Source organism: Pseudomonas sp. GW460-LB5 (genome assembly GCF_059423245.1).
The window spans coordinates 286,965-344,635 of record NZ_JBWKXT010000001.1 but is presented as its reverse complement, the minus strand read 5'-3'; the positions used below and the strand labels follow the sequence as shown (position 1 = coordinate 344,635).

Sequence of the window (57,671 nt, the reverse complement as noted above, 5' to 3'; positions counted from 1 at the left end):
GGGGTTTGCCCCCAGGCCCTGAGCCTGACCGCGCCATCGCAAGGACCCTGTATGAGCCTGTCACTCCTCAGTCGCTATGCCTTCTTCGCAGCCTGTGTGCTGTTCACCCTGGCGAGCTTGCCCTTCACCCACCACGAATGGTTGTGGCCGTTCACCCTGACCACAGGCATCCTCAGCCTGATCGGCTTGTTCGACCTGCTGCAGCAACGCCATGCCGTACGCCGCAACTACCCGATCCTGGGCAACATCCGCTATCTGGTCGAGGCCATTCGCCCGGAAATCCGCCAGTACTTGCTGGAGTCCGACAGCGACGCCCTGCCATTCTCCCGCGCTCAGCGCTCGTTGGTGTACGCCCGGGCCAAGAACGAAGCCTCGGACAAACCGTTCGGCACCCTGATAGACGTATACGAGTCTGGTTTCGAGTTCATCGGCCACTCCATGCGCCCGGCGCCGCTGGCCGACCCAAGCAGCTTCCGCGTCATCGTCGGCGGGCCGCAGTGCAGCCAGCCGTACTCGGCCTCGATCTTCAACATTTCGGCCATGAGCTTCGGCTCGCTCAGCGCCAATGCCATCCGCGCCCTCAACCAGGGCGCCAAGCTGGGCAACTTCCACCATGACACCGGCGAAGGCAGTATCAGCCCTTATCACCGCGAGCATGGCGGCGACCTGGTCTGGGAACTGGGCAGCGGCTACTTCGGTTGCCGCACGCCGGACGGGCGTTTCGACCCCGAACGCTTCGCCGCCCAGGCGCGCAGCCCGCAGGTGCGCATGATCGAAATCAAGATGAGCCAGGGCGCCAAGCCCGGCCACGGCGGCATCCTGCCCAAACACAAGGTAACCCAAGAGATTGCCGAGACCCGAGGCGTGCTGATGGGCGAAGACTGCATCTCGCCGTCGCGCCACAGCGCTTTCTCCACGCCGATCGAGATGATGCAGTTCATTGCCCAGCTGCGTGAGCTGTCCGGCGGCAAACCAGTCGGCTTCAAGTTCTGCCTGGGCCACCCGTGGGAGTTCATGGGCATCGCCAAGGCCATGCTGGAAACCGGCATCCTGCCCGACTTCATCGTCGTCGATGGCAAGGAAGGCGGCACCGGCGCCGCACCGGTAGAGTTCACCGACCATATCGGTGTGCCGCTGCGCGAAGGCCTGCTGTTCGTGCACAACACGCTGGTTGGCCTGAACCTGCGTGACAAGATCAAGCTCGGGGCCAGCGGCAAGATCGTCAGCGCCTTCGACATCGCCAGCGTGCTGGCCATTGGTGCTGACTGGGCCAACTCGGCGCGTGGCTTCATGTTCGCCATTGGCTGCATCCAGTCGCAGAGCTGCCACACCAACAAGTGCCCCACCGGCGTGGCCACGCAAGACCCACTGCGCCAGCGCGCTCTGGTGGTGCCAGACAAGGCCCAACGGGTGCTGAACTTCCACCACAACACCTTGCGTGCCCTGGCCGAAATGCTCGCGGCGGCGGGCCTGGACCACCCGGCGCAGCTGGAAGCCAAGCACCTGGTGCGGCGCGTCTCGGCCACCGAGATCAAGCTGTTCTCGCAGATGCATGTGTTCTTGAAACCGGGCGAGTTGCTGACCGGCGAGGTGAACGGGCAGTTCTATTCACGCATGTGGCAACTGGCCCGGGCCGACAGCTTTGAGCCGCACAGCGAAGTGGCTGCCTGATAGAGCCCTGGGGCTGCTGCGCAGCCAGATCGCGACACAAGGCCGCTCCTGCAGAAATACGCGATCTCCTGTAGGAGCGGCCTTGCGCCGCGATGGGCCGCAAAGCGGCCCCAGAGGTTTCAGATCAGGAAGCAGTACTGGCCACACCTTGTACGTCTTTCGGCGCCAGACGGAACGCGTAGTACAGCACGGTCAGCAGCACCAGGAACGCCGGGCCAATGTACAGGGCCACACGGGTATCCTCGAAGTACGCCATCAAGCCAACCACCAGCACCAGGAAACCCAGCGCCAGGTAGGAGCTCAGCGGCCACAGCCACATGCGGTACTTCAGTGCCTTGCGCTCAGCAGTGGAAAGACCGGCACGGAACTTGAGCTGCGCCAGCAGGATCATCACCCAGGTCCAGATTGCACCGAAGGTGGCAATCGACGTTACCCAGACAAACACTTTTTCCGGCACCAGGTAGTTGGCCAGCACGCCCAGCAGTAGCGCGCCGATCGACAGCAGCAGTGCATTGCGCGGTACGCCATTCTTCGAGGTACGGGCAAAGGCGGCAGGGGCCTGGCCGTTTTGTGCCAGGCTGTAGAGCATGCGCCCGGTGCTGAAAATCCCGCCGTTGCACGACGACAGTGCCGCGGTGATGACCACGAAGTTGATGATGCCGGCGGCGGTCTTGATGCCGAGGCGCTCGAAGGTCATGACGAACGGGCTACCCTGGCTGCCAATTTCGTTCCACGGGTAGATCGACAGGATCACGAACAACGCACCGACGTAGAACAGCAGGATGCGCCAGAACACCGAGCCAATGGCCTGTGGGATGGTCTTTTGCGGGTTGCGTGCTTCGCCGGCGGTCAAACCGATCATTTCCACACCCAGGTAGGCGAACATCACCATCTGCAGCGACATCAGCACGCCGGTCACGCCATTCGGCATGAAGCCGCCGTTGCTCCACAGGTTGGAGACACCTACAGCCACACCGTCATTGCCGAAGCCGAAGGCAATGACACCGATGCCGCCAAGGACCATGGCGATGATGGTGACAATCTTGATCAGGGCGAACCAGAACTCGAATTCACCAAAGGCCTTCACCGCTACCAGGTTAACGGCGCCCATGCTACCCAAGGCTGCCAGGGCCCAGATCCAGCGGGGCACGTCGGGGAACCAGATACCCATGTAGATGGCTACTGCAGTAATTTCGGCGACACAGGTCACCAACCAGAGGAACCAGTAGTTCCACCCGGTGAGGAAGCCCGCCAGCGGGCCGAGGTAGTCTTGGGCATAGCGGCTGAACGACCCGGCGACCGGGTTATGCACGGCCATTTCGCCAAGGGCGCGCATGATCACCAGGATGGCCAAGCCACCGATGATGTAGGACAGCATGATGGCAGGGCCGGCCATTTCGATGGCTTTGGCCGAACCGAGGAAAAGACCGACGCCGATACAGGCGCCCAGCGCCATCAGGCGGATGTGCCGTTCGCCCAGTTCACGCTTGAGCGGGCCGCCTTCATTGGCCTGGCCATGGGCAGAGTGGTTGCCGACTGGCATAGCAATACAACCTCATTTTGTTATTGGATTTGACCTTCGTGCAGCACCGGCCAGGCCGATAGGCGTGGCGTCTGCTTGCCAGGCTGGCTTCGTGGGCCGGCCCGTGTGCCGGGGTAGAGCGCCCGGCAGGGCGAAGGGGCCGAGCAGTATAGGAAGACCGTTGCAGGGTTTTTCGCTGTATATACAGGAATAATCAGCAAGTTTTCTCGCCCGTGCAGCGGCCCGGAAAACTGCCCCGGCACCATAGCAACATCTCGGGGTCAAAAAACCCACACCAAAGCCGCATAGCCCTACCCCGCTTTTCTCCACCTCCTACAAATTTTTCACCTCACCCGCTCAACGTCTAAGCTTCAGACAAGCAAGACGAAAACACCTGGCCGGATTGAAGACTATGGGCGCACTGTGGCAATCGGAACCAAGCAGAACGGAAGCACTCGAGATACCTCCGGCCGAGACGCCCCAACCGAAGCCCCCCCGTCAGCGTCGGCTTTGGTGGCGGCTGATCATCCTCATCCTGCTGGTGGCGCTGGTAGCCATCGGCTTCGCTGCGTATGACGAATTCCGCACCTCCGAACTGCAATCGCGCGAGTTCAGCAAACTGGCCGCTACGCTCACCTACTCGCTGGAGCCTGGCCCTAGTGACGCCATTATCTACCCCGGTGAAGGGCCGTTCGACAAACGACTGGGCTACAGCGCCCTGGGCGAATTCCTGCCACGCCTGCTCAAGCGCGACTACCTGATCACTGAGCAGGTGAGGTTCTCCCCTGCGCTGATGAACTACGTCGATCATGGGCTGTTCGCGCCCTATATCGAGAAAATCCAGGCCGGCCTGTCGATCACTGACTGCCGCGGCGACACGCTGTACCAGTACAACTATCCACAGCACCTGTACCCGAACTTTGCCGCAATCCCGCCGGTGATGGTCAACAGCCTGTTGTTCATCGAGAACCGCGACCTGCTCGATACCCAGGACCCGCGCAACAACCCCGCCGTGGACTGGCCACGCTTTGCCAAAGCCGCCTACAGCCAGGTGGCCAAGTACCTGGCTTTGCCTGGTCAGTCTGCGGGCGGCAGCACGTTGGCCACGCAACTGGAAAAGTACCGCCACTCACCGGACGGCCTGACCGTGTCGGGTGCCGAGAAAATCCGACAGATGATTTCTGCCAGCGTGCGCGCCTACCGGGGCGGCCCGGATACCACCGAAGCACGCCAGCGCATCGTGCGCGACTACCTCAACAGTGTGCCGCTGTCGGCCGTGCCCGGGCACGGCGAAGTACACGGCATGGCCGAAGGCTTGCGGGTGTGGTACGGCGCCGACTTCGACCAGGTCAACCTGGCGCTGAATTCCACCGCCACTGACGCCGAAAGCATGGCCACACGCGGCCTTGCCCTGCGCCAGGTGCTGTCGCTGATGATTGCCCAGCGCCGCCCGTCCCACTACCTGTCCAAGGGCCGGGTCGAGCTGGCCGAACTCACCGATTCGCACATCCGCGTGCTCGCCGCAAACAATGTGATAGAGCAGCCACTGGCCGAAGCCGCACTGGCCAGCAAAGCGGTCTATCGAGACTGGGTAGCGCAGCCAACCATCGTGCCGATCGTCACCAACAAGGGCATCAGCCTGGCGCGTAACCGGCTGGCAGCCATGCTCAACCGCCCGCTGTATGATCTCGACCGCCTCGATGTGTCGGCCACCAGTACCCTGCAGGCCGACCTGCAACTGCAGGTCAGCCAGTACCTGAAAAACCTTGCCGACCCCGAGTTTGCCGCGCAGATGGGGCTGATCGGCGAGCGCCTGCTCACCACCAAGACCACCGACCAGGTGAGCTACAGCTTCACCTTGTTTGAGCGCACGGCCGACGGCTCGCGAGTACGGGTGCAGACCGACAGCACCAACCAGCCCTTCGACATCAACGAAGGCAGCAAGCTGGAGCTGGGCTCCACCGCCAAGTTGCGGGTTCTGACCACATACCTGGAGATCATCGCCGAACTGCACGACAAGTACGCCGGCAAGCCCGCTGCCGAGTTGAAGAAGGTCGAAGTCGCCGAACTCGACCGCATTACCCAGTGGTCGCTGGAATGGCTGGCGCAGAACAGCAAGAACCAGAGCCTGGACGCCATGCTCGACGCCGCGCTGGAGCGCAAATACTCCGCCAATACCGGTGAAGCCTTTTTCACAGGCGGCGGCATGCACGTGTTCAACAACTTCCGCAAGGAAGACAACAGCCGCAACCCGACACTCAAGGATGCCCTACGCGAATCGATCAACCTGCCGTTCATCCGCCTGATGCGCGACCTGGTGCGCTACGTGACCTACCAGCAGCCGTACAACCGCGTGCCGCTGCTCAAGGACGACGCCGACCCTCGCCGCCAGGAATACCTGGCCCGCTTCGCCGACAAGGAAGGCACCAACTACCTGATGCGCTTCTGGAAGAAATACCAGCGCAAAACCTCGCAGCAGCGCCTGGACACCTTCCTGGACAGCATGCGCGTGACCCCACAGCGGCTGGCAGCGGTGCACCGCTACCTGTTCCCTGAAGCAGGGCAGGAAACCTTCAATGCCTTCGTACGTGCCCACCTCAAGGGCGACAAGGCTGCCTTGGGCAAGTTGACCGACGGCCGCCTGTCAGAGATGTACGATGCCTATGGCCCCGGTAAATACGACCTGCCCGACCAGGGCTACATTGCCAAGGTCCACCCGCTGGACCTTTGGCTGCTCGGCTACCTGCTGAAGAACCCGAGCTCGACCTTGACCGAAATGGTCAACGCCAGCCGTTTCGAGCGCCAAGAGGTGTACAGCTGGCTGTTCAAGAGCCGCTACCAAGGGGCCCGCGATAGCCGCATCCGCACCATGGTGGAGATCGAAGCCTTCCTCGACATCCACCAGCGCTGGAAGCGCGTTGGCTATCCATTCGACCACCTCGTGCCCTCGCTGGCCACCGCGATCGGCAGTTCGGGCGACCGTCCTGCCGCCCTGTCCGAACTGGTCGGCATCATCCAGAACGACGGCATACGCCTGCCTACCCTGCGCATCGACACCCTGCACTTTGCAGCCAATACACCTTATGAGACCAAGTTGATCACCGACCCGGACCGGGGCGTGCGGATTCTGCCCGTGGAAGTGGCGCGCGCACTGAAAGGCGCCATGTCGCAGGTGGTGGATGCAGGCACGGCGCGGCGTATTTCCGGCAGTTTCAAGCTGCAGGACGGTACACCACTGGTGATGGGGGGCAAGACCGGTACCGGTGACAACCGCATTGAAAGCTTCGGCGCCGGTGGCCGGCTGATTGGCTCGCGCTCGCTGAACCGTACAGCCACCTTTGTGTTCTTCCTTGGCGACAACCACTTCGGCACCCTCACCGCCTTCGTGCCGGGGCGCTCGGCAGAGGCATTCAAATTCACCTCGGCGCTGCCGGTGCAGGTTCTCAAAGGCATGGCCCCGATTCTCATGCCGTACCTGCAGCCGGGCAATCCGAATGAGTGCAAACCGCCGCAGGTGGCCGTGAACACACCGACTGCGGCAGGGAACGTATCGAATGACTAGATGATAATCATCAGCATCCAGAGGCTTGTCTTTAGATATATCTTGAGTAATATCTTACGATATATCGCAAACGACGGAGCCCTGTCCCCATGCGCGAACACACCCCCCATGATCCCTTCGAGCGGCGCCCCGGCCGCGGCGAGCGCGGCCCACGCGTCTTCGCCCCCGGTGACCTCAAGCTGCTGATGCTGGACCTGCTCGCAGACCAGCCCGGCCACGGTTACGACCTTATCCGCCAGATCGAAAACCTGTTCGACGGCAGCTACAGCCCTAGCCCCGGGGTGATCTACCCCACGCTGAATTTTCTAGAAGAGGCCGAGTTGATCAGTGGCCAGGTGCAAGGCAGCAAACGCCTCTATGCCATCACCGACGCCGGGCGCAGCGCCCTGGCCGAGCAGGCTGTCGCCCTGGACGGCGTGCGCATGCGCATCGAGGTCAGCAAACGCGCCCTGCGCGGCCACGACCGCCCGCCAGAAATCCATGAAGCAGTCGGCAACCTGCGCCACGCACTGCACATGCACAGCGGCCGCTGGACACCGGAAGAGATCCAACGGGTCCGCGACTTGCTCAACCATACCGCCAAGGCCATCGCCTCCGGGCCGGCCGAACCTGTCAGGGAGGCTTCCCATGAGTGACACCATCCACCGCGTCAACCACCAGATCCGCCAACGCCGTTTGCAGGTACTGCGGGTCACCGAACTGACCCCACGCATGCGCCGCATCACCCTCGGCGGTGCCGAACTGCAGGGTTTCACCAGCGTGGGCAGTGATGACCATATCAAGCTGCTGTTCGCCGAAACGCCGGAGCAACAGCAGGCCATCGAGGCCCGTAATATGGGCCGGGACGGTGGCGCACGGCCGACCATGCGCGAGTACACGCCACGGCGCATCGACCTGGTGGCCAATGAACTGGACATCGACTTCGTACTGCACGGTGATGGCCCCGCCTCCACCTGGGCCGCCCAGGCCGCGCCTGGGCAAACCCTGGACATCGCTGGGCCACGAGCATCAATGGTGGTGCCGGATATTTTCGACAGCTACCTGCTGATCGGTGACGAAACCGCCATTCCGGCGATTGGTCGGCGGTTGGACGAACTGCCGGCTGGCCGTCAGGTGCTGGCGGTGATCCAGATCGAAGACGAGCAGGAGCGCCAGCCGCTGCCGAGCAAGTCACAAGTCGAAGTCATCTGGGTGCGTCGCCAGCAAGAAGATTTGCTGGAACTGTTGAAGAAGCTGACCTTGCCGCAAGGTCGGTTGTACGGCTGGGTGGCGCTGGAAAAAGCCCTGACCCGCCAGGCCAAGGCGCTATTGCTGGAAAAAGGGGTGCCGGAGGATGCGCTGAAGGCAGCGGCCTACTGGCGTGCCGACGGGACTGCGGACGACGAGTGATCTTGGTTGCCTGCACTGGCCCTATCGCCGGCAAGCCGGCTCCCACCGTTATTGCACAGCCCATGAAGGCTATGGGGTACCTGTAGGAGCTGGCTTGCCGGCGATAGGGCCAGTGCACGCTAAGCGAATCTGTTCGACCCGCGCCACTTATCCAGCCCCAGCAACACCAGCCCTATCCCCCAGAACCCCGCCAGCACCCCCAGGGCATTGAGCATCACCTGCCCATACCCCAGGCTCGCCACATCGATGAACGGATAGGCATACACGCCAATCTCGCTCCCCCGCCACAGCGCGTAGGCGAAGTACACCGCCGGGTAAATCGCCCACACCGCCAAGTGCCAAAGCCTCAGGCTGCCCTTGGGCACCTCCCACCACCAGTACACGGCATAAAGCACCGGCATCACGTCGTGCAGCAACTCGTCCGCCAGCCATTGCCAGCCCTGCGGTTGCCACAAGTGACGCAGCAACAGGCTGTAGGCCAGCGCCACCAGCACGATGCTGGCAGCCACCGCAGTACTCACCGACGGCGACAGGAAAAAACCCCTGACTCGGCCTTCACGACCGAACGCCGCATAACTGACCACCGCCGCCACCAAGGTATTGGTCAGCACGGTGAAATAGCCGAACACGTTGATCAGGCCGCCAATCAGGCTGGCCTGTTCCTGCCAGCGCGCCAGCAGCACCAGGTATACCTGCACGGTCAGGCCGAACCAGCCGAGCACGGCGATGCTGGTCAGCCAGGGGCGACGCGGCATATCAGGCCTGGCGCTGCAGCTTCACGTACAACTGCTCGACCTTTTCCCGCGCCCACGGTGTCTTGCGCAAAAAGGCCAGGCTCGACTTGATGCTGGGGTTGCTCTTGAAGCAACGCACATCGATGCGTTCGGCCAGGCCCTGCCATTGGTAGTGCGCCACCAGCTCGGTGAGGATCTGTTCAAGGGTCTTGCCGTGCAGCGCGTTGTGTTGGGCCGTGCTCATGCTGTGCTCCGTTGGAAAGATGCGCACCTTACACGAGTGTAGTGGCGGGCGGGATCCGTCAAGTCGACAGAAAAACTGCTGGCCAGGCGTAAAACCTCTGTGCTGAAATAGTTATGTTATGTTGTAACACTAAAAAAGTATCTGCCAAGGAACGCCCCATCGCCATGTTGTACCCAACGCTTCGTCTCTCCCCCCTTGCCGTCGCGCTCTGGCTGGCTGCATCGCCCAGCCAGGCCGTGGAACTTGAACCACAGGTAATTACCGCCAATCCGCTGGGCAACCGCCAGCTGACCGCCCCCAGCACCGTGCTCGAAGGCGACAACCTGCTGCAACAACAGCACGGCAGCCTCGGTGAAACCCTGAACAAGCAGCCCGGGGTCGCCTCTACCTGGTTCGGCCCTGGCGCCAGCCGCCCGGTGATCCGTGGCCTGGACGGCGACCGCATCCGCATCCTGCGCAATGGCGTCGGCGCCCTGGATGCCTCATCGCTGTCCTATGACCACGCCGTGCCGCTGGACCCGGTTACCGTCGAGCGCGTCGAGATCGTCCGTGGCCCGGCCGCCCTGCTCTACGGCGGCAACGCCATCGGTGGCGTGGTCAATACCTTCGACAATCGCATCCCGGACGCACCGATCGAAGGCATCCACGGTGCCGGCGAGCTGCGCTACGGTGGCGCCGACACCACCCGCAGCAGCGCCGGCAGATTGGAGGCGGGCAACGGTGCCTTCGCCCTGCATCTCGATGCCAACAGCCGCCAATTCAACGACCTGCGCATCCCCGGCTACGCCCGCAGCGCCAAGGTACGTGACGCCGATGAGCCCGGCAGCAAACACCGCCTGGAAAACAGCGACGGCCGTCAAGATGGCGGTGCCGTCGGTGGCGCCTATCACTGGGATCACGGTTACGCCGGCCTGTCTTATAGCCGCTACGACAGCAATTACGGCTCGGTGGCCGAATCCGGTGTGCGCCTGGACATGAAACAGGACCACTACGCCTTCGCCTCCGAACTGCGTGACCTGGATGGCCCGTTCAGCTCCGTCAAGGTCGATGCTGGCTATACCGACTACGAACACAGCGAGATCGAAGAAGGCGAGGTGCACACCACCTTCAAGAACAAGGGCTACGAAGCCCGTATCGAAGCCCGCCACCAACCGCTCGGGCCGGTGGAGGGGGTGATCGGTGCTCAGGTCAGCCGCAACGAATTTTCCGCCCTGGGCGAAGAGGCTTTTGTCCCACACACCCATACCAACAGCCTCGCGCTGTTCATGCTGGAGCAATGGCAGGCCACACAGCGGCTGAACCTGAGCCTGGGCGCACGCGTGGAGCACACTCGGGTTGACCCTGACGCCAAAGGCAACGAAAACTTCGTCGATGCCGACAGCGCCAGCAGCTTCAACGCCTTCAGCCTGTCATCAGGTGCGGTGTACCAGCTCGACCCGATCTGGTCGCTGGCCGCCAACCTCGGCTACACCGAGCGCGCCCCGACGTTCTACGAGCTGTACGCCAATGGCGCGCACGTGGCCACCGGCGCTTTTGAAGTTGGCGACGCCAGCCTGAACAAGGAAAAGGCCATCTCTGCCGACCTGGCGCTGCGCTTCGACAATGGCACCCACAAAGGCAGTGTCGGGGTGTTCTACAGCCACTTTCGCAACTACATCGGGCTGATCGGCACCGGCAACCTGCGCGAGGGCGGGCATGATCACGACCATGGCGAGGACGACCACGATCACGACCATGACCATGACCATGACCACGACGGTTTCCCGGAATACCAGTACCAGGGCGTGCGGGCGCGCTTTTACGGCATCGAGGCCCAGGACCGCTGGCAACTGGTCGAGAACCGTTACGGCAGCTTCGCGCTGGAGTTGTCTGGTGACTACACCCGGGCCAAGAACCTCGACAGCGGCGAACCGCTGCCACGCATCGCCCCGCTGCGCCTGAACAGCGGCCTGGTGTGGGAACTGGACCGCTGGCAGGCGCGGGTCGATGTCCAGCATGCCGCGTCGCAGCACCGCAAACCGGCCAACGAAACCAGCACCGATGGCTACACCACACTGGGTGCAAGCATTGGCTACCGCTTCGAAGTTGGCCAGAGCCAGTGGTTGGCGTTTGTGCGCGGCGAAAACCTGACCGACCAGACCGTGCGTTATGCCAGCTCGATCCTGCGCGATATCGCGCCGGCGCCGGGGCGTAGTGTCGAAGTGGGGTTGCGTACCACCTTCTGAAATCGCTGGGGCGCTTTGCGCCCCTCTTCAGGCTATTGTTACCCGCTGAACAACAATCCCCTGCGACAATTTGTCTTTTTTTCTTACAACTTCCGCTATATCCTGCCCGCCTGAAGCTGAATCGATTCACTGAAACCATCCTGTCGCCATATCCATTGAAGGGCACGCCCTTCGATGCGCTTGCCGTTTTTTCAATAATCAAAAAGATAGCGCTATCTCATGCTCCAACTGCCCAAAACCTGTTACATCGGCCTTGCCCTCAGCGCCTTGGCGACACCCGCCGCCGCCAGCGAAATGTTCGCCAGCGACTCCCCATGGATGCTCGGTGACTGGGGCGGCACTCGCAGCGAATTGCTGGAAAAAGGCTACGACTTCACCCTCGGCTACACCGGCGAGATGGGCAGCAACCTGCACGGTGGCTTCGACCACGACCGTACCGCTCGCTACAGCGACCAGTTCACCTTTGGCAGCCACCTGGACCTGGACAAGATTTTCGGCTGGCATGACACCGAGTTCCAGCTGACCCTTACCGAGCGCCACGGCGACAACATCAGCAACGACCGCATCAACGATCCTCGCGTCGGCGGCTTCACCTCGGCCCAGGAAGTCTGGGGCCGTGGCGAAACCTGGCGGCTGACGCAGATGTGGATCAAGCAGAAGTACTTCGAGGGTGCGCTGGATGTGAAATTCGGTCGCTTCGGCGAAGGCGAAGATTTCAACAGCTTCCCTTGCGACTTCCAGAACCTGGCCTTTTGCGGCTCGCAGGTAGGCAACTGGGTGGGTGGCATCTGGTACAACTGGCCGGTCAGCCAATGGGCCCTGCGCGTGCGTTACAACCTCAGCGACACGCTTTACACCCAGGTGGGCGTGTTCGAGCAGAACCCCTCCAACCTCGAATCTGGCAACGGCTTCAAGCTCAGCGGCAGCGGCACCCAAGGCGCGGTAATGCCAGTCGAACTGGTATGGACCCCACGTATCCAAGGTTTGAAAGGGGAATATCGCGCTGGCTACTACTACAGTAATGCCAAGGCACAGGATGTTCTCAAGGACAGCAACGGCCAGCCGGCCGCCCTCAGCGGCGCCGCCTACCGCAGCAGTTCGAGCAAGCACGGCATGTGGCTCGGCGCCCAGCAGCAAGTAACCTCGCTGGCATCCGACCAGTCGCGAGGCCTGAGCCTGTTCGCCAACGCCACGGTGCACGACAAGAAGACCAATGCCATCGACAACTATGTGCAGGCAGGACTGGTATACAAAGGGCCTTTCGACGCCCGCGCCAAGGACGACATCGGTTTCGCCCTGGCCCGCGTGCACGTCAACCCCGCCTACCGCAAGAACGCCCGCCTGGCCAACCAGGCCGCAGGGCTCTACGACTATGACAATCCAGGTTTCCTGCCGGTGCAGGACACCGAGTACAGCGCCGAGCTGTACTACGGCATCCACTTGGCCGACTGGCTCACCGTACGCCCCAACCTGCAGTACATCCGCCACCCGGGCGGGGTGTCGCAGGTCGATGGCGCCCTGATCGGTGGCCTGAAGATCCAGAGCAGTTTCTAACCACCCTTTTTTGACCTGACGGAGAACCTACGATGAGCACTGAAGGTGCCAACCAAGGAAGCCGCTGGCTCCCTCGCCTGATCGGCGCGCTGCTGTTGCTGATGGGCCTGGCCCTGCTGGCCGGTGGTATCAAGCTAAGCCAGCTGGGCGGATCGCTGTACTACCTGATTGCCGGTATCGGCTTTGCCCTCTCGGGCATCCTGCTGCTGGCCCAACGCCGCATTGCCTTGGGCCTGTACGGCCTGGTGCTGCTGGGCAGCACTGTATGGGCGCTGCTTGAAGTGGGCCTGGACTGGTGGCAACTGGTGCCACGCCTGGCCATCTGGTTTGCCATCGGCGTGGTGCTGCTGCTGCCGTGGGCACGTCGTCCGTTGATCGGCCCGGCCAGCAAAGCCAACACTGCACTGCTCGGCGTTGCGGTGGTTGCTTCGGGCGCATGTGCGCTGGGCAGCCAGTTCACCCACCCCGGCGAAGTGTTCGGCGAACTGGGCCGCGAAAGCAGCGAAATGGCCAGCGCCGCCCCATCCATGCCTGATGGCGAATGGCAGGCTTACGGCCGCACCGAGCATGGCGACCGTTATTCACCGCTGCGCCAGATCACCCCGCAGAATGCCTACCGCCTGGAAGAAGCCTGGCGCATTCGCACCGGTGACCTGCCGACCGACAACGACCCTGTGGAGCTGACCAACCAGAACACCCCGCTGAAGGTCAACGGCATGCTCTACGCCTGCACCGCACACAGCCGCTTGCTGGCCCTGGACCCGGACACCGGCGCGGAAATCTGGCGTTACGACCCGCAGGTCAAGAGCCCGACCGGCACCTTCAAAGGCTTTGCCCACATGACCTGCCGCGGCGTTTCGTACTATGACGAAAACCGCTATGTCAGCCGCGACGGCAGCCCGGCGCCGAAAATTACCGACGCCGGCCAGGCCGTAGCCCAGGCCTGCCCACGCCGCCTGTACCTGCCTACCGCAGATGCCCGCCTGATTGCCATCAACGCCGACAACGGCAAAGTCTGCGAAGGCTTCGCCAACCAGGGCGTGATCGACCTCACCACCGGCATCGGTCCCTTCACTGCCGGCGGCTACTACTCCACCTCGCCTGCCGCTATCACCCGTGACCTGGTGATCATTGGTGGCCATGTCACCGACAACGAGTCGACCAACGAGCCGTCGGGCGTGATCCGCGCCTACGACGTGCACGACGGCCACCTGGTGTGGAACTGGGACAGCAACAACCCGGATGACACCAAGCCGTTGGCCGCCGGCAAGATGTACAGCCGCAACTCGGCCAATATGTGGTCGATCGCCAGCGTCGACGAAGACCTGGGCATGATCTACCTGCCGTTGGGCAACCAGACCCCGGACCAGTGGGGCGCCGACCGCACCCCGGGCGCCGAGAAGTACAGCGCCGGCGTGGTCGCCCTTGACCTGGCCACCGGCAAGGCCCGCTGGAACTACCAGTTTACCCACCACGACTTGTGGGACATGGACGTGGGCAGCCAGCCGACCTTGGTCCACCTGAAGACTGACGATGGGGTGAAACCCGCGATCATCGTGCCGACCAAGCAAGGCAGCCTGTACGTGCTCGACCGCCGCGACGGTACGCCGATCGTGCCGATTCGCGAAATCCCCACCCCGCAAGGCGCAGTGAAGGGCGACCACACCTCGCCGACCCAGGCCCGCTCCGACCTCAACCTGCTGGGCCCTGAGCTGACCGAACAGGCCATGTGGGGCGCTACGCCATTCGACCAGATGCTGTGCCGCATCCAGTTCCGCGAACTGCGCTACGAAGGCCAGTACACCCCGCCTTCCGAGCAGGGTTCGCTGATCTACCCGGGCAACGTGGGTGTATTCAACTGGGGCAGCGTGTCCGTCGACCCGGTCCGCCAACTGCTGTTCACCTCGCCCAACTACATGGCCTTCGTGTCGAAGATGGTCCCGCGCGAGCAGGTGGCCGAAGGCAGCAAGCGCGAAAGCGAGACCAGCGGCGTGCAGCCGAATACCGGCGCGCCGTACGCGGTCACCATGCACCCGTTCATGTCGCCGCTGGGCGTACCGTGCCAGGCACCGGCCTGGGGCTATGTCGCCGCCATCGACCTGTTCACCAACAAGGTGGTGTGGAAACACAAGAACGGCACCACTCGTGACAGCACCCCGGTACCGATCGGCCTGCCGGTTGGCGTGCCGAGCATGGGCGGTTCGATCGTCACCGCCGGTGGCGTCGGCTTCCTCAGCGGCACCCTGGACCAATACCTGCGCGCTTATGATGTAAACAACGGCAAGGAACTGTGGAGTGCCCGCCTGCCAGCGGGTGGCCAGGCCACGCCGATGACCTACACCGGCAAGGATGGCAAGCAGTATGTGCTGGTAACCGCCGGCGGCCATGGCTCGCTGGGCACCAAAATGGGCGATTACATCATCGCTTACAAATTGGCTGACTAAGTTACCGAGCCCTGCTTGCAGGGCTCATTCCCCTGTACCGGCCTCATCGCCGGCAAGCCAGCTTCCACAGGTATTCCACCGACCTTGAAAATGGTGGGTTACCTGTGGGAGCTGGCTTGCCGGCGATGAGGCCGGTGCAGGCAATCACAGATGAAACCCTCCCCTGGTCCCTTCGTCTACCATTGAAACCGATTCCCCTGCGCCCCATCTAAGCACCATAGCCATTCACGCAGGTGCCCCATGAGCGACCAGCAGGATTTCCCGGAACACCCTGACGAACACAGCGAAGTCGAGCACACCTCCCCGGCCGAACCCGGCCACGCCCTCGCCCTGCCCGGCCAGCAACTGCCGGACAAAGTCTACGTGATCCCGATCCACAACCGCCCGTTCTTCCCGGCCCAGGTACTGCCGGTCATCGTCAATGAAGAACCTTGGGCCGAAACCCTCGACCTGGTGGCCAAGTCACCGGACCACTGCCTGGCGCTGTTCTTCATGGACACCCCGCCGGAAGACCATCGCCATTTCGACACCTCGGCCTTGCCGCAATACGGCACGCTGGTCAAGGTGCACCATGCCAGCCGTGAAAACGGCAAACTGCAGTTCGTCGCCCAGGGCCTGACCCGGGTACGCATCCGCAACTGGCTCAAGCATCACCGCCCACCCTACCTGGTCGAAGTCGAATACCCGCGCCAGTCCGCCGAGCCGACCGACGAGGTCAAGGCTTACGGCATGGCCCTGATCAACGCGATCAAGGAGCTGCTGCCGCTCAACCCGCTGTACAGCGAAGAGCTGAAGAACTACCTCAACCGCTTCAGCCCCAACGACCCGTCACCGCTCACCGACTTCGCCGCCGCGCTGACCTCGGCCACCGGCAACCAGTTGCAGGAAGTACTCGACTGCGTGCCCATGCTAAAGCGCATGGAAAAGGTCCTGCCGATGCTGCGCAAAGAGGTGGAAGTCGCGCGCCTGCAGAACGAGATCTCGGCCGAGGTAAACCGGCAGATCGGCGAACACCAGCGGGAGTTTTTCCTCAAGGAGCAACTCAAGGTCATCCAGCAGGAGCTGGGGCTGACCAAGGACGACCGCAGCGCCGACCTGGAACAGTTCGAACAGCGCCTGGAAGGCAAGACCCTGCCGCCCCAGGCGCGCAAGCGCCTTGATGAAGAGATGGGCAAACTGGCCATTCTCGAAACCGGTTCGCCCGAGTACGCCGTCACCCGCAACTACCTCGAATGGGCCACCGCCCTGCCGTGGGGCGTGTACGGCAAAGACAAGCTCGACCTCAAGCATGCACGCAAAGTCCTTGATCAGCACCATGCCGGCCTCGACGACATCAAGGAACGCATCATCGAATTCCTCGCCGTGGGCGCCTGGAAAGGCGAAATCAGCGGCTCCATCGTGCTGTTGGTGGGCCCGCCCGGGGTGGGCAAGACCAGCATCGGCAAATCCATTGCAGAATCGCTTGGCCGGCCGTTCTATCGTTTCAGCGTTGGCGGCATGCGCGACGAGGCCGAAATCAAGGGCCACCGCCGCACTTACATCGGTGCACAACCCGGCAAGCTGGTACAGGCCCTGAAAGAGGTCGAAGTGATGAACCCGGTCATCATGCTCGACGAGATCGACAAGATGGGCCAAAGCTATCAGGGCGACCCGGCTTCGGCATTGCTGGAAACCCTCGATCCGGAGCAGAACGTCGACTTCCTCGACCACTACCTCGACCTGCGCCTGGACCTGTCCAAGGTGCTGTTCGTGTGCACCGCCAACACCCTCGACTCGATCCCCGGGCCGTTGCTCGACCGCATGGAAGTGATCCGCCTGTCCGGCTACATCACTGAGGAAAAACTGGCCATCGCCAAGCGCCACCTGTGGCCCAAGCAACTGCAAAAAGCTGGCGTTTCCAAGACCAGCCTGAGCATCAGCGACAGCGCCCTGCGCCTGGTTATCGAGGGCTATGCCCGCGAGGCCGGCGTGCGCCAGCTGGAGAAGCAACTGGGCAAACTGGTGCGCAAAGCGGTGGTCAAGCTGATGGAAGACCCCGAAGCCAAGCTGAAGATCGGCACCAAGGACCTGGAGGCCGCACTGGGCATTCCCGTATTCCGCAGTGAGCAGGTACTGGCTGGCAAAGGGGTAATCACCGGCCTGGCCTGGACCAGCATGGGCGGTGCCACGCTGCCGATCGAGGCGACCCGCATCCACACGCTCAACCGCGGCTTCAAGCTGACCGGCAAGCTGGGGGACGTGATGAAGGAATCGGCCGAAATTGCCTACAGCTACGTCAGCTCCAACCTCAAGCAGTTTGGCGGCGATCCTGGCTTCTTCAACGAAGCGTTCATCCACCTGCACGTTCCTGAAGGCGCCACGCCCAAGGACGGCCCGAGTGCCGGCGTCACCATGGCAAGTGCCCTGTTGTCCCTCGCCCGCGATCAGGCACCGAAAAAAGGCGTAGCCATGACGGGCGAGCTCACCCTCACCGGCCAGGTGCTGCCGATTGGCGGGGTACGCGAAAAGGTGATTGCGGCACGGCGGCAGAAGATCTTCGAACTGATCCTGCCCGAGCCTAACCGCGGCGACTTCGAGGAGCTGCCGGACTACCTGCGAGAAGGCCTGACAGTGCATTTCGCCAAGCGCTTTGCCGACGTGGCCAAAGTCCTGTTCTGACCTGTTCCGTCCTCCTCGCGGCTTTAGCCGCGAAGAGGACGGCACCGGGCACACAAAACCCCACCAGCATCGGTTATCCTCAGGCATCGTCAGCCTACGGAGCCAACATGACCGCCCCTCGTCTGCTCGTTCCCCTGAGCTTTAGCCTGCTTTCTGCCTGTGCCCAATACCCCACACAGCCTGTCGAGCTGGATGCCGAAAGTGAATGCCCAACGCGACTGCAGGTAGGCCAGACACTGACGTTGAGCTTGCCCGGCAATCCATCCACCGGCTATCGCTGGCTCGTCAAGAATGCCGCATCAGCTGTGCTGCGCAGCCTCGGCCCGGAGGTCTACAACGCCCCCGATGATCAAGACGTGGTCGGAAGCGCCGGTGTCTCCACCTGGCGCTTCCAGGCTACCAGCACCGGAGATGCCCAGTTGCTACTGGTCTACCAACAGCCATGGGCTGCAGAAGTCGCCCCGGTACAAACCTTCGACTGCAAGATTGTCGTCCGCTGAGGGCAATCAACTGCGGTCATACAGCAGTTGCACCACCTTCAGGTACTCACACAAACCGTCCAGCGCGACTGTGGCAGCTTCCAGATCCATGGTTGCGCTGAGTCTGGCGGCCTGCGCCTGCCACTCAGACTCTACCTTGCGAAGCTCATGTAGCCACCCGTTCTTCAGCGGCACCAAGCCCGACAGCGCCGTGACCGCTTCCAGTTCTTCCCGCGCCGCTTGCAGGGTTCGCTGCACCTGCCGCTGGTCGTCCACTGCAGCCTCGATCTTGCTATCCAGCCGGCCACGGGCTTTGCCCAGGTCGACGAATGTCTTGGCCCCGTCAAGTGCATCAGCATGCCGTGCAAGCTTTTGCGTCACAGCCTTGAACAGGCCGGCGTCGAATTTCGGGTCGGTGATCAATCCCATTATCTGATCGACTTCATCATCGCTCGGGATGAGGCCTTTCAGTGCGCTTGCAACCGAAGGTTTCTCGAACAGCTCGATAGCCTGGACAATATCTGCACGCTGCTGTTGCAGTTGCATCAATCGTTCATCGAATGCGACTGCCTGTACTTGAAGGCCGGCCGTTCGCGCTGCCAACTCTGGCAAGGCGTCGACAAGCGCCGATAGCGAAAACAGCTCCAACCGCAAGTTTTTCCTGGCCAAGTGCGCGTGATGCTGATTCAAACGCTCCAGTACACTGGCGAGCCTGCGCTGCGAAGCGCCGCTGTCCACACCCGGAATAAATCGCCGATCCTCCAGCAATACGATACCGCCTATCAAGCTCTCCTTGAATGCGCGCTCGACAGCCAGCAACAGTGTACACAGTTCATCCAGTTGCTCGCGTGCGGCAGGCAGCACGTTCATTTCCCAACTTCCAATGAGCTGGAATATCTGATCCTGCAGATTTTGCATCTCTACAACATCTGGCGTGACGGTTTGAGTATTGGCAATTTCCATGTCAGGCTTCCTCATACTCGTCAATCAGTTCATTGAACAGCTCTGACAGCGTATGGCACACACTGCCTATTTTGGTCCACGGTTTGATAACCTCCGAAAAATCAAGAACAAAGGATTCAAGCTGGACGACGGTACTCAGTTCTTTGGCTTCATTGACAGAGTTGTCGGCATACGAAGCGAGGAACAACCAAACATCGGCCAACCGCTTGGTCGCCGCCGACAGATCCTTGCACCTGAATTGCAAATCTCTGACCAGCGTCGAAACACGCTCGAAGTCCTTCAAGGCCGGCGCCAGCTTGCCCAGTGCATTGGCCAACTCATCGCGTCTTTCAATCAGCGCATTCTTTGTAGCCCTGATAGCTTCTGCCTTGTTTCCGAATACGCCACCGGTTATCACCAGACCGATCGGCCCCAACAAGATACCGGTGAATGCATAGCCAACATGGGCATCGTACTCAGCCTTCAACTGGTCGACCTGCTCGTCCCACTGATCGAGTTGCTTGCGTTTTTCCAGGATTTCCTCATGGGAAACCTTCTCATCGAAGTGCTTCAACAAGCGTCCCATACGCGGCTTGAGTTCACGCTTGATTTCATTGTTGAACCAGTTGGCACGGCTGTCGACGTCAACGATACGCCGGCGAGTGCATTCAATTTCCTTCACCAGTTCGGAAATGCCGAGCGTCAGCACACTGGCGATCTGTGCTTGTTCATGTTCGCTGAGCGCCGAGGTGTACACATCGTCGCCCTCCTCGGCCTTGCGTTTCTTGATCGCCATGAACACGTCGCTGCTTTCAAGGTTTTCCAAAAGGCTACTGCCACGCTGCACCAGGCTTTCGGCAAACATCTCAATTTCAGGCCCCAGCTGTTTTATACTGCGTTCCAGTATGTCCCATTCAGCGGCATGCCGGTGCAGCGCCACGTAAAGCTCATTGACCATCGACGCTTTAATACCGAGGGCGGCGTAATCGACCTCCCTCTCGATTTCCACCTGCGTCCGCGGTAAATGGTTAACGGTATTGACGTACCGCTTAATGCATTTCAAATTATCTGCCGTCAGCAAGCCACCAACTTGCTGACCACCATCGAGCCGGCTTTCAATGAATGAAAAATAGCGTTCTGGCAATATTTTCACTCTGGAAACCAGGTCCAGATCATCGACGGGTAGCTCTTCCTGCACAGTTGCTATATTCATTTCTCAACCCATGAAACCAATGAAGTAAAGGCAGTTGGAGTGTCCACCCGAACCACCCTGAATACATTCACCCGGATAACTTAACGCTGTGGGAAAGTTCACTGCTGCGGGCATGAACGCTCCGACCCTGAAGCATTGCCATGGCAAGATGCGTGGCCATTGGATAAAATGCGCACCCGTTTCACCCTGTATCGAGCCCACCGTGAGCAAACAACCCGACCGCCTTTTCTCGCAGCCCCTGGAGCAGGTGCCCGATTTCGTCTTCAACGAAGACGTGGTGCGCGTGTTCCCGGACATGATCAAGCGTTCGGTGCCCGGTTACCCGACCATCGTCGAAAACCTCGGCGTACTGGCTGCGCGTTTCGCCCAGCCAGGCACCGCTCTGTACGACCTGGGCGCATCGCTGGGCGCCGTCACCCAGTCGCTGCGTCGCCATGTTCGCAGCGACGGCTGCCGGGTGATCGCGGTGGACAATTCCGCCGCCATGGCCGAACGCTGCCGCCAGTACCTCACCGCTCAGGACTCGATGTTCCAGGAGCTATTGCCGGTGCAAGTGCTGGAAGCCGATATCCTTGCCCTGCCCTTCGAGCCTGCCTCGGTAGTGGCGATGAACTTCACCCTGCAATTCATCGCCCCCGACCAACGCCTGGAATTGCTCGGGCGTATTCGCCAGGCGCTGCTGCCGGGGGGTGCGCTGATCCTTTCGGAGAAGCTGCGTTTCGCCGATGAGCAAGAGCAGGACCTGCTCAATGAACTGCACCTGGACTTCAAGCGCGCCAACGGTTACAGCGAACTGGAAATCGCCCAGAAGCGCAGCGCCATCGAAAACGTGATGCGCCCCGATACGCTCCAAGCACACCAGGAGCGCCTGCGCGCCGCCGGTTTCTCCAAAGTGGTGCCGTGGTTCCAATGCCTTAACTTCGCCTCGTTGATAGCCCTGCCATGATCGATCTGTCCCCCCTCGTCCGCCGCCTGGCGGGCACGCCACTGGCGTCCTGGTCGCAAGGCCTGCAAGCACAACTGGAAGCCAAGCTGGAGAAAGGCCACGGCGACCTCGACCGCTGGCGCGGTGCGCTCGATGCCCTGCCTGCCCTGCAACCCAGCGAAATCGACCTGGTCAACGGGCTGCGCCTGGACTGCGATTGCGACGACGCTACCCGCGCGCAGATGCGCCAGGCACTCATGGGCCTGTCGCCCTGGCGAAAAGGGCCGTTCGATCTGTTTGGCGTGCATGTAGACACCGAATGGCATTCGGACTGGAAATGGTCGCGGGTAAGCCCGCACCTGGACCTCAAGGGCAAACGCGTGCTCGACGTCGGCTGCGGCAACGGCTATTACCAGTGGCGCATGCTCGGTGCCGGCGCCGACATGGTAATTGGTGTCGACCCCAACTGGTTGTTCTTCTGCCAGTTCCAGGCCGTGCAGCAGTACCTGCCGGAGCTGCCAGCCTGGCACCTGCCCTTCGCCCTTGAAGAACTGCCTGCAAACCTGGAAGGCTTCGATACCGTGTTTTCCATGGGCGTGTTCTATCACCGGCGCTCACCCATCGAGCACGTGCTGGCGCTCAAGGACTGCCTGGTCAAAGGAGGCGAGCTGGTTTTGGAAACATTGGTAATCGAAGGTGACGAAAACCAGGTGCTGGTACCGGAGGACCGCTATGCACAGATGCGCAACGTCTGGTATCTGCCGTCGGTACCCGCCCTGGCGCGCTGGTTGCGCCGTGCCGGCTTCAGCGATGTGCGTTGCGTCGATGTGAGCGTTACCAGCGTCGAGGAGCAGCGCAGCACCGAGTGGATGCGCTACCAGTCGCTGGGCGACTTCCTCGACCCGAACGACCACAGCAAGACCATCGAAGGCCTGCCTGCCCCCCGCCGCGCCACCCTGCTGGCGCGCAAATAAAAAAGGCGCCCGGTCGGGCGCCTGAATCCACCTGCGGCGAGGAGCTGTCGCGGCGCAGGTGTTGTGACCTCAATCCTTGGCCACCTCGCGGGCCTTCTCTTGCGCCTTTCGTTCGCGTTCGGCGACGGCCTGTTGTTTGTCGCCGTGCAAGCGCTGCTGGTCTTCGCGGAAGGCTTGCCAGAACTGCTTCGAGCGCTCCGCACCGCCCTCGGCATAGACACTGGCACTGCCCAGGGCAAGGGCGGCCAACAGCAGGTATTTGGTCAGGTTCATCGTGTTTGCCTCGTGGTAACCGATCAGACACGGCCATCCTACCGAGGGGCAGCTAACAGCAAGGTGAGGCGGGGATTACAGTCCTGCAATCTGGCCTTGTGTTGCCTACCAGGGCCCTGGCCTACAGCCAGATAACAGCAGAATGACAAATCCGTTATCTGCACCGCAGGCCTTTTCTCATGCCGTAACATCCTGGTTCTTGACCCTGATGTCACTACAGGGTCGAGAATTGCCCCCTTTCATCACACCGAGCACCCCATGCGCCTACTGATCATCGAGGACGAGCTGCGTACCGCCGATTACCTGCAACAAGGCCTGCGTGAAAACGGCTACGTGGTCGACTGCGCCCACACCGGCACCGACGGCCTGCACCTGGCCCGCCAACAGCCCTATGACCTGGTCATCCTCGATGTCAACCTACCTGAAATCGATGGCTGGACCGTGCTGCAGCGGCTGCGAGCCGAATCGGCCACGCGCATCATGATGCTTACCGCCCACGGTCGCCTGGCCGACCGGGTCAAAGGCCTGGACCTGGGCGCTGACGACTACCTGCTCAAGCCGTTCGAATTCCCTGAACTTCTGGCGCGCATCCGCAGCCTGCTGCGGCGTAACGACCAGCAACTGCAGCCCAGCACCCTGCGCGTCGCCGACCTGGAACTGGACCCTGGCCGGCACCGCGCCTACCGCGCCGGGCAACGCATCGACCTGACCGCCAAGGAGTTCGCCCTGCTGCACCTGCTGATGCGCCAGACTGGCGAAGTGCTTTCGCGCACTCAGATCATCTCCTTGGTATGGGACATGAATTTCGACTGCGACACCAACGTGGTCGAGGTTTCGATCCGCCGCCTGCGGGCGAAGATCGACGACCCGTTCGACAACAAGCTCATCCATACCCTGCGCGGCGTAGGCTATGTCCTTGAGGCCCGCGTTTGAAAAACGCGAGCCTGTCGTTGCGCCTGGGCCTGAGCGTGACACTGATGGGCGCCGCGCTGGTGCTGCTGCTGGCCTGCCTGGCCGTGTTCGCCCTGGATCACGAACTGGACAGCCGCGCACGCAAGGATCTGGCGCGCAAGATGCTGCAGGTCGAGCACAACCTGCGCGTCGATCTGCGCAGCGAGGACCTGGGCAGTCGCGCCCATCCACTGCTCGACCTGGTCATGGGGCATGACAACCTCAGCCTCAGCGTACTGGCCCTGGAAGGCCGCCACCCGCACCTGCTCAGCCTGGGCCCGGCCCTGGAGTCGCGGGTGAGCGAGTTGCACACCGATGCCCGCCTGGCCTTTCACGCATGGCGCGACAGCAGCGGCAACCAGTTCCTCACCGTGACCCGGCAGATGCGCCTGCGCGACAACACGCCAGTGAAGGTGATGATGTCGCTCAACCGCGCCGACGACAACGCCCTGCTGCAGGCCTACCTGCATTCGACCTTGCTCGCCTTGCCACTGCTTCTGGTGTTGATCGGCGCGGGTGCCTGGTGGCTGATGCAGCGCGGCCTGAAACCGCTGCGGCGCTTCCGGCGCATTGCCGGGCAAGTGTCGGCCCAAGACCTGCAACACCGCCTGCCGGCTACCGGCCTGCCGCAAGAACTGGCGCAACTGGCCAGTAGCATCAACGTGATGCTCGACCGCCTCGATCAGGGCGTGAGCCAGTTGTCGCAGTTCTCCGACGATCTGGCTCATGAGTTGCGTACCCCGTTGAGCAACCTGATGGGCAAGGCGCAAGTGACCCTGGCCCGTGAGCGGGACAACGCCAACTACCGGGAAGTGCTGGAAGACAGTATCGAGGAGCTGACCCGGCTCAACCGCATCATCAATGACATGCTGTTTCTCGCCCAGGTCAGCCAGCCGCAAACGCAGGTTGCATTGAAACCCTTGGCCTTGGCTGACGAGGCAGCGCGAGTGGTCGAGCTGTTTGCCTTCAGTGCCGAGGTGAAAGCGGTTGAGCTGCGTGTGCAGGGCTGGGGGACGGCGCTGGGGGACCGGCTGATGTTTCAGCGGGCATTGTCGAACCTGTTGAGCAATGCCATCCGGCACAGCCCTGAGGGTGAGCGAGTCGAGTTGCGGATTGAACGTTCAGGCAGCGAAGTATGGCTTTCGGTAGAGAACCAGGGGCCTGGCATTGCTACAGAACACCAGTCGCGCTTGTTCGAGCGGTTTTACCGGGTGGGCCCGGGGCGTTCGCGGCTGGAGGGCGGAACCGGGTTGGGGTTGGCAATCGTGAAGTCGATCATGCAGCTGCATGGCGGGCGGGTCGAAGTGAACAGCAGCCCCCTTGGGCCTACCCGCTTCACTCTGGTGTTTCCTGCCGAATAATCGATTGCCTGTTCTGGCCCTTTCGCGGGTTTACCCGCGAAAGGGCCAGAACAGGCAACCAAACTCTCAGCGCGAAGCCGCCACGATCAGTGCCTTCATCTCGGCCACTGCGGCTTTGAAGCCTACAAACAAGGCATGCGCCACCAGCGCATGGCCGATGTTCAGTTCATTGATGCCCTTGATCGCCGCCACCGCCTCGACGTTGTGGTAATGCAGCCCGTGGCCAGCATTGACGATCAACCCCTGCCCCACGCCAAACGCAACGCCATCGACGATACGCTTGAGCTCCTCGGCCACTTCGGTGGGGGTTTCGGCATCGGCATAACGCCCAGTATGCAGCTCGATGGCCGGCGCCCCCACCCGGCGAGAGGCCTCGATCTGGCGCTCGTCAGCATCGATGAACAACGACACTTCGGCACCGGTGCGGGCAAGACGCTCCACTGCCGCCTTGATCCGTGCCTCCTGCCCCGCCACGTCCAGGCCACCTTCGGTGGTCAGTTCCTGACGGGTTTCAGGCACCAGGCAGATGTGCGCCGGGCGGATCTTTTCGGCAAAGGCCATCATTTCTTCGGTGACGCCCATTTCGAAGTTCATGCGGGTCTGCAGCACATCCTTGAGCAGCAGCACATCGCGCTCCTGGATATGCCGACGGTCTTCACGCAGGTGCACGGTGATGCCATCGGCGCCCGCTTCCTCGGCATCCAGGGCAGCCTTGACCGGATCAGGGTAACGCGTGCCCCGGGCCTGGCGCAGGGTCGCCACGTGGTCGATGTTTACGCCGAGAAGCATGCGGTTGCTGTGAGTCACGAAAGGCTCTCCTGAAGGTTTAGCCCCACAGCATACGTCGTGATCAGCGCTTGCGAAACAGTTCCCGGCTGACCAACGGTTTTGCGCCCAGATGAACCGCCAGGGCCTGGCGCATCAGGCGCTTGGCCGCGAGCAAAGCGCCTGCGGTGTCCCAGTCGGCGTCGGCCAGGGCCAATAGCTCGATGCCGCGGAACAGGCCGGGTTGCACCCATTCGACCCGCTCCAGGCCGGCATCCACACGCAAGCGGTACAGCCCGTCGGCCGCGATGGGTTGATCGTTGACGTCATGATTCAAGGAGAACGCATAACCCAGTTCGTCCAGCAGCCGCCATTCGAACGAGCGCAGCAGCGGCTCCAGCGGGCGCCCGGCGGCCAAGGCCTGCAAGGTCAGGGCGTAGTGCTCGAACAGGGCCGGGAATGGCGCTTCGGCGGGCAGCAGGCGCATGAGTAGCTCATTAAGGTACAAGCCGCTGAACAGGGCATCCCCGTGCAGCCAGGCCGCTATGCCGGCGCTGTCCATCCGCCCCACATTCTTCAGCTCGCCACGCCCGCGCAGCTCCACCTCAAGTGGCACGAATGGCCGCACCAGGCTGCCGCCCTTGCCACGCGCGCGCCGCAGTACGGCGCGCACGCGGCCCTGCGGCGTGAACAAGTCCACCAGCGCGCTGGTTTCCTTGTAGGCACGGCTGTGCAGCACGTAGGCTGGCTGGCCGACAGGTTGTTCCATTAGCGTTCACCCAGCCCGTGATTGTGGGAGCGGCCTTGTGTCGCGAAAGGGCCGCAACGCGGCCCCCCGGATTTCAGCATTGCCGCCAAAATGGCTGGGGCTGCTTCGCAGCCCTTTCGCGACGCAAGGCCGCTCCCACAAGGGCCGCCTTGAGCCTTAGAGGTCGCCGTAGCCCAGCGAGCGCAGGGCGCGCTCGTCGTCAGACCAGCCGCCTTTCACCTTGACCCACAGGTTGAGCATGACCTTGGAGTCGAACAGCACTTCCATGTCCTTGCGCGCCTCAGAACCGATACGCTTGATACGCTCGCCCTTGTCGCCAATGATGATTTTCTTCTGGCCGTCGCGCTCGACCAGGATCAGCGCGTGAATATGCAGCACATGGCCCTGCTGCTTGAATTCTTCAATTTCCACGGTGATCTGGTACGGAAGCTCGGCACCCAACTGGCGCATGATCTTCTCGCGCACCAGTTCGGCGGCCAGGAAGCGGCTGCTACGGTCGGTAATCTGGTCTTCGGGGAAGAAGTGATCGTTCTCGGGCAGGTGCTTGGCGATCTGTGCTTCCAGCGCTTCGAGGTTGTGCCCCTGCTGCGCAGAAATCGGCATGACTTCGGCGTTTGGCAGTTGCTCCTGCAGCCACTGCAGGTGCGGGATCAACTCGGCCTTCTCTTCCATGCGGTCGGTCTTGTTGACTGCGATGATCAGCGGGCCGGTCACGTACTGCACGCGCTCCAGCACCAGTTGGTCTTCGTCGGTCCACTTGGTACGGTCGACCACGAAGATCACCACGTCAACGTCCTTGAGGGCCGCCGAGGCGTTGCGGTTCATGTAGCGGTTCAAGGCTTTGTCGTTGGCCTTGTGCATACCGGGGGTGTCAACGTAGATCGCCTGCACATCACCTTCGGTCTTGATACCGAGCATGTTGTGGCGGGTGGTCTGCGGCTTGCGCGAAGTGATCGCCAGCTTCTGCCCCAGGATGTGGTTGAGCAAGGTCGACTTGCCCACGTTGGGGCGGCCGACAATGGCCACGTAGCCGCAGCGAGTCGGGTTGCTATCAGTCATTGCCATTCTCCACGCCCAGGGCGATCAGTGCGGACGCGGCAGCGACTTGCTCGGCAATACGCCGGCTAACGCCCTGACCACGGCTTTTGTTGTTCAGCAGCACGACTTCGCATTCGACGAAGAAGGTACGGCAGTGCGGTTCACCCTGGATATCCACGACTTCGTATCGCGGCAGCTCACAGCTGCGTGATTGCAGGAATTCTTGGAGCCGGGTTTTCGGGTCTTTGTTGGTGTCGACCAGGGTCAGGCCTTCGAACTCGTCGGCCAGCCAGGCCAGTACACGTTCGCGGGCCGTGTCCATGTCAGCGTCCAGGTAAATGGCACCGATCAGTGCCTCCAGGGCGTCGGCCAGGATCGATTCGCGACGGAACCCGCCACTCTTGAGCTCACCCGACCCCAGGCGCAGGTATTCGCCCAGGTCGAAACCACGGGCCAGGCGGGCCAGGGTCTCGCCCTTGACCAAGCGCGCGCGCAGCCGCGACAGCTGGCCTTCGCGTGCCTGAGGGAAGCGCTCGAACAGCGCTTCGCCGGCGACGAAGTTGAGAATGGCGTCACCGAGAAACTCCAGGCGCTCGTTATTGCGCCCGGCATAGCTGCGATGGGTCAGCGCCAGAAGCATCTGGTCCTGATTCTTGAAGGTATAACCGAGCTTTCGCTCCAGATGGGCAAGGGAAGCACTCATGCAACCACCCGTTTGTTGTTCAACGCGTTGTTCAAATCAACATCCTGAAAGACTGTTTGGCTGTGGCCCGCCGCCGTTTGCGACGAATCTCCCGATCCCTGAGAACACAGCCTATGTCAGAAATGCATTCGGCGCTGTCTGCTGGACAGCGCCGAAGGGTATCAATGGATCAGGCCGACCCGCGACAGGTTGGGCAGGTGGCTGAGCTTGGGCTCTGGCCAGCTCATCCACACCGCGAAGGCCTTGCCGACGATGTTCCGGTCCGGAACCATGCCGTGCAGTTCCTTGGGGATGTTCGGGTCATCCCAGTAACGGCTGTCGTTGGAGTTGTCGCGGTTGTCGCCCATCATGAAGTAATGGCCTGCCGGCACGGTCCACTGCTGGTCCGGCGGCATGCGATAACGGCTCATTTCCTTGCGGATCAGGTGTTCGGCCGCGCCGAGTTTTTCCTTGTACAGCTCGGCGCTGCCCAAGGTGCCCGGTTCGGTACCCACCAGTTGTTCGGCAATCGGCTGGCCGTTGACGAACAACCGCTTGTCGTTGGTGTAGCGGATCTGGTCGCCCGGCAGGCCGACCACTCGCTTGATGTAGTTGACGTTCGGGTCGCTCGGATAGCGGAACACCATTACATCACCGCGTTGCGGGTCACCTACCTCGATGACCTTCTTGTCGATCACCGGCAGGCGAATGCCGTACGAGAACTTGTTCACCAGGATGAAGTCGCCCACTTCCAGGGTCGGTTTCATCGACCCCGAAGGAATCTGGAACGGCTCGACCAGGAATGAACGCAGCACCAGCACGATGAACAGCACCGGAAAGAACGATTTGCCGTACTCGACCAGCAACGGCTCCTTGTTCAGGCGCTCGACAACGGCCATCTCGGGCTGGCTGACGCTGCCCTGATAGTTGGCGATTGCCGCACGCCGGCGCGGGGCCAGGAACAGCAGGTCGATCAAGCCCAGCAGACCGCAGACGAAGACGGCGATGACTAGCAACAGCGGGAAATTTAGCGACATAGGACCTAGCTATCCAACCTGAGCACGGCGAGGAAGGCTTCCTGTGGAATTTCCACGTTGCCGACCTGTTTCATGCGTTTCTTACCGGCCTTCTGCTTCTCCAGCAGTTTCTTCTTACGGCTGACGTCACCACCGTAGCACTTGGCCAGTACGTTCTTTCTGAGCGCCTTGACGGTTGTCCGCGCGATGATCTGGCCGCCAATGGCTGCCTGAATCGCCACATCGAACATCTGCCGAGGGATCAGTTCCTTCATCTTCTCGGTCAACGCACGGCCTTTGTAGGCCGCGTTGTCGCGGTGCACGATCAATGCCAGGGCATCGACCTTGTCGCCATTGATCAGTACGTCCAGTTTGACCAGGTTGGCCGACTGGTAGCGATCAAAATGATAATCCAGCGAAGCATAGCCGCGGCTGGTGGACTTGAGACGGTCGAAGAAGTCCAGGACCACTTCGTTCATCGGCATGTCGTAACGCACCTGCACCTGGCTGCCGAGGAACTGCATGTCGCGCTGCACGCCACGCTTCTCGATGCACAGGGTGATGACGTTACCCAGGTGCTCCTGCGGCACCAGAATGGTCGCGGTGACGATCGGCTCGCGGAAGTCGGTCACTGACGAGACGTCCGGCAGCTTTGACGGGTTATCGACGATGATGGTTTCACCGGTCTTGAGCTCGAGCTCATAGATCACGCTCGGTGCTGTGGTGATCAGGTCCAGGTCGTATTCGCGCTCAAGGCGCTCCTGGATGATCTCCATGTGCAGCATGCCGAGGAAACCGCAACGGAAGCCGAAGCCCAGGGCGTCGGAGCTTTCCGGCATGTACTGCAGCGACGAGTCGTTGAGGGTGAGCTTCTGCAATGCGTCGCGGAAGTCTTCGAAGTCGTCAGAGCTGACCGGGAACAGGCCGGCGTAAACCTGCGGCTGGATTTTCTTGAAGCCCGCCAGCACTTCGACCTCGGGGGTCGAGGACAAGGTCAGGGTGTCACCCACCGGCGCACCGTGAATGTCTTTGATGCTGGCGATGATGAAGCCTACTTCGCCGGCTTTCAGATCAGCGGTCTGGGTGTGTTTTGGAGTGAACACCCCCACGCTGTCGACCAGGTGCACCTTGCCGGTGGACTTGACCAGAATCTTGTCGCCTTTCTTGACGCGGCCCTGGCGCACCCGCACCAGCGAGACCACGCCCAGGTAGTTGTCGAACCAGGAGTCGATGATCAACGCCTGCAAAGGTGCGTCGATCTCGCCTTCGGGCGCGGGGATGGTGTGCACCAGGCGCTCGAGAACCTCGTCCACGCCCATGCCGCTCTTGGCGCTGCAAGCCACGGCGTCGGTGGCGTCGATGCCGATGATCTTCTCGATCTCGTCCTTGACGCGGTCCGGGTCGGCCTGGGGCAGGTCCATCTTGTTCAGCACTGGCATGACTTCCAGGCCCTGCTCGATGGCGGTGTAGCAGTTGGCCACGGACTGGGCTTCAACACCCTGGCCGGCGTCAACCACCAGCAGTGCGCCTTCACAGGCTGCCAGCGAGCGCGAGACTTCGTAGGTGAAGTCGACGTGGCCGGGGGTGTCGATGAAGTTCAGCTGGTAGGTCTTGCCGTCTTGCGCCTTGTAGTGAAGCGTCACGCTGTGGGCTTTGATGGTAATCCCGCGTTCGCGCTCCAGGTCCATGGAATCAAGCACCTGGGCTTCCATTTCGCGTGCCGACAGGCCACCGCACATCTGGATGAAACGGTCGGCCAGCGTCGACTTGCCATGGTCGATGTGGGCGATGATGGAGAAATTGCGGATATGACTCAAATCACTCACGGGTCAACACTCGAAAAGGCTGCGAGCCGGGACGCCCGCCGAAAAATAGCCGGGAATTGTACCTCAAGCAGCAGGGATATGGGAGATTCCTCTATCGGGCTGTGCAGCGCTTTGGCGTCTGCAATTGTGAATTTTCATGAAAAAGGGCAGCCGTAGCTGCCCTTTCCTGCCTGCAAATCCGCTTATTCAGCGAGCTTGAAGGTGATGAAGCTGGCACGCCCCTGACGCAGCACGCGCATGGACACCGAGCGGTTCTTCGGCAGTTCCTTGGCGATTTCGGTGAATTCCTTGGCCGAACCGATGGCCTGGTTGTTCAGGTGGCTGATGACGTCACCCGGGCGCAGGCCGATCATCGCTGCAGGGCCATCCTGCACTTCCTTGATAACCACGCCGCCCTTGAGTTCGAGGGACTTTTTCTGCTCGGCGGTCAGGTCAGCCACCGATACGCCCAGACGGTTGCTGCTGCGCTCGGCGCTGCCTTCGGCGCCGGCACCGGTACCGATGTCGGCATCGTCATCCGGCATGGCGCCCACACCGACGTCCAGGGTCTGGCGCTTGCCGTTGCGGATGATCTCCAGCTTGGCCTTCTCACCGTCCTTGAGGCTACCGACCAGGTGTGGCAAGTCGGCCGACATGACGATCGGCTGACCGTTCATGCTCAGGATCACGTCACCCACCTGCAGGCCACCTTTGGCTGCCGGGCCGTTTTCCAGCACTTGGGCCACCAGCGCACCCGCTGGTTTATCCAGGCCGAAGGATTCAGCCAGGTCCTTGTTGACCTCTTGAATCACCACACCCAGCCAGCCGCGGCTGACCTTGCCATCTTTCTTCAGCTGATTGGACACATCGAGCGCCACATCGATCGGGATGGCGAACGACAGGCCCATGAAGCCGCCAGAACGGGTGAAGATCTGCGAGTTGATACCCACCACTTCGCCCTTCATGTTGAACAGCGGGCCGCCCGAGTTACCCGGGTTGATGGCGACGTCGGTCTGGATGAACGGGACGTAGGTCTCATTAGGCAGCGTACGGCCCTTGGCACTGACGATACCTTTGGTCACCGAATGGTCGAAGCCGAACGGCGAACCAATGGCCAGCACCCACTCGCCCACCTTGAGCTTCTCGGAATCACCCAGCTTCACGATCGGCAGGTTCTTGCCTTCGACTTTCAGCAGGGCCACGTCGGTGCGCGGGTCGGTGCCGACCAGCTTGGCCTGCAGCTCGCTGCGGTCCGACAGGCGGACGATGATTTCGTCGGCGTCGGCCACCACGTGGTTGTTGGTCAGCACGTAACCATCGCTGGAAATGATGAAGCCCGAACCCAGCGATTGCGCCTCGCGCTGGCGGTCGCCACGCGGCGAACGCGGCTGCTGCGGCATGTTGCGCTCAAAGAACTCGCGGAACATCGGCGGCAGGCCTTCCAGGTCCGGCATCTGCCCCGCGGCGATACGACGATCTGGCAGCTTCTGCTTGGTACTGATGTTGACCACGGCGGGCGAGGCCTGCTCGACCAGCGTGGTGAAGTCCGGCAAGGCTTCCTCGGCCTGGGCGGTGAGCACCTGGCCGAGCATGAGCACAGCGGCGAACATCGATAGGTAGGATTTCAAGCGTGGTGTAGACATACGGCTCCCGTCACAACGAGCGGTAGTTTAGAAAGGCCCCTGCACAATGCAGGAAAGGCCAGGCTCCTAGAAGCCTGACCTATAGAAAATTTGCCAGTAGATTGCAAATGACAATGCTTTAATTTCATTTCAGGCGCATATCCGTTCGCCTTGGCATGGCCCTCAAAAGCGCGCCATTACTGGCGCGCCTGGGCATCCTGGGGCCGCATCGACAACGCGACGCGTTCTGCCGTACCCAGCGGAATTTCGCCAACTACGGTGACCATCACCTTGCCTTTGGGGGTGTTAAGCCGTCGCGAAACCGCCGAGGTCGGGCCAAGCTGGGTACGCACATCGGTCCCGGTATCGTCCTTCACGGGTTCAAGGAACACCGAGAAGCGCGCCAACCCATCGTCGTACATCAGGCTACTGACCGTGCTGTCATGTTTGGGATCACGCCGTACCGAGCTGTTGACAAGCTCGAACCCTGGCGGGAGCCAGTCCGAGCGCCAGCCAGCGACGCTGTCGTTGCTGACAGAGGCAACACGCTGCACCGGCTTGCATGAAGCACTGGGGCGCAGGTCATCGTCGACAGGCGGTTCGTCGGTATCGAGGCGCGTCATCTGGAAGCGCTCCAGCAACTGCCCTTTGTCGTTGAGCATCAACGAACGCAGTGGCAGGCCGGTGGCGCGGTCCAGATGCAATTCGAAGGCATAGCGGTGCTGGTCGCGAGGAGTGAGGGTCAAGATCACGGCATCGCGCCCGGCCACCCGTGACTTGCCTGCAACGCTCAAATCGTACCAGCCCATCAGTTTCAGCGGATCAAGCACACGCTGCGCAGCGTCCGTAGGGGCGGTCACTCCGCTGACCAAGGCCCCACTGACACACTGCACCTTGCCATCCACGCGCAGTATTTCCTGGGCGGCGCCATCAAGCTGTAGCAACCGCTCGCTGACTTTGCCGTCCTGGACCCTGTGCCAGATATCGTGGGAAGAGAAGCTACCGTTGCGTTCGTAGACGAACGAGCCCTGGTAACTTTGCTTTTTCTCGGCCAGTGCCAGCTTGTTCAGCCACTCGTTCGCCTCGGGCGATGAGTTGGCTGCCAATACCGGCACCGTCATGCAGCTGCCAATCAGCAGCGACAGAAGAGGTAGCGCGCGCATGATCCTCCTTATTTAGCGGGGTTTTCCATGCTGGCGGCACGGGCATACGGCAGGGCAGTTTCAGTACCCTTGAGCGCGGACTCCTGTGCATGCTGGCGCAGATAGCCCGGCAGACGCTGATCCCAGCCGGCCTGGTTTTGCAGCACGCCGTTAGCCATCGGCCCGGTCGGTTGCTCACTGCTTTCACTATAGCCTGCCAAAACAGCAGGGCCCTGAGTTTGTGGCATGCTCAGGCCTTGTTGCGCAGGCTGCTGCGCAGCCAGCTCGGCGCCGGTGATTTCATCCTGGTTGTACATCCGCACGCCTGCCAGCACCGCAACGGTGACCGAGGCGGCAACCGCCAGACGAGCGACGCTGCGCCATGGCCCCTTGTTGACCTTGGCCGGTACGGCTTCGTCAGCCAGCGCCGCAGACACCGCCGAGGCGATATCCAGGTTGGGCAGCAGCAGCTCCTTGTGCATGGCTGCACGGGCTACCTGGTAACGCGACCAGGTGGCACGGGTTTCAGCATCGTCTACGGCGCTCAGCACCCGACGCAGTTCCAGTTCGTCCGCTTCGTTATCCATTACCGCGGACAGCGATTCCTGCAAAGCTTCACGACTCATGGCGGTTCCTCTCTTGGCTGTCGCCGCTGTCTCAGGTTTCCTGCAACAACGGCTGCAGGGCTTTGTCTATGGCCTCCCGAGCGCGGAAGATTCGAGAGCGCACGGTACCCACCGGACATTGCATGACACTGGCAATGTCTTCGTAACTCAGCCCGTCAAACTCGCGCAGGGTCAATGCCGTACGCAGGTCTTCGGGCAGTTGCTGGATGGTGCGATGGACAGTGCCTTCGATTTCATCCCGCAACAACGAGCGCTCTGGGGACTCGAGATCCTTGAGGCCATGATCGCCGTCGTAAAACTCCGCATCCTCAGAGCTCACATCACTGTCTGGTGGCCGTCTTCCACGGGACACCAGGTAGTTCTTCGCCGTGTTGATGGCGATGCGGTACAGCCAGGTATAAAACGCACTGTCACCGCGGAAATTGCCAAGCGCACGATAGGCCTTGATAAAGGCTTCCTGTGCGACATCCTGGGCCTCGTGGGTATCGTGAACGAACCGCACGATCAACCCGAGAATCTTGTGCTGATACTTCAGCACCAACAGATCGAAAGCTCGCCTGTCACCACGCTGAACGCGCTCGACAAGCTGCTGATCCTCTTCCTGGGTTAGCATGAACACTCCTCAGTGAACTCGAAGGAGCGTTGCAACAGCCATCGATCAGGCTTGCAACCATAGACTCGGGCTTTTCGCAAAAGTTCTCCCCTCCAAGCAAGTTTCCTGCAGCCCTTGGTCGGCTTGCACGGAAGACGCGGCGCGGGCACGGCCGGCTACGTCGATAATCAGGTTTCGAATACGCAGGGACAACCCGAACAGGTCTTGCCGCCCCGCGTCGCCTCGACAAATTGTGACGTGCGGGCAACCTTCATAGGATTTCCGGCCATGTCGGAAAGTTCCCACAAAGGTTGCCGCGCGCCTCGGTAAGTGGCCAAGTGGCATGGAAATTGGCCACCTCGGGCTGCTATAAAGGCAACCTGGCCAAGTTTAACGATAGTTTCACAATGCCATCTGCGCGTGACTATTGTGCCGCGCCCCCTCTAAAGATTACTAGTGTCCCGACATGAGCCAACAATTCCAACATGATGTCCTGGTGATCGGCAGCGGTGCCGCCGGTCTCAGCCTGGCACTGAACCTCCCCAGCCACCTGCGTGTTGCCGTCCTCAGCAAGGGCGACCTGGCCAACGGCTCGACCTTCTGGGCCCAGGGCGGGGTCGCGGCAGTACTGGACAACACCGATACCGTGCAGTCGCATGTCGAGGACACCCTCAATGCCGGCGGCGGTCTGTGCCATGAAGAGGCGGTGCGTTTCACCGTCGAACACAGCCGCGAAGCGATCCAGTGGCTGATCGAGCAAGGTGTGCCCTTTACCCGCGACGAGCACTCCAGCGTTGACGATGGAGGCTTCGAGTTCCACCTCACCCGCGAGGGCGGCCATAGCCATCGGCGTATCATCCACGCCGCCGACGCCACTGGCGCAGCCATTTTCACCACGCTGCTGGAACAGGCCCGCCGGCGCCCGAACATCCAGTTGCTGGAGCAGCGCGTGGCGGTCGACCTGATCACCGAACGTCGCCTGGGCCTGCCGGGCGAGCGCTGCCTGGGCGCCTACGTGCTCGACCGCAACACCGGTGAGGTGGACACCTTCGGCGCGCGCTTCACCGTACTGGCCACCGGCGGTGCAGCAAAGGTCTACCTGTACACCAGCAACCCCGATGGCGCCTGTGGTGATGGCATCGCCATGGCCTGGCGTGCGGGCTGCCGGGTGGCGAACCTGGAATTCAACCAGTTTCATCCGACCTGCCTGTATCACCCACAGGCCAAAAGCTTCCTGATTACCGAAGCCCTGCGCGGTGAAGGTGCGCTGCTGCGCCTGCCCAATGGCGAGCGCTTCATGCCACGCTTCGACCCGCGCGAAGAGCTTGCCCCGCGCGACATTGTGGCCCGCGCCATCGACCACGAGATGAAACGCCTGGGCGTGGACTGCGTGTACCTGGACATTACCCACAAGCCGGCCGATTTCATCATGGGCCACTTCCCCACCGTGTACGAACGCTGCCTGGCCTTTGGCATCGATATCACCCGCCAGCCGATCCCGGTCGTACCGGCGGCGCACTACACCTGCGGCGGGGTGATGGTCGACGACCGCGGTCACACAGACGTGCCAGGGTTGTACGCCATCGGCGAAACCAGCTTCACCGGCCTGCACGGCGCCAACCGTATGGCCAGCAACTCGCTGCTGGAATGCTTTGTCTATGGCCGCGCCGCCGCTGCCGACATCCAGGCGCACCTTGAACACGTGACAATGCCCAAGGCCCTGCCAGGGTGGGATGCCAGCCAGGTCACCGACTCGGACGAGGATGTGATCATCGCGCACAACTGGGATGAGCTGCGGCGGTTCATGTGGGACTACGTGGGTATTGTGCGCACCAGCAAGCGCCTGCAGCGGGCCCAACACCGCATTCGCCTGCTGCTGGACGAAATCGACGAGTTCTACAGCAACTACAAGGTCAGCCGCGACCTGATCGAACTGCGCAACCTGGCGCAGGTGGCCGAACTGATGATTCTGTCAGCCATGCAGCGCAAGGAAAGCCGTGGGTTGCATTACACACTGGATTACCCGGGGATGCTGGACGAGGCCAAGGACACCATCCTCAGCCCACTCTGAAATGTGCAGCGTGTGTGAGATCGAGCGCCGCCCGCGCGGCGCATCGCGAGCTGCGCTCGGTCTCCCGGGCTCTGAACCTGCCACGGCGAACACCTCTCGGCCCTACCCCACCGCTGTCGTTGCCCAGCGCCGTCGGCTGAACTTCAACCGCACCCGCAGGCGCCGATGCTCATCCCCCCCCAGCGCATCCTGCGGTATGCACTGGCTCTGCCCCATCCATCGCCCCGCCCGCTCAAAGCGCAACACCACCAGCCGCGGCAACGCCACGCTGTCCCGGCACAACCGCACCGGTTGCCAGCCACGGGCACGGCAGAACACCTGCCAGCCGCGCACATCACGGCGCAGCCCAACAACGGCATGCTCATGGGTTAACAGGATTCGTCGGGGAATGGCCCAGCCAGCGTGGGCGATACAGGCGGCGACAACAGAAAAGGAAAGCCAATCAGGCAACGGGCTCGCCCACACGGCAAGCCACGCCAGCACCTGGCAACCCAGGTAGGCCGCTAGCAGCAGGCGCGAGCCTTGCCAGCGGCACTCGAAACACTCACTTGGGCTGGACACGGTCCAGGATGATGCGGACCATGCGTTGCAGCTCCGGGTCTTCGGACTCGGTGCGCTCCATGAACCAGCCGAACATGTCCTGGTCCTCGCAGCTCAACAGACGCACGTACAGTTGGCGATCGGTCTCGTTGAGGGTGGAGTAGACTTCCTGGGTGAAAGGCACCAGCAGTACGTCCAGTTCCAGCATGCCGCGGCGGCTATGCCAGAAAAGCCGGTTGAGTTCAGTTTGTTCGACCATGGGGCCCTCCTCGAATGGCCCGCCAGTATACAGGCAGGCGAGCATGGCGACACCGGGCGTTGGTCTAGTCACCTACCTATTTTGTTACCGGCGTTCTATGATGGCCGCCAGTCTTTAAGCCACCGCGATGACCCATGGCCGATTCCGCTTTCTTCTGCCCCCTGTCCCACGAGGGCATCCTCGCCGTCCGCGGCTCCGATGCAGGCAAGTTCCTGCAAGGCCAGCTGACCTGCAACATCACCTACCTCAGCCAGGAACATTCCAGCCTCGGCGCCCGCTGCATGGTCAAGGGGCGCATGCAGTCGAGCTTTCGCATCTTGCCCGAAGGCAACGGTTACCTGCTGGCCATGGCCAGCGAACTGCTAGAGGCGCAACTGGCCGACCTGAAAAAGTACGCTGTGTTCTCCAAGGCCACGCTGACCGACGAAAGCGCCGCCTGGGCACGCTTCGGGCTGCAAGGCGGTGACGCTGCGCTACAGGCGCTTGGGCTCGACGTGCCTGCAAACGCCGGCAGTACCGTGCGCCATGAAGGCCTGATCGCCATTGCCGTGTCCGCAGGACGTGTGGAGTTGTGGGTACCGGCGGACAATGCCGACACGGTACGCCAGGCCCTCGCCAGCGCCCTGCCTGAAGGCAGCCTCAACGAATGGCTGCTAGGCCAGATTCGTGCCGGTATCGGCCAGGTCATGGGACCGACCCGTGAGCTGTTCATCCCGCAGATGATCAACCTGCAGGCCGTCGACGGCGTCAGCTTCAAGAAAGGCTGCTACACCGGTCAGGAAATCGTCGCCCGCATGCAGTACCTGGGCAAGCTCAAGCGCCGCCAGTACCGACTGGCACTGGACCAGCAGGCCATCCCGGCCCCGGGTGCCGCGATCTTCTCGCCCACCCACGGCTCGGCGGTCGGTGAAGTAGTCATTGCCGCCGGCAACGGTGCTGGCTGCGAACTGCTCGCGGTGCTCAGCGCCGACGCGGTGGAAGACGACAACCTGCACCTGGGCAGCCTCGAAGGCCCACGCCTGCAGGTGCTGACCCTGCCTTACGAACTGGACCGCGACCGGGAAATCCAGCGCTGACCAGCCTGCCCCGCCCCCGTGGCGGGGCCGCACCACCACTGCGGTAGACACGTCAATGAACAAGCTGGCCGAGATGGTTCAAGCACAGTTGCTCGATGCCATCGAAAAGGATGACCTGGTCCTGCCAACCCTGCCCGAGGTTGCCTTGAGCATCCGCGAGGCAGCGGAAGACAGCGAGATCAGCGTAGCGGCCCTGAGCAAGGTGATTGGTCGGGATGCGGCCCTTTCAGCGCGCCTGATCAAGGTAGTCAACAGCCCACTGCTGCGTGCGGCGGTCGAGGTGACCGACCTGCATACCGCCATCACGCGACTGGGCATCAACTACAGCTGCAACCTGGCCATTGGTTTGGTGATCGAGCAGATTTTCCATGCACGCTCACCGGCGGTTGAACAGAAGCTTCGCGAGATCTGGACCAACAGCCTGGAAGTGGCAGGCATCAGCTACGAAATTTGTCGCCGCTATACCCAGCTCAAGCCTGAACAGGCCACCTTGGGCGGGCTGGTCAACCAGATCGGTGCGCTGCCAGTGCTGATCTATGCCGAAGAGCACAACGAGCTGTTGTCCGACCCGGTTTGCCTGCATTACGTGATCGAGCAGATCCAGCCGGTACTGGGGGACAAGATTCTCAAGGCCTGGGAGTTTCCGGAGCAGTTGATCAATTTGCCGAGCCAGGTTCAGGACCTGGACCGGCAGACCGACAAGGTCGACTACATCGACATCGTGCAGATCGCCCGCTGTATCAGCCAGCGTGGTCGTCAACGTCCGTTGGCGGCACTGCCCGCGTACCGCCACCTGAGGTTGCCTTTTGGTACCGAGCTGGAAGTGGATGAACTGCTTGAGGCGCGCAGTATGTTGCGCTGAGCTGTGTCAGCCTGCCCGGGCCCTATCGCCGGCAAGCCAGCTCCCACTTCGACTGCCTTGACCTCAAGCCATGCGGTGTCCTGTGGGAGCTGGCTTGCCGGCGATAGGGCCAGCGGAATCAACACATCAATCGGCGATAAAACTCACTCGTACCCGCAACCCGCCCTTCTCGCCATCATGCAGGCTCACCTGCGCCAGATGCGCCCGGCAGATCTCGCCGACAATCGCCAGGCCAAGCCCGCTACCCTGCGCACTGCGCCGGTAAAACCGCTCGAACACCCGCTCGCGCTCAGCCTCGGGAATACCTGGCCCATCATCCTCTACCTCCAGCACAGCCGGCGCCACCACCCGCAAAATCACATTGCCCCCCGCCGGCGTATGCGCCAGGGCATTGTCCACCAGGTTGCTCAACAGCTCGTTGAGCAGCGTCGGTTCACCCTTGAGCCATACGGGGGCCTCGGCCTCCAGGGCCAGCGCCACCCCGCGCTTGTGCGCCAGGGGCGCCATGGCCATGCCCAGCTCACGGGCCAGCTGGCTCAGGTCCAGGCGCTGCGCACCGCCTTCGGCAATTGCCCGTGCACCGTTCTCGACCCGCGCCAATGACAACAGCTGGTTGGCGAGGTGGGTCAGCTTGTCGGTGCCCTGGGCGGCAGATTCCAAGGTCTGCCGCCACTCCTGCGGCTCGGACGAGCGCAACCCCAACTCGACCCGCGCCTTCAGGGCTGCCAGCGGCGTACGCAGTTCATGGGCGGCGTCGGCGATGAACTGCGCCTGGCGCTCGAACTGGCCGCGCAAGCGCTCGGTAAAGTGGTTCAAGGCTCGCACCAACGGGCTCAGCTCGCGCTGCACCTGCACCACCGGCAAGGCCCGCAAATCATCCGGTTGGCGCTCCTCCACCGCCGTGCGCAGGCGCTCCAGCGGCCGCAACGCCGCGCTCACGGCAAACCACACCATCACCAGCGCGCCCAGCGCCAGCATGCCCAAACGCAGCAGGGTATCGGCCATCAGCCCACGGGCCATGCGCACCCGCGCTTCCTCGGTTTCGGCTACGCGGATCTCCGCCATGCCGTTCATGTTGGGCTCGCTCACTGCCTTCAGCAGGCTGACCACCCGTACGTCCTGACCAAGGTAGGTGGCGTTGTAGAACCGTGCCAGGGCCGGGTAGTCATCGGTGCGTGGGGTGCCTGGCGGCGGCGGCGGCAGGTTCTCATAGCCGGAAATCAGCCGCTGCTTGATGTCCAGTACCTGGTAGTAGATACGCCCGGCACTGTCGTAGGCGAAGGTGTCCAGCGCCACGTAGGGCACATCCGCGCTCAGCGAACCGTCACGCTGCGACAGGCCGGCGGCGATGGTCCGCGCCGAGGCCAGCAGGGTGCGGTCGTAGGCAGTGTCGGCGGCCTCGCGGCCATTCCAGTAAGCGCTCAGGCCGCTGGCCAGCATCAGCACTACCAGCAGCAGCGCCAGATTACCCAGCAAGCGCCCGCGCAGGCTGCCGTTGTCACGCATCGCGGTGCTCTAGCAGGTAGCCCAGGCCGCGGAAGGTGACGATGGCCACCGGGTGGCCGTCGAGCTTCTTGCGCAAGCGGTGGATATAGATTTCGATGGCGTCGGGGCTGGCCTCTTCGTCCAGGCCAAACACCTGCGCCGCCAACTGCTCCTTGCTCATCACCCGGCCCGGGCGGGCGATCAGCGCTTCCAGCACGCTTTGCTCACGCGAGGTCAGGGTCAGGTTGTCGTCACCGAGGGTGAAGCGCCGGGTATCCAGGTCGTAAACCAGCGGCCCGCAGCGTTGCTGACGCTCGCCACCAAGCACACTGCGGCGCAGCAGGGCCTTGACCCGTGCTTCCAGCTCGGTCAACTCGAACGGTTTGGCCAGGTAGTCGTCGGCGCCAAGGTTAAGGCCATGGACCCGGTCCTTGACGTCACTGCGCGCCGTCAGCATCAGCACCGGCACGGTCTTGCCACGGCCACGCAGGCGCGCCAGCACCTCGAAGCCATCCATGCGCGGCAAGCCGACATCCAGCACAACCACGGCGTACTCCTCACTGGCCAGAGCCAGGTCGGCAGCCACGCCGTCATGCAGCACATCCACGGTCAGGCCGTGGCTTTTCAAGGCCTGGGCCACGCTTTCGGCCAGTTGCAGGTGGTCTTCGACCAGCAGCACACGCATCGGTTTCTCCCTGCTCGGGTGGGGCGGTGGCGCGGAGTGTACCGCTGTCCTCAGGCCTGTGAAGCCCCTTGTAACAAACCTTTCTCACTGAAAGGTTAGCGAAAGGTTCGTTGCCTAGCATCGCACCACGGTCGCTCCTCGCGCCGAAAAAAGCACCAGCAAGGTGCAACAAATAAGAACAATAAACGGAGTCATCGACGATGCTGTCATCGCAGCCGCAGGCGTTCACGCCTACCCGTTCCTTTGCCGCACGCCCCTCAGCCATCGCCAGCGCCCTCGCGCTTGCCGGTGTCGCCCCGATGAGCCAGGCCGCCTTCTTCGAAGACAGCACGGCCACCTTCGAAACCCGCAACATGTACTTCAACCGCGACTTTCGCGACGGTACCAGCGCGCAACAATCCAAGCGCGACGAGTGGGCCCAGGGCTTCATCCTCAATTTTGAGTCCGGCTATACCGATGGCACCGTAGGCTTTGGCCTGGACGCATTGGGCATGCTCGGCGTCAAGCTCGACTCCAGCCCCGACCGCACCGATACCGGCCTGCTGCCGACCCACGATGACGGCAAGGCCGCCGACGAATACTCCAAGCTGGGCCTGACCGGCAAAGTAAAGCTCTCCCAGACCGAGCTGAAAATCGGCACCCTGATCCCTGAACTGCCGACTCTTCAGCCCAACGACGGGCGCATCCTGCCGCAAACCTTCGAAGGCGGCCTGCTCACGTCCAGGGAAATCAAGGGCCTGACCTTCACCGGCGGGCGCCTGGACAAGGCCAAGGACCGCAACGACACCAACTGGGAAGACCTGGCGCTGAACAACAAGAATGGCCGCTTCGGTGGCACTTTCAGCGCCGACAACCTGACCCTGGGCGGCCTGGACTACCAGTTCACCGACCGCATCACTGGCAGCTACCACTTCGCCCAGCTCGACGATATCTACCGCCAGCACTTTATCGGCATGGTCGCCACCCAACCCTGGGGCCCGGGCACCTTCGGTGCCGACCTGCGCCTGGCGGTGAGCGACGATGCTGGCGCTGCCAAGGCCGGCAACATCGACAACACCACCATCAACGGCATGCTCAGCTACGCCCTGGGCGGGCACAAGGTCAGCGCTGCCTGGCAGCAGCTGTCGGGCGACAGCGCCTTCCCGTATGTCGATGGCGCCGACCCGTACCTGGTCAACTTCGTCCAGATCAACGACTTCGCCGGTGCCGACGAGCGTTCCTGGCAGGCGCGTTACGACTACAACTTTGCCGCGCTCGGCGTACCCGGCCTGACCTTCATGACCCGCTACATCAGCGGTGACAATGTCAGCCGCGCGACCGGTGGTGAAGGCAAAGAGTGGGAACGCAACACCGAACTGAAGTACGTGGTACAAAGCGGCCCGTTGAAGAACGTCGCCGTGCGCCTGCGCAACGCCACCTTCCGCTCCAACTTCGCCCGCGACGCGGACGAAGTGAGGCTGTTGGTCAGCTACAGCGTGGCGCTGTGGTAACCCCATAGCGGTAATCCAATAACAACAACGCTCACGGAGATAGACGATGACCTTTTCACTGCGCCGCCTCGTTCTCGCTACCGGCTGCCTGCTGTTGGCCGGCAACGCTCTGGCCGCCGAACCGAAACGCCCTGAATGCATCGCCCCCGCCTCGCCGGGCGGTGGCTTCGACCTGACCTGCAAGCTGGTGCAAAGCGCCCTGGTGCAGGAAAAGATCCTCAGCAAACCCATGCGCGTCACCTACATGCCCGGCGGTGTTGGCGCGGTGGCCTACAACGCCGTGGTCGCCCAACGCCCGGCCGATGCCGGTACCCTGGTGGCCTGGTCGAGCGGCTCACTGCTGAACCTGGCCCAAGGCAAGTTCGGCCGCTTCGACGAAAACGCAGTGAAGTGGCTGGCGGCTGTCGGCACCAGCTACGGCGCCATCGCCGTGAAAAGCGACTCGCCCTACAAGACCCTCGACGACCTGGTCGCGGCATTGAAAAAAGACCCGAGCAAGGTGGTGATCGGCTCTGGCGGCACCGTCGGCAGCCAGGACTGGATGCAGACTGCCTTGATCGCCAAGGCTGCCGGCATCAACCCGCGTGACCTGCGCTACGTGGCCCTGGAAGGCGGTGGCGAAATTGCCACGGCGCTGCTGGGCGGTCACATCCAGGTCGGCTCTACCGACATTTCCGACTCCATGCCGCACATTCAGAGCGGCAACATGCGCATCCTTGCAGTGTTTTCGCAAAACCGCCTGGACGAGCCCGAGATGAAAGACATCCCCACCGCCAAGGAGCAAGGCTACGACATCGTCTGGCCGGTAGTGCGCGGCTTCTACCTTGGGCCAAAGGTGAGCGACGAGGACTATGCCTGGTGGAAGGCTTCGTTCGACAAGATGCTGGCTTCGGAAGACTTCGCCAAGCTGCGTGACCAGCGCGAGCTGTTCCCGTTCGCCATGACCGGCGAAGAGCTGGACGGCTACGTGAAGAAGCAAGTGGCCGACTACAAGGCACTGGCCAGGGAATTTGGCCTGATCCAGTAAGCCTGTCGGATTCACCACCACCCCTGTGGGAGCGGCCTTGTGTCGCGATCGGGCGCGAAGCGGCCGCTAAACCTGCCGATGCGATGTGCCCGAAGCATCGTATCGGCTGTGCCAGGGGCCGCTGTGCGGCCCATCGCGACACAAGGCCGCTCCTACAGGACTTGCATCTCACTTGAGCAATCCCAACGAGGATTCCCCAATGATCCTGCAACGCATCTTCGCCCTGGCCCTGCTGGCGGTGTGCGCCGCCCTGGCCGTGATGGCCTGGCCCTACCAGGCGGCGTTTTCCTATGAACCGGTAGGCCCGCGCGCCTACCCACTGCTGATGCTTGGCCTCATGAGCCTGGGCCTCTTGTACCTGGTGTTCCGCCCCACGCCCATCGTGCGCAAGGACGACGAACCGGAACTGGACCGCGAAACCCTGACCAAGATCACCGCCTGCGTAGGCCTGCTGATCGTCTTCGCGGCCACCTTCGAAGCCCTGGGCTTCATCCTCAGCGCCATCCTGGTCGGCCTGCCCATGGCCCGGTTGTATGGCGGCCGCTGGCTGCAGAGCGCCATCGTGGTAGCCGGCATGAGCCTGCTTCTCTACTGGCTGTTCGACCGCGTGATGGACGTGCCCCTGCCCCTTGGCCTGCTCAGCGTACTGGAGAACTGACACATGGATACCTTGAGCTACCTGGGCCAGGGCTTCGGCGTTGCCCTGTCCCCTTACAACCTGGTCACCGCCCTCTCCGGCACCCTGATCGGCACTGTGGTCGGCCTGCTGCCGGGCCTGGGCCCGATCAACGGCGTGGCCCTGCTGATCCCCATCGCCTTCGCCCTGGGCCTGCCGCCAGAGTCGGCGCTGATCCTGCTGGCCGCGGTGTACCTGGGCTGCGAATACGGCGGACGTATCAGCTCGATCCTGCTGAACATCCCGGGCGAAGCCTCGACCGTGATGACCACCCTGGACGGCTACCCGATGGCTCGCCAAGGCCTGGCAGGCGTTGCGCTGTCGCTGTCGGCCTGGAGCTCGTTCATCGGCGCCTTCATCGCCACCTGCGGCATGGTGCTGTTCGCCCCGCTGCTGGCGAAATGGGCCATCGCCTTCGGGCCGGCGGAATACTTCGTACTGATGGTGTTCGCCATTGTCGCCCTGGGCGGCATGGCGGGTGACAAACCGTTGAAAACCTTCATTGCCGCCCTGATCGGCCTGTTCCTGTCGGCCGTGGGCATCGATGCCAACAGCGGCGTTTACCGCTTCACCGGTGACAGCGTGCACCTGGCCGACGGTATCCAGTTCGTGGTGCTGGTGCTGGGCCTGTTCTCCATCAGTGAAATCCTGTTGCTGCTGGAAAAGACCCACCATGGTCACCAGGCGGTAAAAGCGACCGGGCGCATGCTGTTCAACTTCAAGGAAGCGGCTTCGGTATTTGTGGTCAACATCCGCTGCGGCCTGCTCGGTTTCATCATGGGCGTTCTGCCTGGCGCCGGTGCAACGCTGGCGAGCGCCGTGGCCTACATGACCGAGAAACGCCTGGCTGGGGAAAGCGGCAAGTTCGGCAAGGGCGATGCCCGTGGCCTGGCAGCCCCGGAAACCGCCATCGGCGCGTCCTGCTGTGGCGCGCTGGTCCCGATGTTGACCCTGGGGGTACCTGGCTCTGGCACTACCGCAGTGATGATAGGCGCCCTGACCCTGTACAACATCACCCCCGGCCCAATGCTGTTCGAACAGCAGCCGGACATTGTCTGGGGCCTGATCGCTTCGCTGTTCATCGCCAACATCATGCTGGTGATCCTCAACATTCCGATGATCCGCATCTTCACCCGTATCCTCGCCGTGCCGAACTGGGCGCTGGTGCCGGTGATCGCCATCATCACGGCCATCGGCGTATACGCCGTGCATGCCACCACCTTCGACCTGTTCCTGATGGTCGGCATCGGCATCATGGGTTACATCCTGCGCAAGCTGGACTTCCCGCTGTCGCCGATCCTGCTCGGCTTCATCCTGGGCGGGCTGATGGAGCAGAACCTGCGCCGCGCACTGTCGATCTCCAACGGTGAACTGGGCATCCTCTGGTCGAGCCCGATCAGCATGGGCGTATGGGCGCTGGTGGTGTTGATGCTTACCCTGCCGCTGCTGCGCATCTGGCGCAAACGCAGCCTGCAGCGTCGGGCCCTGGCCGATGCCTGATAGACCGTTGCCGCTGTTTGTCGCAACCGGGCTGGTCGGGCTTGCTGGCGGTTACCTCGCCAGCAAGGTCGGCTGGCCTTTGCCATGGATGGTGGGCTCGCTGCTGGCGATCATACTGGTGCGCTGCCTGACACCTTGGCAACTGCCGGAGATCCCCAACGGCCGCAAATGCGGGCAGTGCATCATCGGCATCGGCATTGGCCTGCACTTTACGCCAGCGGTGATCGAACAGGTGGGCAGCCATTTTGCGCTGATCCTCTTCGGCGCCCTGTTCACCACCCTGTCCAGCGTAATCAGCGTGTGGCTGCTACGGCGCACCGGTGAAGACCGCGCCACGGCATTCTTCGCCAGCATGCCTGGAGGCTCGGGTGAGATGGTCAACCTGGGGGCCCGTAACGGTGCAGTGCTCAGCCAGGTGGCGGCGGCGCAGAGCCTGCGGGTACTGGCGGTGGTGCTGTGCGTGCCCGCGCTGTTCAAGTTTCTGCTGGGTGACGGGGTGCCGCTCAATCACGCCGGTAGCGTCAGCTGGGGCTGGCTGGGGGTGATCACTCCGCTCGGCATCGCCGTGGCATTCCTTTGGCAACGGTTGCGCCAACCCAACCCCTGGCTGTTCGGGCCATTACTGGTGGCGGCCACCGTCAGCCTGGCCGCTAAACTGCAGATCGCCCTGCCCAATGGCGCCAGCCAGATCGGCCAGTGGCTGATCGGCAGCGGCCTGGCCTGTCACTTCAACCGCGCATTCTTCCGCCGGGCCCCGTCGTTTCTGGCCCGCACGCTGCTGGCCACGGCACTGTGCATGGCCATTGCCGGCAGTGCCGCGTGGGTGTTGAGTGAGATGACAGCGCTGGACCTTCGTTCGCTTACCCTGGGCATGATGCCTGGAGGTATCGCCGAAATGAGCCTCACGGCCGAAACGTTGCAATTGTCAGTGCCGCTGGTGACGGCGCTGCAGGTGATGCGGTTGATCTTGGTGTTGTTTCTCGCAGAACCGCTTTTCCGCTTGTGGGATAACAGGTAATCGCGCTGCAAGCCCCCTGAAAATAGATAGTTACCACTTGCCCAGTGCCTGGGTGAATAGAGTCGGTTTGCTGCCCTCATCGGCGGCAAACCCACACACTTCCCGGCACTCAAGAGGTAATGATGAAGGTCCGTCTTTCTTGCAACTGTCGCTCGGCCATTGCCTGGGCTTGCCTTGCCTTCAGTGGAGGCAGTCTTGCCGCAGAGTCACCTGCACCCGTCCAGATCAACGTGGTCGCCATCAATGATCTTCATGGTTACATGGAACCCAACCCTCAAGACTACCCCAGCGCGCAGGGCGTTACCCGCCTGACTTATGGCGGCATTGCCACACTCGGCGCCATGCTCGATGAACTGCGAAAGCAAGACCCCGAACTGCTGTTCATTGGGGCGGGCGACCTGATAGGGGGCAGCCCCGCAACTTCAGCGCTCTGGGCTGACGAGCCAGTGCTTGAGGCCCTGAACTCGATGGGCATGATTGTCAGCTCATCCGGGAACCACGAACTGGATGCCGGCAAGGCGGAGTTCCTCCGCCAGATTCACGGAGGATGCGAATCAACGCGCCCGGAAAAGGCGTGCAAGTTCCGCGGCACCTTTCCAGGAAGTGGCTTCCCTTACATAGCCTCCAACCTGATCGATACCACGACGGGCAAACGCTTGCTGCCGGCCTACCATATCCAGGAGGTAAAAGGCGTCAAGATAGCGTTTGTCGGTGCAGTGCCGCGGAACATGGAAAAAGTGGTCTCGGCGAGAGCATTCGCAGGGCTCAAAGCCACGGATGAAGCGCACGCCATCAATGAAGTGATTCCGGAGCTGAAAGCCAAAGGCGTCAATGCAATCATTGCAGTCATGCACCAGGGGGGACATACCTCCGAGCCGTTCGACAAGCAGGATTGCAGCCAGCTGGATGGCGCAATCGTAAACGTGGCGAAACGGCTGGATCCCGCAGTAGATGCCGTGATCAGCGGCCATTCGCATGCCAGCTATCAATGCAAGGTCGGTGACCTGAGCATTACCCAGGCTGGCAAATACGGCCACTTCATGACCCAGTTGAAGTTGGAGGTAACGCCAGGAACCCATAACGTCAAAACCATCACCGCCCGCAATCTTCCGGTAGACCCGCAGGCTTACGTGCCGAATGCCAAGTTGACCAGCTTGCTGGAAGAAGTGCGTCACCGCTCCGGGGAAAAATTGCTCGAACCCATAGGCCGCATCGCCACAGCAGAGCTTAACCGCAAAGTAAATGCCGCCGGTGAAACCACCTTGGGGAACTTCGTCACGGATGCCCAACTGGCCATGACCCAGGCATTTCAGACACAGATTGCCTTCCTCAATCTGGGTGGGTTGCGAAGTGATCTTATACAGCCTGCCAACAGTGACCTGACCTACGAACAGTTATTCGCCGTACAACCGTTCGATAACCCACTGGTGGTTCAGGAGCTGACAGGCAAGCAGATCATTGAACTGCTCAACCTTCAATGGAACAGGGGCAATTTCAATCCACTGCAAGTATCCAAAGGTTTCCATTATGAATGGGATGGATCACGGCCGGCTGGCAGCCGGGTTGTCGAGGAAAGTGTACGTCTCGACGGTAAACGCGTTGAACCATCGACCTATTACCGGGTGGTCAGCAATCTGTTCCTGGCCGATGGTGGCGGTGGTTTGACCACGCTCAAGGAAGGAAGGCAACGTCAGGACGCTGGCATCTCCGACGTGGAGGCCTTGGTTGCGTATGTGCGCCAGAACCATGCGCGGGGTGTTGCAATTGGCCAAAGCGGCGAGCCACGTATCAGCATGACCCCCTGAGCAATCACGTACCCCACTGGGTTTTTCACAACGGGGGCAGTGCCCAGTCAATGGGCACAAGCCCCCGCTGCTCCAGGAAGCTGTTGGCCCGGCTGAAATGCCCACACCCCAGAAACCCGCGGTAAGCGGACAACGGCGACGGATGCACCGACTTCAGCACCAGGTGCTTGGTTCCGTCGATCAGCTTCTGCTTGCTTTGCGCATGCGCCCCCCACAACAGGAACACCACGTTCGGGCACTGCTCGCTGACCACCTGGATCACCCGATCGGTAAACAACTCCCAACCCTTCTTGGCATGCGACGCGGCATTGGCACGCTCCACAGTCATGGTGGTGTTGAGCAGCAGGACGCCCTGCTCGGCCCAGCTCTGCAGGTAGCCGTGGCTGGCGATCGGGATGTTCAGGTCGCGCTGCAATTCCTTGTAGATATTGACCAGCGACGGCGGCGTGGCCACGCCCGGCTGCACCGAGAAACACAGGCCGTGCGCCTGCCCCGGCCCGTGATAGGGGTCCTGGCCGAGTATGACCACCTTCACCTGATCCAGCGGTGTCGAGTTGAGCGCATTGAAGATCAGCGGCCCTGGCGGGTAGATTTCCTTCCCGGCGGCCCGCTCGCTGCGCAGGAACTCGCGCAGTTGATGCATGTAGGGCTGGTCGAATTCAGCGCGCAGTGCGGCTTTCCAGCTGGGTTCGAGTTTGATGCGATCGTCGTCAGTCATGGGGGCATCCGTAAACAATGGCGCGACACTAGGTAAGCCCATCCCGCTTGTCAAACGATCCGACCGACGACCGGCATGTTCGGGCAGGCAGGCCATACTTGTGCGATGACTGAGCGAGGTAGTCCATGGCCATTCATTGTGAGGTACTCACCGGCGCCGACGGCGCCCGCATCGGCATCGCAACCCTGGATGCGCCCAAGGCGCTCAATGCCTTGAACCTGCCCATGATCGAGGTGCTGGGCGAACAACTGCATGACTGGGCGCGCGACCCTGGGGTCGTCTGCGTGCTGCTGCGCGGTAACGGCAGCAAAGCATTCTGCGCCGGGGGCGATGTGCGGGCACTGGTGCAGGCTTGCCGTGAGCACCCCGGCAGCGTGCCGCCCTTGGCCGCCACGTTCTTCGCCGCCGAATACCGCCTGGATTACACCCTGCACACCTACCCCAAGCCGCTGCTGTGCTGGGGCCATGGGCATGTGCTGGGCGGCGGCATGGGGCTGCTGCAGGGCGCCAATGTACGCATTGTCACACCCAGTAGCCGGTTGGCGATGCCGGAAATCAGTATCGGCCTGTACCCCGACGTGGGTGCCAGTTGGTTCCTCGCCCGGCTGCCGGGCAAGCTGGGGTTGTTTCTGGGGCTGACCGGAGCGCCGATCAATGCACGCGACGCCCTCGATCTGGGCCTGGCGGACCGCTTTTTTGGGGAGCACCAGCAAGAGGCACTGATCGAAGAGCTGCTGCAACTGAACTGGCAGGAGCAGACCGCCCTGCAATTGAACAGCCTGCTCAAGGCCGAACAGCACCGCGCCTGCGCCGAGCTGCCCGAAGCCCAGTGGCTGCCACGGCGGCAGGTGATCGATGCGTTGCTGGATGTGGCCGATGCTGCAGCGGCCTGGCGGGCGTTGGAGGGGCTCAAGCACCATGACGACCCACTGCTTGCAGAAGCAGGCCAGCGGCTGCACGACGGCTGCCCGCTGACCGCGCACCTGGTGTGGGAACAGATTCGCCGGGCGCAGCACCTGTCTTTGGCGCAAGTGTTCCAGATGGAATACTGCATGAGCCTGAATTGCTGCCGCCACCCGGAATTCAGCGAAGGCGTGCGAGCCCGCTTGCTGGACAAGGACAACCACCCCCGCTGGCACTGGCCGGATGTGGCTCAGGTACCGGCGGCGGTGGTCGAGGCGCATTTTTCCAAGGCGTGGGAGGGGCGGCATCCATTGGCGGATCTGAGTTGACTTCAAGGATCTGGGGCAGCGTTCACTCAACTAACGCTGCCAGTTTCCGCCTCGCCCTTGCCCAGGTCGGCCATCCCGGCGTCCGCCATCATTACCCTGCCCATTGGAGTGCCAGTCGCCGTGCTGGTAGCGCTGGCTGCCATCACGATAATCATGCCGGTCCCGATCCTGCCTGTAGTCCTGCCGATTGCGGTTGCCATAGTCATAGCGCGGGTTGCCGTGCCACTGGTTCACACCCGGCTGCGGATACGGCCGGTATTGCGGCGCGGGCGCCGACCGATAGTAATAACGCGGTGCCGGCTGGTAGTAATAGCGCGGTTGCGGCGCCACGTAGTAACGGTCATAGCGGTAGTACCCTGGCGACACGTAGCGGTCGGTAGAGTAGTAATCCGAGCGATAATAGCCCCCGCTCTCGTAGTACGGGGCGCAGGCAGAAGTCATCAGCCCCAAGAGGGCGATCAACAGGATTCGAGAGTACATGGCGGCCTCCTGGACCGCTGGAGTGCCCGAACAGCGGCGCTGGCGAGCATCGATGCATAACGCGTTCATCGACACTGAATAAGACCGCGAAGCCGAGGTGCAGTGCCGTTTATGCAATAATTTGATACAGGTGCGATAACCCCAAAAAACTTGCAGTCATTTGCCGGCCATCTCACTAGAATGGGCGCCCTGGCACACATCACGGGAAGATCATGCCGTTACGTTCCGCTCTGTTTTCGCAGCGCTCGCTGATCTTTACCCTGCTGGTGCTACTGGCCTGCGGCTTCCTCGCCACTTCACTGCTCAGCTACTTCGCCTCGCGCAGCGCCATTCGCGACGGCATCATCAATACCGAACTGCCGCTGACTTCCGACACGGTCTACTCGGAAATCCAGAAGGACCTTATCCGTCCGGTGCTGATCGCCTCGATGATGGCCCAGGACACCTTCCTGCGCGACTGGGTGCTGTCCGGCGAGCAGGATACCGAGCGCATGACGCGCTACCTTGGCGAAGTCATGGGCAAGCAGGACACTTCCACATCCTTTTTCGTGTCTGACCGCACCCTCACTTATTACCAGGCCAAAGGCGTGCTGAAGCACGTCGAACCAGGCACCTGGCGAGATGCCTGGTATTTCCGCCTGCGTGACCTCAAAGCCCCCTATGAGATCAACGTCGATCTGGACATGGCCAACCAGGACAGCCTGGCGGTCTTCATCAACTACCAGGTGCACGACTACCAGCACCGCTTCATCGGTGCCGCCGGCGTCGGGCTGAGCGTATCGTCGGTAGTCAAGCTGATCGACCAGTATCAACGCCGCTACCAGCGTTCGGTGGTGTTCACCGACGCCAAGGGCAGGGTGTTGATGACCGGCTCGGAAGGTGGCCCGCATGGTCTGCGGGTCGGCCAGCCGCTCAGCGACAACCCCGAACTGAACGACGTACTGGCCGAGCAGTTGGTGCCCGGTGAAGGCAGCCACGAATACCGCGACAGCGATAACCACAGCCACTTCCTGAATGTGCGCCACCTGCCCGAACTGGACTGGTACCTGTTGGTGGACAAGCGCGAAACCGGCGCCCTCGACCGCATCCGCCACTCTCTGTACCTGAACCTGGCCATCTGCGCGATGATTACGCTGGTGGTCCTGGCGCTGGTGCATGCCATGGTCCGCCGTCACCAGGCCAGCACCGAAGCCCTGGCTACCCTCGACAGCCTCACCGGCCTGCCCAACCGGCGCAGCTTCGACCTGCTCGCCGCCCAAGCCCTGCACGAAGCCCAGCGCGACAGTGGGCCGCTGGTGGCATTGCTGATCGACCTGGACCACTTCAAGGCGCTGAACGACACCCATGGCCACCTGGCAGGCGACGAAGTGCTGCGCCAATTCGCCAATGTACTGCAAGGCAGCCTGCGCCAGTCAGATATACTGTGCCGCTGGGGCGGTGAGGAATTCATCGTGCTGCTGCGTGAAGCCGAAGGCCGACAGGCCATCGAGGTGGCGGAAAAGATCCGCCGCCGTGCCGAACAGTTGACCTTCAGCTACGAAGAACAGCCGCTGCGCCTGACTATCAGCATCGGCCTGAGCAGCCTGCAGCCAGGGGATACCCTGCACGCCCTGCTGACCCGCGCCGATCGTGCGCTTTATCGTGCCAAGCAGGCCGGCCGCAACCGCGTCTGCAGTGAAACCCGCCATGAATGACAGCCAACACTGCCCCGCTTGCGGAGCCCTGAACCAATGCAGCCTGGCCGACCCGCGTCGGGCCACCCAGGCTTGCTGGTGCTATAGCGTAAGTATCGATCCGGCCGTGCTGCAGGCCCTGCCCGCCGAGTTGCGGGACAAAGCCTGCCTGTGCCCGCGCTGCGCCGCCGTTGAGGCACAACTGCGCTCCACCACTCCCCACTGACCTGCTCCAATGCGCCTCGACCGTTTCCTCGCCAACCTCCCCTGCCACAACCGCCAGCAAGTTCGCCTGATGCTGGCGCAACGCCGTGTGCGCCTGGATGGCCGAGTAGTCAGCGACCCGCTGACCGAGGTGCGTGAATTCAACCGTGTCGAGCTGGACGAGCAATTGCTCCAGGCGGGCCGCCCCGCGCGTTACCTGATGCTGCACAAGCCACAGGGTTGCGTCAGCGCCACCCAGGACCCGCAACACCCCACCGTGCTCGACCTGCTGCCCACAGCACTGCGTGATGACCTGCACATTGCCGGGCGCCTGGATTTCAACACCACCGGGTTGATGCTCCTGACCAACGATGGCCAATGGTCTCGGCGCCTGACCCAGCCTGCCACCAAGCTGCCAAAGCATTATCTGGTGGAAACCGAAAACGAAATTGGCGAGCACTATGTGGCCAGGTTCCGTGAGGGCTTCTACTTTGCCTTCGAGAACCTGACTACCCAGCCCGCCCAGCTGGATATCCTCGGCCCGCGCCGGGCTCGGCTGGCGATCGTCGAAGGGCGCTATCACCAGGTCAAACGCATGTTCGGGTTCTTCGACAACAAGGTGGTGATGTTGCACCGGGAGAGCATGGGAGCGATCCGCCTGGACCCGGGATTGGCGCCGGGGGACTTCCGGGAGCTGACGGCGGCAGAAATAGCCACTGTATAGGCCGGCACAGACAGTGCAGGGTCGTCATACGACCACTGAGCGACAAAAGTCACATTTCCCCCCGAACGGCACTTGCGCGATCCGCGACCCACTGCTTGAATCCAAATCGTCAGTCTGCATGTGACTACCAAGTCACGCTTGCAGTCGAAGACACTTTTTGCCGGCTACCCAAAGCCTTGATGCCTTGGGGCACGGCAAATTGCCCGCCAAAAACAATACCGTCGACGCACGTGCCAAGGATCGACACAGGGCCCCCCGGTTTCTCTTCAGGCAAATGCCTACCTGTCATAAAGAACGTGCACCCTAGGTGACGCGAATACCCTTTTTGCGCCAGGAGTCGATGACATGAGGCCAGAAATCGCTGTACTTGATATCCAAGGTCAGTATCGGGTTTACACGGAGTTCTATCGCGCGGATGCGGCCGAGAATACGATCATCCTGATCAATGGCTCGCTGGCCACCACCGCCTCGTTCGCCCAGACGGTACGTAACCTGCACCCGCAGTTCAATGTAGTACTGTTCGACCAGCCATATGCCGGCAAGTCCAAGCCGCATAACCGTCAGGAGCGCCTGATCAGCAAGGAGACCGAGTCGCATATCCTCCTGGAGCTGATAGAGCACTTTCAGGCAGACCATGTAATGTCGTTCTCGTGGGGTGGCGCAAGCACGCTGCTGGCGCTGGCGCACCAGCCGCGGAACGTGAAGAAGGCAGTGGTGAGTTCGTTCTCGCCGGTGATCAACGAGCCGATGCGCGACTATCTGGACCGTGGCTGCCAGTACCTGGCCGCCTGCGACCGGTATCAGGTCGGCAACCTGGTAAACGACACCATCGGCAAGCACTTGCCGTCACTGTTCAAGCGCTTCAACTACCGGCACGTCAGCAGCCTGGACAGCCACGAGTACGCGCAGATGCACTTTCACATCAACCAGGTACTGCAACACGACCTGGGACGAGCGCTGGAGGGTGCGCGGAATATCGACATCCCGGTACTGTTCGTCAACGGCGACCGCGACGAATACACCACGGCCGAAGATGCCCGGCAGTTCGGCAAGCATGTGGGCAGAAGCCAGTTCAGCGTGATCCGCGACGCGGGGCATTTCCTCGACATGGAAAACAAGACCGCCTGCGAAAATACCCGTAGCGCCCTGCTGGGCTTCCTCAAGCCGACTGTGCGTGAGCCTCGTCAACACTACCGGCAGGTTCAGCAGGGGCAGCATGCGTTGGCCATCTGAGCGCCTCGGCACTCTGTAGCTGATCCCGCAAGCCATGGGGTGCCGACAAGCTTTTTTTATAACTTGGGCTTCTAATTCTTGGAGGGTTCTGGTAAAAAGTGCTGCGCAGACGCGGGTATAGTTTAGTGGCAAAACGAAAGCTTCCCAAGCTTTAGTTGAGGGTTCGATTCCCTCTACCCGCTCCACATTGCATTCCAGCATGACGTTCCAGCAACGTCATCGCAGTCAAAAGGAGCCTTGGCTCCTTTTTTCGTTTCTGCCTCCACGTTGACCTGGCCTATGGCCAATTGCCTGCTGATCCGCTTCAATGCCCTGCGGATGTATACGCGTGCACGCGAAACGGCTTGTGGCGCATATGCTCAATGGATTCGTGAAACATTTCGAAAGGATGACGCATGTTTCTTTCCCGCTGGCTACCGGGCCTTGCCAACCTGCTGCACTACCGCCGCGAGTGGCTGCATGCCGACCTGCAGGCCGGGCTCTCGGTCGCAGCGATCCAGATCCCCATCGCCATCGCCTATGCGCAAATCGTCGGCCTGCCGCCACAATACGGCCTGTATGCCTGCGTTCTGCCCATGATGGTCTATGCCCTGGTCGGCAGCTCGCGGCAACTGATGGTCGGCCCCGATGCCGCCACCTGCGCGATGATCGCCGGTGCTGTGGCTCCGCTGGCCATGGGCGACCCGCAGCGCATCGTCGAACTGTCGGTAATCGTCACCGTGCTGGTCGGCGTGATGCTGATTGCTGCCGGCCTTGCCCGTGCCGGCTTCATCGCCAGCTTCTTCTCGCGGCCAATCCTGATCGGCTACCTCAACGGCATCGGCCTGAGCCTGATCGCGGGGCAGCTGTCCAAAGTAGTAGGGTTCAAGATCGAAGGCGACGGTTTCATCCTCAGCCTGATCAATTTCTTCCAGCGCCTGGGGGAAATTCACTGGGTCACGTTGCTCATCGGCCTGTCCGCCCTGGGCTTGCTGATCTGGCTGCCGCGGCGCTACCCGCGCCTGCCTGCAGCCCTCACGGTAGTGGCGCTGTTCATGCTGCTGGCCGGGCTGTTCGGCCTTGACCGCTTCGGCGTTGCCGTCCTGGGCCCGGTACCTGCCGGCATCCCGCAGCTGGCCTGGCCGCACAGCAACCTGGAGGAAATGAAAAGCCTGTTGCGCGACGCCCTGGGTATTGCCACCGTGAGCTTCTGCAGCGCGATGCTGACAGCGCGCAGCTTTGCCGCCCGGCATGGCTATGCGATCAACGCCAACCACGAGTTCGTCGCCCTGGGCGTCAGCAACCTGGCGGCCGGCATCTCCCAGGGCTTTGCCATCAGCGGCGCCGACTCGCGTACGGCAGTCAACGACATGGTCGGTGGCAAAAGCCAGCTGGTGGGCATCATCGCGGCATTGGTGATCGCCCTGATCCTGCTGTTCTTCACCGCGCCCATGGCGTGGATCCCGCAGGGTGCACTGGGCGCCGTGCTGCTCATGGCCGGTTGGGGGCTGATCGACATCAAGTCACTGGGCAGCATCCGGCGTCTTAGCCGCTTCGAGTTCTGGCTGTGTCTGCTGACCACGGTCGGCGTACTGGGTCTGGGCGTGCTGCCCGGTATCGTGTTTGCCGTCACCCTGGCGATCCTGCGCCTGCTGTACAGCATCTACCAGCCCACCGATGCCGTACTGGGCTGGCTGCCTGGGACCGAAGGCCAGGTCGACATCCGCAAATTCAAGGACGCGCGCACCGTGCCAGG

Annotated in this window: 50 protein-coding genes and 1 tRNA gene (1 of these 51 only partly in view); 29 read left to right on the top strand and 22 right to left on the bottom strand. The window is 62.1% G+C overall.

The annotated features are described in order from the left end of the window. The first annotated feature begins 51 nt into the window (after positions 1–51). Positions 52–1,671, top strand: coding sequence for an FMN-binding glutamate synthase family protein (locus tag AC07XM_RS01595; RefSeq protein ID WP_016488804.1), 1,620 nt, complete (start codon positions 52–54; stop codon positions 1,669–1,671). A 124-nt stretch (positions 1,672–1,795) separates the two neighbouring features. On the opposite strand, the gene AC07XM_RS01590 is transcribed toward AC07XM_RS01595, so the two are convergent. Continuing rightward, a complete protein-coding gene (locus tag AC07XM_RS01590) occupies positions 1,796–3,214 on the bottom strand; it encodes an amino acid permease (RefSeq protein ID WP_016488805.1) in 1,419 nt (472 codons plus the stop codon). 391 nt (positions 3,215–3,605) lie between these two features. Between AC07XM_RS01590 and AC07XM_RS01585 the strand changes: the two genes are divergently transcribed. The 3 genes from AC07XM_RS01585 (at position 3,606) to AC07XM_RS01575 (ending at position 8,144) form a co-directional block, all read left to right on the top strand. Further along, entirely contained in the window at positions 3,606–6,755 is a 3,150-nt protein-coding gene (locus tag AC07XM_RS01585; RefSeq protein ID WP_102688904.1) for a transglycosylase domain-containing protein, read from the top strand. Between the two features lie 89 nt (positions 6,756–6,844). Then, complete coding sequence (locus AC07XM_RS01580) at positions 6,845–7,390, top strand: PadR family transcriptional regulator (protein WP_016488807.1); 546 nt, start codon at positions 6,845–6,847, stop codon at positions 7,388–7,390. Next, positions 7,383–8,144 (top strand): siderophore-interacting protein, encoded by a 762-nt coding sequence (locus AC07XM_RS01575; RefSeq protein WP_102688905.1) that lies wholly within the window; start codon positions 7,383–7,385, stop codon positions 8,142–8,144. The genes AC07XM_RS01580 and AC07XM_RS01575 overlap by 8 nt, the downstream gene beginning before the upstream one ends. Before the next feature lie 119 nt (positions 8,145–8,263). Here the strand turns inward: AC07XM_RS01575 and AC07XM_RS01570 are convergent, their stop codons facing one another. Further along, positions 8,264–8,899 (bottom strand): Pr6Pr family membrane protein, encoded by a 636-nt coding sequence (locus AC07XM_RS01570; RefSeq protein WP_102688906.1) that lies wholly within the window; start codon positions 8,897–8,899, stop codon positions 8,264–8,266. Position 8,900: 1 nt separating this feature from the next. Next, complete coding sequence (locus AC07XM_RS01565) at positions 8,901–9,122, bottom strand: VF530 family protein (RefSeq protein WP_016488810.1); 222 nt, start codon at positions 9,120–9,122, stop codon at positions 8,901–8,903. Between the two features lie 164 nt (positions 9,123–9,286). Here AC07XM_RS01565 and AC07XM_RS01560 point away from each other — a divergent pair, with 164 nt between their 5' ends. The 5 genes from AC07XM_RS01560 (at position 9,287) to AC07XM_RS01540 (ending at position 18,503) form a co-directional block, all read left to right on the top strand. After that, positions 9,287–11,347: a TonB-dependent receptor gene (locus AC07XM_RS01560; protein ID WP_102690313.1), complete on the top strand. Its 2,061-nt coding sequence runs from the start codon at positions 9,287–9,289 to the stop codon at positions 11,345–11,347. Between the two features lie 219 nt (positions 11,348–11,566). Beyond that, on the top strand, positions 11,567–12,901 hold the full coding sequence (locus AC07XM_RS01555) for a carbohydrate porin (protein WP_023047125.1): 1,335 nt from the start codon (positions 11,567–11,569) through the stop codon (positions 12,899–12,901). 32 nt (positions 12,902–12,933) lie between these two features. After that, complete coding sequence (locus tag AC07XM_RS01550) at positions 12,934–15,345, top strand: glucose/quinate/shikimate family membrane-bound PQQ-dependent dehydrogenase (RefSeq protein WP_023047124.1); 2,412 nt, start codon at positions 12,934–12,936, stop codon at positions 15,343–15,345. A gap of 240 nt (positions 15,346–15,585) precedes the next feature. Further along, a complete protein-coding gene (gene lon / locus AC07XM_RS01545) occupies positions 15,586–18,003 on the top strand; it encodes an endopeptidase La (protein ID WP_016488814.1) in 2,418 nt (805 codons plus the stop codon). 107 nt (positions 18,004–18,110) lie between these two features. Then, a complete protein-coding gene (locus AC07XM_RS01540) occupies positions 18,111–18,503 on the top strand; it encodes a protease inhibitor I42 family protein (protein ID WP_102688908.1) in 393 nt (130 codons plus the stop codon). 6 nt (positions 18,504–18,509) lie between these two features. On the opposite strand, the gene AC07XM_RS01535 is transcribed toward AC07XM_RS01540, so the two are convergent. Beyond that, the gene (locus tag AC07XM_RS01535) at positions 18,510–19,445 is read right to left on the bottom strand and encodes an alpha-xenorhabdolysin family binary toxin subunit B (protein ID WP_060519999.1); all 936 of its coding nucleotides are present in this window, start codon (positions 19,443–19,445) and stop codon (positions 18,510–18,512) included. Position 19,446: 1 nt separating this feature from the next. After that, complete coding sequence (locus tag AC07XM_RS01530; RefSeq protein ID WP_024717449.1) at positions 19,447–20,637, bottom strand: alpha-xenorhabdolysin family binary toxin subunit A; 1,191 nt, start codon at positions 20,635–20,637, stop codon at positions 19,447–19,449. Between the two features lie 202 nt (positions 20,638–20,839). Here AC07XM_RS01530 and cmoA point away from each other — a divergent pair, with 202 nt between their 5' ends. Continuing rightward, entirely contained in the window at positions 20,840–21,583 is a 744-nt protein-coding gene (cmoA, locus tag AC07XM_RS01525; protein ID WP_016488818.1) for a carboxy-S-adenosyl-L-methionine synthase CmoA, read from the top strand. Next, complete coding sequence (gene cmoB, locus AC07XM_RS01520; protein ID WP_016488819.1) at positions 21,580–22,536, top strand: tRNA 5-methoxyuridine(34)/uridine 5-oxyacetic acid(34) synthase CmoB; 957 nt, start codon at positions 21,580–21,582, stop codon at positions 22,534–22,536. Before cmoA ends, cmoB begins: the two co-directional genes overlap by 4 nt. Before the next feature lie 69 nt (positions 22,537–22,605). On the opposite strand, the gene AC07XM_RS01515 is transcribed toward cmoB, so the two are convergent. Continuing rightward, complete coding sequence (locus tag AC07XM_RS01515) at positions 22,606–22,809, bottom strand: hypothetical protein (RefSeq protein ID WP_016488820.1); 204 nt, start codon at positions 22,807–22,809, stop codon at positions 22,606–22,608. A 258-nt stretch (positions 22,810–23,067) separates the two neighbouring features. On the opposite strand from AC07XM_RS01515, the gene AC07XM_RS01510 reads away from it, so the two are divergent. Next, on the top strand, positions 23,068–23,742 hold the full coding sequence (locus AC07XM_RS01510; RefSeq protein WP_016488821.1) for a heavy metal response regulator transcription factor: 675 nt from the start codon (positions 23,068–23,070) through the stop codon (positions 23,740–23,742). Beyond that, positions 23,739–25,121, top strand: a complete 1,383-nt coding sequence (locus AC07XM_RS01505; RefSeq protein ID WP_016488822.1) for a heavy metal sensor histidine kinase — start codon at positions 23,739–23,741, stop codon at positions 25,119–25,121. Before AC07XM_RS01510 ends, AC07XM_RS01505 begins: the two co-directional genes overlap by 4 nt. 66 nt (positions 25,122–25,187) lie before the next feature. Here AC07XM_RS01505 and pdxJ read toward each other — a convergent pair whose 3' ends face one another. The 10 genes from pdxJ to rpoE form a co-directional block, all read right to left on the bottom strand. Continuing rightward, positions 25,188–25,910 carry a pyridoxine 5'-phosphate synthase gene (gene pdxJ, locus AC07XM_RS01500; protein ID WP_218115272.1) on the bottom strand — a complete coding sequence of 241 codons (723 nt, stop codon included), beginning with the start codon at positions 25,908–25,910 and terminating at the stop codon, positions 25,188–25,190. Positions 25,911–25,971: 61 nt separating this feature from the next. Next, the gene (gene recO / locus AC07XM_RS01495; RefSeq protein WP_016488824.1) at positions 25,972–26,655 is read right to left on the bottom strand and encodes a DNA repair protein RecO; all 684 of its coding nucleotides are present in this window, start codon (positions 26,653–26,655) and stop codon (positions 25,972–25,974) included. A gap of 156 nt (positions 26,656–26,811) precedes the next feature. After that, on the bottom strand, positions 26,812–27,714 hold the full coding sequence (era, locus tag AC07XM_RS01490) for a GTPase Era (protein WP_003252061.1): 903 nt from the start codon (positions 27,712–27,714) through the stop codon (positions 26,812–26,814). After that, entirely contained in the window at positions 27,707–28,396 is a 690-nt protein-coding gene (rnc, locus tag AC07XM_RS01485) for a ribonuclease III (RefSeq protein WP_016488825.1), read from the bottom strand. Before rnc ends, era begins: the two co-directional genes overlap by 8 nt. A 161-nt stretch (positions 28,397–28,557) precedes the next feature. Continuing rightward, the gene (gene lepB / locus AC07XM_RS01480; RefSeq protein WP_016488826.1) at positions 28,558–29,412 is read right to left on the bottom strand and encodes a signal peptidase I; all 855 of its coding nucleotides are present in this window, start codon (positions 29,410–29,412) and stop codon (positions 28,558–28,560) included. A gap of 5 nt (positions 29,413–29,417) precedes the next feature. Continuing rightward, a complete protein-coding gene (lepA, locus tag AC07XM_RS01475; protein WP_024717450.1) occupies positions 29,418–31,217 on the bottom strand; it encodes a translation elongation factor 4 in 1,800 nt (599 codons plus the stop codon). A 182-nt stretch (positions 31,218–31,399) separates the two neighbouring features. Next, positions 31,400–32,806 (bottom strand): DegQ family serine endoprotease, encoded by a 1,407-nt coding sequence (locus tag AC07XM_RS01470; protein ID WP_371262331.1) that lies wholly within the window; start codon positions 32,804–32,806, stop codon positions 31,400–31,402. A gap of 209 nt (positions 32,807–33,015) precedes the next feature. After that, positions 33,016–33,981, bottom strand: coding sequence for a MucB/RseB C-terminal domain-containing protein (locus AC07XM_RS01465; protein WP_102688909.1), 966 nt, complete (start codon positions 33,979–33,981; stop codon positions 33,016–33,018). 8 nt (positions 33,982–33,989) lie between these two features. Next, entirely contained in the window at positions 33,990–34,586 is a 597-nt protein-coding gene (locus AC07XM_RS01460; RefSeq protein ID WP_016488830.1) for a sigma-E factor negative regulatory protein, read from the bottom strand. Between the two features lie 31 nt (positions 34,587–34,617). Then, entirely contained in the window at positions 34,618–35,199 is a 582-nt protein-coding gene (rpoE, locus tag AC07XM_RS01455) for an RNA polymerase sigma factor RpoE/AlgU (protein ID WP_003252049.1), read from the bottom strand. Positions 35,200–35,644: 445 nt separating this feature from the next. Between rpoE and nadB the strand changes: the two genes are divergently transcribed. Beyond that, on the top strand, positions 35,645–37,249 hold the full coding sequence (gene nadB / locus AC07XM_RS01450; RefSeq protein WP_023047119.1) for an L-aspartate oxidase: 1,605 nt from the start codon (positions 35,645–35,647) through the stop codon (positions 37,247–37,249). A gap of 102 nt (positions 37,250–37,351) precedes the next feature. On the opposite strand, the gene AC07XM_RS01445 is transcribed toward nadB, so the two are convergent. Next, positions 37,352–37,810, bottom strand: a complete 459-nt coding sequence (locus AC07XM_RS01445; protein ID WP_016488832.1) for a protein YgfX — start codon at positions 37,808–37,810, stop codon at positions 37,352–37,354. After that, positions 37,794–38,048 carry an FAD assembly factor SdhE gene (locus tag AC07XM_RS01440; RefSeq protein ID WP_016488833.1) on the bottom strand — a complete coding sequence of 85 codons (255 nt, stop codon included), beginning with the start codon at positions 38,046–38,048 and terminating at the stop codon, positions 37,794–37,796. Before AC07XM_RS01440 ends, AC07XM_RS01445 begins: the two co-directional genes overlap by 17 nt. Positions 38,049–38,182: 134 nt before the next feature. On the opposite strand from AC07XM_RS01440, the gene ygfZ reads away from it, so the two are divergent. Both ygfZ and AC07XM_RS01430 read left to right on the top strand, forming a co-directional pair. Then, entirely contained in the window at positions 38,183–39,124 is a 942-nt protein-coding gene (ygfZ, locus tag AC07XM_RS01435; RefSeq protein ID WP_016488834.1) for a CAF17-like 4Fe-4S cluster assembly/insertion protein YgfZ, read from the top strand. Between the two features lie 55 nt (positions 39,125–39,179). Further along, positions 39,180–39,986, top strand: coding sequence for an HDOD domain-containing protein (locus tag AC07XM_RS01430; protein ID WP_016488835.1), 807 nt, complete (start codon positions 39,180–39,182; stop codon positions 39,984–39,986). Between the two features lie 126 nt (positions 39,987–40,112). On the opposite strand, the gene AC07XM_RS01425 is transcribed toward AC07XM_RS01430, so the two are convergent. Then, entirely contained in the window at positions 40,113–41,492 is a 1,380-nt protein-coding gene (locus AC07XM_RS01425) for a sensor histidine kinase (RefSeq protein WP_016488836.1), read from the bottom strand. After that, positions 41,485–42,156, bottom strand: coding sequence for a response regulator (locus tag AC07XM_RS01420; protein WP_016488837.1), 672 nt, complete (start codon positions 42,154–42,156; stop codon positions 41,485–41,487). The genes AC07XM_RS01425 and AC07XM_RS01420 overlap by 8 nt, the downstream gene beginning before the upstream one ends. Before the next feature lie 200 nt (positions 42,157–42,356). On the opposite strand from AC07XM_RS01420, the gene AC07XM_RS01415 reads away from it, so the two are divergent. The 6 genes from AC07XM_RS01415 (at position 42,357) to AC07XM_RS01390 (ending at position 49,672) form a co-directional block, all read left to right on the top strand. Continuing rightward, positions 42,357–43,646, top strand: coding sequence for an OprD family porin (locus AC07XM_RS01415; RefSeq protein WP_016488838.1), 1,290 nt, complete (start codon positions 42,357–42,359; stop codon positions 43,644–43,646). 46 nt (positions 43,647–43,692) lie between these two features. Further along, positions 43,693–44,673, top strand: a complete 981-nt coding sequence (locus AC07XM_RS01410; protein WP_070086523.1) for a Bug family tripartite tricarboxylate transporter substrate binding protein — start codon at positions 43,693–43,695, stop codon at positions 44,671–44,673. Between the two features lie 199 nt (positions 44,674–44,872). After that, entirely contained in the window at positions 44,873–45,331 is a 459-nt protein-coding gene (locus AC07XM_RS01405) for a tripartite tricarboxylate transporter TctB family protein (RefSeq protein WP_016488840.1), read from the top strand. Between the two features lie 3 nt (positions 45,332–45,334). Then, entirely contained in the window at positions 45,335–46,849 is a 1,515-nt protein-coding gene (locus AC07XM_RS01400) for a tripartite tricarboxylate transporter permease (protein ID WP_016488841.1), read from the top strand. Then, a complete protein-coding gene (locus AC07XM_RS01395) occupies positions 46,842–47,867 on the top strand; it encodes an AbrB family transcriptional regulator (protein ID WP_102688910.1) in 1,026 nt (341 codons plus the stop codon). The genes AC07XM_RS01400 and AC07XM_RS01395 overlap by 8 nt, the downstream gene beginning before the upstream one ends. 122 nt (positions 47,868–47,989) lie before the next feature. After that, positions 47,990–49,672, top strand: a complete 1,683-nt coding sequence (locus tag AC07XM_RS01390) for a bifunctional metallophosphatase/5'-nucleotidase (protein WP_060519977.1) — start codon at positions 47,990–47,992, stop codon at positions 49,670–49,672. Between the two features lie 25 nt (positions 49,673–49,697). Here the strand turns inward: AC07XM_RS01390 and ung are convergent, their stop codons facing one another. Next, the gene (gene ung, locus AC07XM_RS01385; RefSeq protein ID WP_016488844.1) at positions 49,698–50,390 is read right to left on the bottom strand and encodes a uracil-DNA glycosylase; all 693 of its coding nucleotides are present in this window, start codon (positions 50,388–50,390) and stop codon (positions 49,698–49,700) included. Between the two features lie 125 nt (positions 50,391–50,515). Here ung and dspII point away from each other — a divergent pair, with 125 nt between their 5' ends. Then, positions 50,516–51,622, top strand: coding sequence for an enoyl-CoA hydratase/isomerase DspII (gene dspII / locus AC07XM_RS01380; protein WP_016488845.1), 1,107 nt, complete (start codon positions 50,516–50,518; stop codon positions 51,620–51,622). A gap of 30 nt (positions 51,623–51,652) precedes the next feature. Here the strand turns inward: dspII and AC07XM_RS01375 are convergent, their stop codons facing one another. After that, entirely contained in the window at positions 51,653–52,102 is a 450-nt protein-coding gene (locus AC07XM_RS01375) for a hypothetical protein (RefSeq protein WP_016488846.1), read from the bottom strand. A gap of 212 nt (positions 52,103–52,314) precedes the next feature. On the opposite strand from AC07XM_RS01375, the gene AC07XM_RS01370 reads away from it, so the two are divergent. The 6 genes from AC07XM_RS01370 to AC07XM_RS01345 form a co-directional block, all read left to right on the top strand. Next, a complete protein-coding gene (locus AC07XM_RS01370; RefSeq protein WP_016488847.1) occupies positions 52,315–53,796 on the top strand; it encodes a sensor domain-containing diguanylate cyclase in 1,482 nt (493 codons plus the stop codon). After that, positions 53,789–54,001, top strand: a complete 213-nt coding sequence (locus tag AC07XM_RS01365) for a cysteine-rich CWC family protein (RefSeq protein ID WP_080641083.1) — start codon at positions 53,789–53,791, stop codon at positions 53,999–54,001. The genes AC07XM_RS01370 and AC07XM_RS01365 overlap by 8 nt, the downstream gene beginning before the upstream one ends. A gap of 9 nt (positions 54,002–54,010) precedes the next feature. Next, complete coding sequence (locus tag AC07XM_RS01360; protein WP_016488848.1) at positions 54,011–54,703, top strand: pseudouridine synthase; 693 nt, start codon at positions 54,011–54,013, stop codon at positions 54,701–54,703. A 345-nt stretch (positions 54,704–55,048) separates the two neighbouring features. Further along, a complete protein-coding gene (locus AC07XM_RS01355) occupies positions 55,049–55,936 on the top strand; it encodes an alpha/beta fold hydrolase (RefSeq protein ID WP_095115995.1) in 888 nt (295 codons plus the stop codon). A gap of 111 nt (positions 55,937–56,047) precedes the next feature. Beyond that, positions 56,048–56,121, top strand: a tRNA-Gly gene (locus tag AC07XM_RS01350). Between the two features lie 210 nt (positions 56,122–56,331). After that, a protein-coding gene (locus tag AC07XM_RS01345; protein ID WP_016488850.1) for a SulP family inorganic anion transporter crosses the window boundary here: on the top strand, positions 56,332–57,671 show its 5' portion. The gene runs 367 nt beyond the window's last position; the window shows 1,340 of its 1,707 coding nt (coding positions 1–1,340); it begins with the start codon at positions 56,332–56,334; the stop codon falls past the right edge of the window.

What these genes read in the sequence shown, in the direction of transcription:
- AC07XM_RS01410 (WP_070086523.1), top strand. Translation starts at nt 43,693, where the DNA reads ATGACCTTTTCACTGCGCCGCCTCGTTCTCGCTACCGGCTGCCTGCTG.
- dspII (WP_016488845.1), top strand. Translation starts at nt 50,516, where the DNA reads ATGGCCATTCATTGTGAGGTACTCACCGGCGCCGACGGCGCCCGCATC.
- ygfZ (WP_016488834.1), top strand. Translation starts at nt 38,183, where the DNA reads ATGGCCGATTCCGCTTTCTTCTGCCCCCTGTCCCACGAGGGCATCCTC.
- AC07XM_RS01565 (WP_016488810.1), bottom strand. Translation starts at nt 9,122, where the DNA reads ATGAGCACGGCCCAACACAACGCGCTGCACGGCAAGACCCTTGAACAG.
- cmoB (WP_016488819.1), top strand. Translation starts at nt 21,580, where the DNA reads ATGATCGATCTGTCCCCCCTCGTCCGCCGCCTGGCGGGCACGCCACTG.
- AC07XM_RS01420 (WP_016488837.1), bottom strand. Translation starts at nt 42,156, where the DNA reads ATGCGTGTGCTGCTGGTCGAAGACCACCTGCAACTGGCCGAAAGCGTG.
- AC07XM_RS01560 (WP_102690313.1), top strand. Translation starts at nt 9,287, where the DNA reads ATGTTGTACCCAACGCTTCGTCTCTCCCCCCTTGCCGTCGCGCTCTGG.
- ung (WP_016488844.1), bottom strand. Translation starts at nt 50,390, where the DNA reads ATGACTGACGACGATCGCATCAAACTCGAACCCAGCTGGAAAGCCGCA.
- lepB (WP_016488826.1), bottom strand. Translation starts at nt 29,412, where the DNA reads ATGTCGCTAAATTTCCCGCTGTTGCTAGTCATCGCCGTCTTCGTCTGC.
- AC07XM_RS01365 (WP_080641083.1), top strand. Translation starts at nt 53,789, where the DNA reads ATGAATGACAGCCAACACTGCCCCGCTTGCGGAGCCCTGAACCAATGC.
- AC07XM_RS01550 (WP_023047124.1), top strand. Translation starts at nt 12,934, where the DNA reads ATGAGCACTGAAGGTGCCAACCAAGGAAGCCGCTGGCTCCCTCGCCTG.
- AC07XM_RS01590 (WP_016488805.1), bottom strand. Translation starts at nt 3,214, where the DNA reads ATGCCAGTCGGCAACCACTCTGCCCATGGCCAGGCCAATGAAGGCGGC.
- AC07XM_RS01460 (WP_016488830.1), bottom strand. Translation starts at nt 34,586, where the DNA reads ATGAGTCGTGAAGCTTTGCAGGAATCGCTGTCCGCGGTAATGGATAAC.
- AC07XM_RS01415 (WP_016488838.1), top strand. Translation starts at nt 42,357, where the DNA reads ATGCTGTCATCGCAGCCGCAGGCGTTCACGCCTACCCGTTCCTTTGCC.
- AC07XM_RS01370 (WP_016488847.1), top strand. Translation starts at nt 52,315, where the DNA reads ATGCCGTTACGTTCCGCTCTGTTTTCGCAGCGCTCGCTGATCTTTACC.
- AC07XM_RS01510 (WP_016488821.1), top strand. Translation starts at nt 23,068, where the DNA reads ATGCGCCTACTGATCATCGAGGACGAGCTGCGTACCGCCGATTACCTG.
- AC07XM_RS01425 (WP_016488836.1), bottom strand. Translation starts at nt 41,492, where the DNA reads ATGCGTGACAACGGCAGCCTGCGCGGGCGCTTGCTGGGTAATCTGGCG.
- era (WP_003252061.1), bottom strand. Translation starts at nt 27,714, where the DNA reads ATGACTGATAGCAACCCGACTCGCTGCGGCTACGTGGCCATTGTCGGC.
- AC07XM_RS01405 (WP_016488840.1), top strand. Translation starts at nt 44,873, where the DNA reads ATGATCCTGCAACGCATCTTCGCCCTGGCCCTGCTGGCGGTGTGCGCC.
- AC07XM_RS01530 (WP_024717449.1), bottom strand. Translation starts at nt 20,637, where the DNA reads ATGAATATAGCAACTGTGCAGGAAGAGCTACCCGTCGATGATCTGGAC.
- recO (WP_016488824.1), bottom strand. Translation starts at nt 26,655, where the DNA reads ATGGAACAACCTGTCGGCCAGCCAGCCTACGTGCTGCACAGCCGTGCC.
- AC07XM_RS01515 (WP_016488820.1), bottom strand. Translation starts at nt 22,809, where the DNA reads ATGAACCTGACCAAATACCTGCTGTTGGCCGCCCTTGCCCTGGGCAGT.
- AC07XM_RS01375 (WP_016488846.1), bottom strand. Translation starts at nt 52,102, where the DNA reads ATGTACTCTCGAATCCTGTTGATCGCCCTCTTGGGGCTGATGACTTCT.
- AC07XM_RS01355 (WP_095115995.1), top strand. Translation starts at nt 55,049, where the DNA reads ATGAGGCCAGAAATCGCTGTACTTGATATCCAAGGTCAGTATCGGGTT.
- AC07XM_RS01575 (WP_102688905.1), top strand. Translation starts at nt 7,383, where the DNA reads ATGAGTGACACCATCCACCGCGTCAACCACCAGATCCGCCAACGCCGT.
- rnc (WP_016488825.1), bottom strand. Translation starts at nt 28,396, where the DNA reads ATGAGTGCTTCCCTTGCCCATCTGGAGCGAAAGCTCGGTTATACCTTC.
- lon (WP_016488814.1), top strand. Translation starts at nt 15,586, where the DNA reads ATGAGCGACCAGCAGGATTTCCCGGAACACCCTGACGAACACAGCGAA.
- AC07XM_RS01470 (WP_371262331.1), bottom strand. Translation starts at nt 32,806, where the DNA reads ATGTTCGCCGCTGTGCTCATGCTCGGCCAGGTGCTCACCGCCCAGGCC.
- AC07XM_RS01570 (WP_102688906.1), bottom strand. Translation starts at nt 8,899, where the DNA reads ATGCCGCGTCGCCCCTGGCTGACCAGCATCGCCGTGCTCGGCTGGTTC.
- AC07XM_RS01390 (WP_060519977.1), top strand. Translation starts at nt 47,990, where the DNA reads ATGAAGGTCCGTCTTTCTTGCAACTGTCGCTCGGCCATTGCCTGGGCT.
- AC07XM_RS01465 (WP_102688909.1), bottom strand. Translation starts at nt 33,981, where the DNA reads ATGCGCGCGCTACCTCTTCTGTCGCTGCTGATTGGCAGCTGCATGACG.
- AC07XM_RS01585 (WP_102688904.1), top strand. Translation starts at nt 3,606, where the DNA reads ATGGGCGCACTGTGGCAATCGGAACCAAGCAGAACGGAAGCACTCGAG.
- rpoE (WP_003252049.1), bottom strand. Translation starts at nt 35,199, where the DNA reads ATGCTAACCCAGGAAGAGGATCAGCAGCTTGTCGAGCGCGTTCAGCGT.
- AC07XM_RS01555 (WP_023047125.1), top strand. Translation starts at nt 11,567, where the DNA reads ATGCTCCAACTGCCCAAAACCTGTTACATCGGCCTTGCCCTCAGCGCC.
- pdxJ (WP_218115272.1), bottom strand. Translation starts at nt 25,910, where the DNA reads ATGCTTCTCGGCGTAAACATCGACCACGTGGCGACCCTGCGCCAGGCC.
- AC07XM_RS01395 (WP_102688910.1), top strand. Translation starts at nt 46,842, where the DNA reads ATGCCTGATAGACCGTTGCCGCTGTTTGTCGCAACCGGGCTGGTCGGG.
- AC07XM_RS01400 (WP_016488841.1), top strand. Translation starts at nt 45,335, where the DNA reads ATGGATACCTTGAGCTACCTGGGCCAGGGCTTCGGCGTTGCCCTGTCC.
- AC07XM_RS01430 (WP_016488835.1), top strand. Translation starts at nt 39,180, where the DNA reads ATGAACAAGCTGGCCGAGATGGTTCAAGCACAGTTGCTCGATGCCATC.
- AC07XM_RS01360 (WP_016488848.1), top strand. Translation starts at nt 54,011, where the DNA reads ATGCGCCTCGACCGTTTCCTCGCCAACCTCCCCTGCCACAACCGCCAG.
- AC07XM_RS01535 (WP_060519999.1), bottom strand. Translation starts at nt 19,445, where the DNA reads ATGGAAATTGCCAATACTCAAACCGTCACGCCAGATGTTGTAGAGATG.
- AC07XM_RS01440 (WP_016488833.1), bottom strand. Translation starts at nt 38,048, where the DNA reads ATGGTCGAACAAACTGAACTCAACCGGCTTTTCTGGCATAGCCGCCGC.
- nadB (WP_023047119.1), top strand. Translation starts at nt 35,645, where the DNA reads ATGAGCCAACAATTCCAACATGATGTCCTGGTGATCGGCAGCGGTGCC.
- AC07XM_RS01580 (WP_016488807.1), top strand. Translation starts at nt 6,845, where the DNA reads ATGCGCGAACACACCCCCCATGATCCCTTCGAGCGGCGCCCCGGCCGC.
- AC07XM_RS01595 (WP_016488804.1), top strand. Translation starts at nt 52, where the DNA reads ATGAGCCTGTCACTCCTCAGTCGCTATGCCTTCTTCGCAGCCTGTGTG.
- AC07XM_RS01540 (WP_102688908.1), top strand. Translation starts at nt 18,111, where the DNA reads ATGACCGCCCCTCGTCTGCTCGTTCCCCTGAGCTTTAGCCTGCTTTCT.